This is a genomic window from Vibrio sp. RE88 (genome assembly GCF_013113835.1).
Lineage (GTDB): Bacteria > Pseudomonadota > Gammaproteobacteria > Enterobacterales > Vibrionaceae > Vibrio.
Window position 1 is genome coordinate 1 of the sequence record NZ_VTYQ01000007.1, and the last position, 57,671, is coordinate 57,671.

Genomic DNA, 57,671 nt, shown 5'->3' on the forward strand with positions numbered 1-57,671 from the left:
AGGATAAAAATACCCTGGAGGGGTTCCCGAGTGGCCAAAGGGATCAGACTGTAAATCTGCTGGCACTGCCTTCGATGGTTCGAATCCGTCCCCCTCCACCATATCAGCGAAAAGCCAGCTCATTGAGCTGGCTTTTTTCGTTTCTGCTTTCCAGTTACGCATAAAAAATGCCCCGCACAAGCGAGGCAATGAAGAAAACACTATAGGGGGTGTGTTTACTCTTCAATCAAAAGAATGCGTGTCTCGTAAGGACGTAGAGTTTGAGTTTGAGCTACGGATTCAGGCAAAGCGTAGTTGCCTAACACATACTTAGCATTTTCGACCTTGAAGGACTCTGGCAGTGCACATTGCGCTTCCACGCCATAATAGTTGTTGAGACAAATCAGCGTCTGTTTGGCGCTCTTACGTTGATAGCCAAAGATCTGGTCGTGATTCGGGTACAGATCCTGATAGTCCCCTGTCGTGATCACTTCAATCTCTTTGCGCAATTGAATTAACTTCTGATAGAAGTAAAAAACCGAGTCACTGTCATCAACGGCTTTAGCTGCGTTCACCTGAGGATAATTTTCTGCCACCGCCAGCCAAGGTTGAGCCTGAGAGAAGCCAGCATACTGCTCCTCATTCCATTGCATTGGCGTGCGTGAGTTATCACGGGACTTCTGAGCCAGAATATCGATCATCTCTTCGTTGCTGACACCTTGCTGGTTGACCATGATGTCATACATATTGGTGCTTTCCACATCACGGTATTGCTCTATCGACGTATAGCCGGGGTTGGTCATCCCGATCTCTTCCCCTTGATAAATGTATGGTGTGCCTTGCATCATATGGACAGAGGCTCCCAACATTTTGGCGGACTCCACTCGATAGTTTTTGTCATCGCCTAAGCGGCTAACGACACGTGGCTGATCATGATTACACCAGAATAGTGCCCCCCAACCTTTGCCGTTCAATCCTGTTTGCCAATGATTAAAGATCTGCTTTAGTTGTGAGAAATCAAAAGGCGCTTTGGTCCACTTCTCGCCATTTGGGTAGTCCACTTTGAGATGGTGGAAGTTAAATACCATCGACAGTTCTTGGTTATCCAGAGAGGAATACTGCTGGCAATGCTCCAATGTGGTAGACGACATTTCACCAACCGTAACGCTGCCATATTTCTGGAACACAGCTTCGCTGATTTCCTGTAAGTATTCATGCACACGAGGGCCATCTGTGTAAAAGCGGCGACCGTCACCAATCTCATCATTCGGGAAATCTTGCTGCTTGGAAATCAGGTTAATCACATCAAGACGGAAGCCATCCACTCCTTTCTCAGCCCAGAAGCTGATGACCTTTTTCACTTCCTCACGAACTGTCGGGTTCTCCCAATTGAGATCCGCCTGCTCTTTGGCAAAGAGGTGCAGAAAATACTGGCCTGTTTGCTCATCCATTTCCCAGGCGCTTCCGCCAAACTTGGACTGCCAGTTGTTTGGAACGTCACCTGCAACCGAATCTTTCCAAATGTAGTAATCACGGTATGGGCTGCTTTTATCCCCCAGCGCAGATTGGAACCAAGCGTGTTCGGTAGAAGTATGGTTAACGACAATGTCCATGATGATGCGAATACCACGCTGGTGCGCTTCACTAAGTAGACATTCAAAGTCTTCCATGCTGCCAAACTGAGGGTTGATAGCGTAGTAGTCTGAGATGTCATAACCATTATCAATCATTGGAGACTGATAGACTGGTGTTAGCCAAATAGCATCAATACCGAGCAATTTTAAGTAATCGAGCTTATAAATGATGCCCTTGATATCTCCTGTTCCCTTGCTGCCGCTGTCACAGAAGCTCTTCGGGTAAATCTGATATATCGAAGCCGTTTTCCACCAGTTCACATCATTTGTGATTATTGTCATTGCTAAACTCACTTACCAAAAAATAAAAAATCGAAAAAATAGCAGGAGCGATCGCCGAATTGCGATCGCTCCTTTTTGTTTGCATTTAAGCGCTTGCAGGCTCTAGCTCGCCTTTCATTTGTGCACGTTTGTAGAAGAACAAGGTCAATACTGCTGGCAGTGCAATCGCCACCAGCATGGCAATCGCGTAGATGCCCCAGAATTGTGGTTGGATAGACAGAATGCCCGGCAGGCCGCCCACACCGATACCATTGGCCATCACACCGGCACTACCACAGATCGCTGCCGCAACAGCACTACCGATCATCGCACTCAGCATTGGGAACTTGTATTTAAGGTTAATGCCGTACATCGCTGGCTCGGTAACACCTAGATAAGCCGAGATAGCCGCAGGCACTGAGATATCGCGTTCACCATGTTTTTTACTGATGATGATAATGCCGACAACCGCTGACGCCTGAGCAATGTTAGACAGTGCAATCAATGGCCAGATTGGTGTGCCACCTAGGTCTTGCATCAACTGTAGATCGACAGCGTTGGTTGTATGGTGAATACCGGTAATCACCAAAGGTGCATACAGGAAGCCAAACACCATTGAGCCAATCACAGCGAAATCACCCGTCATTGCAGCTTTCGCGGCAAATGCCACACCATCACCCAATACGCGACCGAACGGGCCAATCAGAGAGTGCGCCAATACAACAGAGACGATGATAGAAACGAAAGGAACAACAACCAGATATAGGTAAGAAGGAACAATGCGCTTAAGGTTCGTTTCGATAAACGCTAACGCGATACCCGCTAACATGGCTGGAATAACCTGAGCCTGATAGCCCACCTTCTCGATAGCAAATAAGCCGAAGTCCCACACTTCTGGCACTTGCTTACCAATCAGATACGCATTCATCAGTTGAGGGGAGACTAAAGTGACACCAAGTGTAATGCCGAGAATCGGTGTACCACCGAGTTTCTTCACTGTTGACCAACACACGCCAACAGGCAAGAAGAAGAAAATGGCTTCACCAATTAACCATAGGAAGCTGTGAACGGTCGCCCAAAACTGGCTGATTTCCGTCAATGATTGTCCATCAAACATCTTGATGTCGCCAATCACGTTGCGGAAGCCCAATATCAGACCACCTGTAATGATCGCTGGCAACAGTGGTACAAAGATTTCAGCAAGATGGGAGATACCACGTTCCAAAATGTTCATATTCTGACGTGCAGCCTGTTTGGATTCATCTTTCGACGCTTCAGACTTACCCGACAATTCAATCAGGACTTTATATACTTCATCAACTTCAGTGCCGACAACGACTTGAAATTGCCCCGCATTGGTGAAGCAGCCTTTCACGAGCGGCAGTGCTTCCAATGCTTTGGTATCGGCTTTATCCGTGTCATTCAACACGAAGCGAAGGCGTGTCAGACAGTGGCTGACACTGGCGATGTTATCGCGGCCGCCAACCAGTTCTATCAGACGCTCAACCTCTTGTTTCGCAATCTTACTCATATCCTTGTCCACCCTAAATTGGTTTCTCGTTCAGATCAGAACTCTCTGATCAAAAGGTTAGTTATAATTAATTTGGGAACATTCCCATTTGTATTTATTATATTGTCAAATCCATCGAAATAGATAAATGGGAACAATCCCATTAATTGAATGAGATCACAGTATAATTTTAAACCATTGAGAAAAGAGAGGCTTAACTCAGGATTGGTTCCTGAGTGAGGTGCACCAGCTCAGACTCTCCATTAAGCTGAGAAATCAATAGCTTGGCAGCTCTTTCTCCAGCCTGAGCATAACCCGGGTCAATGCTGAATACTCTCGGAAACAGAAAAGACAGCAGCTCATTACCACCAACCCCCGTGACCATCACGTCTTCCCTATCCAACTCCTGAAGACGCTTAATCACACCAAGTGCCAAAGTATCACTAGCGCACACAATTGCCTGTGTGGTTGGATTCAACACTTTATCCACCAGCTGATAAGCACTTTCGTGGTGAAGGTGGCCAGTTTGATAGTTAGGGGATAATCGATGCTCTGAACACCAATCTAAATAAGCATTGAGACGAATCTGCCCAGTGGTTCGGTCTGAAGGATCAACACCAATAAAAGCAATCTCACTCACCGATTGGCGCTGAAGGTGTTCCAATGCACAACGAATGACACCTGTATTGTCGTAGTTGATCGATGAGGTTGCGTCGGTATCCATAGCAATCACCAGTGAACGATGTTGCCAACTAGAGAGACGTTCAATGTCAAAATCACTAAAACCAAACACAATCACGCCATCAACATTACGCTTGCGCAGGACGTCGAGATGTTCATTGGTCATCTTGCGGTCGAATTGGCTTTCCATGATCACCGCGTCATAGCCATTACTGTAGAGAACTTGCAGCATGCTGCTAACGGCTTTATTTTCCGATGGCGAGTCAAGACGCGAAATGATAACCCCAACCACTTTCTGACTGCCGCCACGCATCGCTTGCGCCGACTTAGAAGGCACATAGCCAGACTCTTCAATCACACGCTCAACTTTGGCACGAGTTTCCGGTTTAACTTTGGGATCATTGGTCAATACACGGGAAACCGTAGATTTACCAACGCCAGAAAGTTTCGCGATATCAAGAATGGTCAGTTTTTTATTCATAATGCTGTGGGTTCGCTCAATTGACAAAGCAGAGTGTACAGAAGATTAACGCTATTGGGTTTTACAGTTTTTGTAAACGACTCTGCCTAATTCTAACCGCGCATCATCACCTTTGGAGTGTAACGTCACCGGATTAAGAATCGGCTTTGTTCCATTATCTAAGATGTATTTTGCACCAGAACCAGATGGGACCTGAGTGAGGCGGTAGTCATGTTTAGGCAAACGTAAAAGCGCCGCTTGTTCCTCAATCAGATAGGCGACCTCAAACTGCTTGTTTGATTCACACTGGTAGGTCACGAATTGATGCGTGTCATCTGCTTCGCGTTCAATCGCTGAGTGGCTGCAACCAAATAGTGTCGTTCCAGCCAGAAACGCTAACAAGGCATTCATTTTCATCCACACTCTCCAATAGAAAAAAGGCCGCCTCAAGCGACCTCTTTTCTCGATAATTTACTTCGCTAAGTAGGCAGGGACTTCTTTGATACTGTCCAGTACAACAGAGGCTATCGCCTCACCCTTTTCCGTAACAGGCTTGCCTGTACGTACTAAAATACGCGTACCCACTTCAGCGGCTTCTGCGGCCATCATATCCTCAGCCTTGTCGCCGACCATAACAGAATTCGCCATATCGATTTTGAGAAAGTCACGAGCAGAAATGAACATGCCAGGCTTAGGTTTGCGGCAATTGCAATCTTCTTTGTATTTACCCTGACCATGTTCTCCATGGTGTGGACAATAGTAGAAGCCATCAAATTCAACGCCATGATCAACAAAGTTCCAATCCATCCACTGCGTTAGTGAAAGGAAACGATCTTCACTGAATTTACCACGAGCAATCCCTGACTGGTTGGTCACCAATACAAGCATATAGCCCATCTCTTTGAGCTTTTTCGTCGCTTCAAACACGCCATCAATAAATTCAAAGTCGTGCTCGTCATGAACATATCCGTGGTCGACGTTGATTACGCCATCACGATCCAAAAAGACTGCTGGTTTCGCCAAAATTTGCTTCTCTGTCTACTATTTATTACCAGAATTATTACACGCTTTATTTCTTTCATCACTATCTAATTACTAATCTGTTTGATTGAAATGAACGTTTAGACGTCTAGCCGTAAAAATATCTATTGACACAATTAATGCAAAACCATAGCATCCTCTACTAAATGAGAGGTAGTTCAAAATTATCTACTTTTTCCCAAAGCAGTCTGATAGCGGATTTCTCGATGATAGAAATTAATCAAGTAAACAAGGTATTTCTTCAAGGAAGCAAAGAGATACATGCCCTGAAGGACATCAACCTTCATATCCCTCAGGGGACGATATTCGGTGTAATTGGCTCATCAGGAGCAGGGAAAAGTACGCTTATTCGATGTGTCAATATGCTGGAAGCCCCAACGTCGGGCTCGATCATTGTTGACGGTATTGATCTTACTAAGCAGTCCAAATCTGAACTGAGTGAAACGCGCCGTAACATCGGCATGATCTTCCAGCATTTTAACCTACTATCTTCGCGTACTGTGTTCGATAATGTTGCTCTACCGCTAGAGCTCGCAGGAAAAGATAAGACTCAAATCGATGAGAAAGTCACCGAACTGCTCAAACTGGTAGGCCTTTCTGATAAGCATGAAAGCTACCCTTCTAACCTGAGTGGTGGTCAAAAGCAGCGTGTAGCTATCGCACGTGCTCTGGCTTCTGATCCAAAAGTATTGCTGTGTGACGAGGCAACCAGTGCATTGGACCCTGCGACCACGCAGTCTATTCTCGAACTGCTCAAAGAGATCAACCGTAAACTGAATATCACTATGCTGCTCATCACCCACGAAATGGACGTGGTAAAGAGTATCTGTCATGAAGTGGCAATCATTGGCGGCGGAGAACTGGTCGAGAAAGGCACGGTAGGTGAAATATTTGCTCATCCAAAAACAGAACTGGCACATGAGTTCATCCGTTCTACGCTTGATCTATCCATTCCGGATGATTACCAAGCACGCCTGAAAGAGACCCGCGTTGAAGGTAGCTACCCATTAGTTCGACTTGAGTTTACTGGTGCAACTGTAGACGCGCCACTCGTCAGCCAGATCGCTCGTAAATTCAATATTGATGTCAGCATTCTAAGCTCTGACCTTGATTACGCTGGTGGTGTTAAATTCGGCATGATGGTCGCTGAGCTGTTTGGTAACGAGCAAGATGACAACGCGGCAATCGAATTCCTCCGTGAACACAATGTAAAAGTAGAGGTACTGGGTTATGTCCTTTAACACAATTTCTGAGTGGCTGAGCCTTAACAGTAACCTTTTAATCGGTGCGACTTGGGAAACCATCTACATGGTCGCAGTGGCAGGTATTGTTGGCTTTGCCGTTGGTATTCCACTGGGCGTTATTCTTCATACAACGAAGAAAGGTGGCCTACTTGAGAACACCAAACTTAATAGCATTCTAGGCGCTGTCGTCAACGTTGGCCGCTCAGTGCCATTCCTAGTATTAATGGTTGCCATCATTCCAGTCACTAAAATTCTGGTCGGCACTTTTATTGGTACTACGGCAGCTATCGTGCCGTTGACTATCGGCGCTATCCCATTTGTTGCTCGCCTTATTGAAGGTGCCTTGTTGGAAGTACCAACAGGCTTAGTGGAAGCGGCACAATCGATGGGCGCCACTCCGATGCAAATCATCAACAAAGTACTGCTTCCTGAAGCAATGCCAACGATAGTCAACTCGGTCACCATCACATTGGTCACTTTAGTCAGCTATTCAGCCATGGCTGGAACAGTTGGAGGCGGCGGCTTAGGTGATGTCGCCATTCGTTACGGCTTCCATCGCTACGATGTAGTTATCATGGCAGTAACCGTGGTGATGCTCATCGTTTTGGTACAAATCATTCAGTCTATCGGCGATGCCATTGTGCGCCGCGTCGATCACAGATAATAAATTTACAGAGTTAGAATAAGGAGAAAGTCATGAAATTTGGATTAAAAGGTCTACTCGCCATCGCAGCAGTTGCTTCTGCACTTGTCCTATCAGGATGTGGTGAAAAGCAAGCAGATACCAGCAAGATTAAAGTTGGTGTTATGGCGGGAGCTGAAGCTCAGGTAGCAGAAGTCGCAGCTAAAGTTGCAAAAGAAAAATACGGTCTGGATGTAGAGCTAGTGACTTTCACAGATTACGTAACGCCAAACGCAGCTCTGGATGATGGTTCTATCGACATCAACGCCTTCCAGCACAAACCATACCTAGATCAGCAAGTGACTGACCGTGGTTACAAGCTAACGATTGCAGGCAATACGTTTGTTTACCCTATCGCTGGTTACTCTAAGCAAGTGAAATCAGTTGATGAAATTCAAGATGGTGCACGTATCGCAGTGCCAAACGATCCAACCAACTTAGGTCGTTCTCTACTGCTTCTTGAACAACAAGGCCTGCTAAAACTACGCGACGGCGTTGGCCTACTGGCAACTGTGCGTGATATCGCAGAGAACCCAAAAAACATCACCATTGTTGAGCTAGATGCCGCTCAGCTTCCTCGTTCTCTTGACGATGTAGCTCTGTCTATCATCAACACGACTTACGCAAGCTCAATTGACCTGACACCACAAAAAGATGGCGTATTTGTTGAAGACAAAGAGTCTCCATACGTAAACCTGATTGTTGCGCGTGAAGACAACGTCAAAGCTGAAAACGTACAAAACTTTGTTAAGTCTTACCAGACAGACGAAGTATACACAGCCGCTTCAGACATCTTTAAAGGTGGCGTAGTTAAAGGTTGGTAATCACTTACTCGCCGAATAAAACAAGGGCTGACGTTACTGCGTCAGCCCTTTTTCTTTCAGCTTTTTGATTATTGTTCAAAGGAACTTCTCAATCAGCACTTCATCTATGTACTGACCTTGCACATAAGCGTGCTTCTTTGCCGTCCCTATCACTTCAAACCCGTGATTAAGATACGCCGCTAACGCCGTTGGATTATCTTCTCTAACGTAAGCAAACAGCTTTTCGTATCCCTTATTTCTTGCCGCTGCAAACGTCTCAGCAAATAGACGGCTGGCGATCTTCATCCCTCGAAACTGCTCATCCACATAGGTCCCTATAATTCCAACATGGGCAAAGGCCTGAGTATAAGACGCAAACGGCTCTACATTCTGAAACCCTAGCACCTGTTGATTCTCTGATACGGCAACATTAAAGACACCTCGCTCAGGAAACTGGCGTATAAAGTCCTGCTCTTCGGCAAGTGAAAACGGGGTATCAATCACGGTAAATTTGCCTTGCTCAATGATTGGATTTAATACACCACGAACACTATCAGCATCCTCGATTTTGACTTCTCTAATTGTTACTTCCATTGGCTCTCTCATCACCCTTATCCACTAGAAATCGTAAGTTGTACAATGTTAGGTCTACTCACAATACCAAAAACAAAAAACCGGAGCACTGGGCTCCGGTTTTGTCGTTCGATAATACGTTATGGTGTGTAGTAAGTTGCTGCGCCAGGACCAACTGGCAAGCCAAATACGAATACCCATAGATAGAACAGTAGACTCCAACCCACGATAAAGCAGATTGAGTAAGGCAACATGGTCGCAATCAGCGTACCAATACCAAGGTTCTTCATATAGCGCGATGCAACGGCCAGAATCAAACCAAAGTAGCTCATCATTGGTGTAATGATGTTGGTCGTTGAGTCACCGATACGGTATGCCGCTTGAATCGTTTCAGGCGCGTAACCGACTAGCATCAGCATAGGTACGAAGATTGGTGCAGTCACAGCCCATTGTGCAGAAGCTGAACCTATCATCAGGTTGATGAAGCCACACATCAGAATGAAGGCGAAGAACAACATAGGACCTGTCAAACCAATGCTCTGTAGGAAGTCTGCACCTGCTACCGCGAACACCTGACCAAAGTTAGTCCACTTGAAGAACGCAACAAACTGAGCCGCAAAGAACACCAGTACAATGTACATTCCCATTGAAGACATTGACTTAGACATCGCGTCAATCACGTCGCGATCGTTCTTCATTGTGCCAACTACCTTACCGTACACAAGGCCAGGGATAGCAAAGAAGACAAAGATGAAAGCAACGATACTCTTAAGGAATGGCGAACCTGCAACCGTGCCTGCGTCTGAACGAAGGATTCCGTCTGCTGGAACGATTGTCCAAGCAAGTAGAGCAGAAACCGCCAGTACCGCTAGGCCAGCCATTTTCAGACCTTTCTTCTCAACGTCGGTCAGCTTGCCCATTGAATCGTTAGACAAATCTTCTGACGCTTCTTCTTCGTTGTATTTACCTAATTTAGGCTCAACGATTTTCTCCGTTACGAAGGCACCCATACCTGCGATAAAGAAAGTAGAAACGAACATGAAGTACCAGTTAACTTCTGGGCCAACCGTGTAAGTTGGGTCGATCATTTGCGCTGCTGTTTCTGTAATACCAGAAAGCAGTGGATCAACTGTACCAATCAGTAAGTTTGCTGAATAGCCGCCCGATACACCTGCAAATGCAGCTGCTAGACCCGCAAGAGGGTGACGACCTAAAGAGTGGAACAGCATAGCCGCTAGTGGGATAAGTACCACATAGCCTAGCTCAGATGCCGTATTAGAAATGATACCAGCAAACACTACTGTGACAGTTACCATGCTCTTCGAAGCACCCATCACCAAACCACGCATTGCTGCAGACAGTAGGCCTGAGTATTCAGCAACTGCGACACCTAGTAGTGCAACCAATACGGTGCCTAGTGGCGCAAAGCCGACAAAGTTTTTAACTAGGTTAGTAACAATCAACTCAAGACCGTCAGCATTTAACAAGCTGACAACCTGAATCATACCGTCAGCGGCACGACCAGGTGCGCCTTCCGGACGAGGGTCTGCCACCGCCACTTCAAAGTAACCAGCAATACCGGAAGCTACTAATATAGCAACACAGAAGATGGCGAAAAGTGTGATCGGGTGGGGTAACAGGTTCCCCAAATATTCGACTGCATCTAAAAAGCGCGTAAATATCGGCCTCTTAGGCGAGTTTTGTTTAATCGAAGCAGATGAACTCATCTGTTCCCTCCTTGTAGTTATTCCTGCGCGTCATTGTGACGAGGTGCCACAAAACTCGCGCAGGTTACTCGACAAAGAGGTCAATTAGAAATCGGAAATGTAATAAAGTGTTATCCAGATCATTATATTTAACGCTAAAAAAACAAAAAACCAGCAGTTTCATCCACATATATAACAATCATTAGAATTATAAATTACACAAATTCATCGAAATTTATAATATCTCCACTATTTTTGAACAGCCTTGAATCTGGGATTAGTTTTACATATTACATACAAACGCCCTCTTCTTTTCACAATCTGACAATCTGGGTGGCGGCTCTTGGCACTTTTAAGAGATTTTACGACTTTCACTTACTTATCTCCTTTCGAGAATTGGCCAAATCGACGCTTGAAGTTAGCGACTCGACCTTCCTGATGAATAACACGCTGTTTGCCTGTGTAGAAAGGATGTGACTTTGATGAAACTTCAATCGTGAAGTACGGATACGTCTTGCCATCTTTCCACTCGATCGTGCGTTGTGTTTGCAGCGTTGAGCCAATCAAGAAGTACTCATCAATACTTGTGTCATGAAAAACGACGGTTCTGTATTCAGGGTGAATATTAGGTTGCATAGTTACCTCACTATAAACTGTTATGTTATAACGTAATAAATGATAATCATTATCAAAAGGTTTTACTACCCTTTTTGTGATACTTTTTGCGAATCACTGTATTTGAGAGAAAACAAATGTATTCCGTAGAACCGATCGGTTTTATTGAAAGCCCTTATAAAGAGAAGTTTGCCGTGCCAAGGCAGCCGAGGTTAGTGCCCGAGGCAAGAGCAAGGCTGCGCTTAACGGGCGAAGCAAATTGTGCAGAAGCGATCAGAGGTATTGAGCAATTCAGCCATCTATGGCTGTTGTTTATGTTCGATCAGAATTTGCAGGCCGGATGGAAACCGACAGTACGCCCACCACGACTAGGCGGAAACGAACGCATTGGTGTGTTCGCATCACGCTCGACATTCAGACCAAACGGGATTGGCATGTCTGCGGTGGAACTCAAAGGCGTGTCACAATGTGGTGACCAGTTTTATATTGAGCTTGGAAGTGTTGACCTAGTTGATGGTACCCCTGTCATCGATGTCAAACCTTACATCGAATACTCAGATGCCATTACAGGCAGCAGTAGCGGTTATGCCGACGAAGCGCCGTCCAACTCAGATGTCGTCTTCACCGATAGCGCGTTAGCGGCACTCAGCCCCCTTCCTGACAGCCAACACGTTTCTTTGGTTATCGAACAAGTACTGGCTCAGGATCCTCGCCCTGCTTATAAGAAGAACAAACCCGACAATAAGGAATACGCGGTAAATTTGTTCGATCTGAACGTGAAATTTCGTGTTGAAGGCAACTTAGTGACGGTTACGACCATTGAACGCTTTTGACAAAGCCAATTGGCTGATATTATAGGCGGCTAACTAATTTCCCTTGATGGGATCTCTTTACTCCAGCTCGTTCTGGCTTGAGTATCTAACTTAAATAAACGGATAAATTTAATGCGTACCAGTAATTATCTTCTTTCTACTCTGAAGGAGACTCCAAACGACGCAGAAGTAGTGAGCCACCAGCTCATGCTACGTGCAGGTATGATCCGTAAGCTGGCTTCAGGTTTATACACCTGGCTACCTACTGGTCTACGTGTATTGCGTAAAGTCGAAAACATCGTTCGTCAGGAAATCGACAATGCAGGTGCAGTCGAAACTTTGATGCCCGTTGTTCAGCCGTTTGAACTATGGGAAGAGACAGGCCGCAGCGAAAAGATGGGTCCTGAGCTACTTCGCTTTACTGACCGTCATACTCGTCCGTTTGTTCTTAGCCCAACTGCTGAAGAAGTCATCACTAGCCTTGTGCGCAATGAAGTGAGCTCTTACAAGCAGTTGCCGCTAAACCTGTACCAGATCCAAACTAAATTCCGTGATGAACGCCGCCCACGTTTCGGCGTAATGCGTGCACGTGAATTCTGCATGATGGATGCGTACAGCTTTGATATCGATAAAGAAGGTCTGCAGAAATCTTACGATGCAATGCATGATGCTTACTGTAACGCGTTTGACCGCATGGGTCTTGAGTACCGTCCAGTACTGGCTGACTCTGGTGCAATCGGCGGTAGCGGTTCTCAAGAGTTCCACGTATTAGCAGAAAGCGGTGAAGATCTGATCGCATTCTCTACTGAATCGGATTACGCAGCGAACATCGAAAAAGCTGAAGCGCTAGCTCTGGCTGACGAAGCTGCCGCTCCAACTCAAGAGATGGAACTTGTTGATACACCAAACGCGAAAACCATCGCAGAGTTAGTCGAGCAACACGGTCTAGCAATTGAGAAAACCGTTAAGACTCTATTTGTTAAAGCGTCAGATGAAGTTGAAGCTGACCTAATCGCGCTTATCATCCGTGGCGACCACGAGCTGAACGAAGTAAAAGCAGAAAACCTTCCTCAAGTTGCAGCGCCTCTAGAGATGGCAACAGAAGAAGAGATCCGTGCCCTAATCGGTGCTGGCCCTGGCTCACTAGGCCCTGTTGGACTTAAACTGCCATTTATCGTTGATCGCTCTGTAGCAGTCATGAGTGACTTTGGCGCAGGCGCTAACGTTGACGGCAAACACTATTTCGGTATCAACTGGGGTCGAGATGTTGAGCTAGGCCAAGTTGAAGACTTGCGTAACGTAGTTGAAGGCGATCCAAGCCCTTGTGGTAAAGGTACTATCGCACTGAAACGTGGTATCGAAGTGGGTCACATCTTCCAGCTAGGTAACGTTTACTCTCAAGCGATGAACTGTGGCGTGCTTGGTCCTGATGGTAAGAACGTTATTTTGGAGATGGGCTGTTACGGTATCGGTGTATCCCGTGTTGTTGCTTCTGCGATTGAGCAAAACCATGACAAGTACGGCATCATCTGGCCAGACGCACTTGCGCCTTTCCAAGTGGCTATCGTGCCAATGAACATGCACAAGTCAGAAGAAGTGAAAGAGGCGGCTGAGAAGCTGTATGCTGAACTGACGGCGATGGGCATCGAAGTACTATTCGATGACCGTAAAGAGCGCCCGGGTGTTATGTTCTCTGATATGGAACTTATCGGTATCCCTCACACTATCGTGATCGGCGATCGTTCGATGAAAGAAGGCAACTTTGAGTACAAAAACCGCCGCACTGGTGACAAGACACCTGTTGCGATGGCTGACATCGTTGAACACATCAAAGCTCAACTGGCTTAAGTTGATTGACGCTTAAAAGCAGAAAGGCTGATGCAGTGCATCAGCCTTTTTTATTTGGAGTTTGCATCAAGCCCAATCCGTTGTCTCACTCCAACGGCTCAGTTGGCGCCTGACTTTCGACCTTTTTCGGAGCAAATGGTACATCAATGAGCTCATCGGCATTGCCATCTACAATCTCACCAAAATGTAAAATGCCAAACTCTCCCGGCTTCATTCGATGCCACTCTTCATTATCAGTTAGCGGCTGCGTCGCGATGACTGAAACCACATCATTAGGTGTCGTTTCTTCCTGAAAATTAATCTCGACGTCTTCATCAATCAAAGAAGCTTTACCAAATGGAGCACGACGAGTAATCCAGTAGAGATGGTTGGTACAATACGTCATAACGTATTCGCCATCTGACAACAGCATGTTGAACACCCCTTTACTTTTCAGGGTTTCACAACATTTCGCCACAAAGCGGAACACACCAATCATATCCTGAGGCGGTTCTGGGAATCGGTCTTCCATCTGCTTAAGCAACCAACAAAACGCCAATTCACTGTCTGTCTGACCCACAGGTCGATGACGCCCCGTATGCAGATCTTGATAATCAGACAGCTGACCATTGTGAGCAAAAGTCCAATAACGTCCCCACAATTCGCGGGTAAATGGATGAGTGTTCTCTAGATTGACGCCACCACGATTCGCCTGACGAATATGGCTGACTATTGCGCAGCTTTTGATCGGATAATTCTGAACCAACTCAGCAATTTTAGACTTGCAGCTTGGATTCGGGTCTTTAAACGTCCGAAAACCTTTACCTTCGTAGAAAGTGATCCCCCAGCCATCGCGATGAGGGCCGGTATTGCCGCCACGCTGCATCAAGCCAGTAAAACTGAAACAAATGTCTGTTGGTACATTGGCGCTCATTCCGAGCAATTCACACATGGTTTATAAAACTCCCTTGCACTACCTAAGTGCCAGCTTAAACAACACTGGCACTTGCTAAACCAGTTTGAAAATTACTTTTCCATTTCCTTTTCGATCAACTGAATCACAATGTGGATGATCTTAATATGGATCTCTTGAATACGGTCAGCGTAACCAAAATGAGGAACACGAATTTCGATATCCGCCAAGCCCGCCATTTTACCGCCATCTTTGCCGGTCAGAGCAATCGTCTTCATGCCTTTGGCCTGAGCGGCTTCAATCGCTTTAAGAATGTTGCCAGAGTTGCCCGATGTCGACAGACCAAACAAAACATCGCCTTTCGCACCAACTGCTTCTACGTAACGAGAGAACACATACTCGTAACCAAAGTCGTTACTTACACAAGATAGGTGGCTTGGATCTGAGATAGCGATACCTGGCAAACCCGGGCGATTTTCACGGTAACGACCTGTCAGCTCTTCAGCGAAGTGCATAGCGTCACAGTGTGAGCCGCCGTTACCACAAGAAAGCACCTTGCCACCCTGCTTAAATGAGTCAGCGAGCATCTTCGCCGCCGCTTCGATTTGCGCAATGTTACTTTCATCGCTAAGGAATTTATTCAGTACGTCAGCAGCTTCGGTAAGTTCGTTTTTAATCAGATCCTGGTACATAGGTTTTTCTCTAATTATTTTGTATTAAAAAGGCCGACGCTTATCGTCGCCAAGGTTATAGTCAGAGTTTACTCAAACAATTCTCACTGTCGATAGCTGCCCGCAAACAATTGCGTCTTTATTCCGTTTCTGCACCATCAAAAAGCGCTTGCCTCTTCATTTTTAGAACTTTCACTCTACCAAGATCACTTTTTGAACACATTTGGGTTTTACATTTCTTTAATATTTTGATTACACTTTAACTGGTATGACCTCTTACTAGATAACGGCGTAATCTGAATATCAAGCGCCGAACAAGGAACATTAACTATGGACATCTTGCTCTCTATACTTGGATTTGCTGCAGTTCTGGCGATCTGTCTCTACCATCGCACTTCGCTGGTGAAGTCGATTGCTGCTCTTACCGCCACTCTGGCAGTGCTTTCTATACTTGGCACCGCAGGCTCACTCAGCTGGATTCTTTTCATCGCAGCTACTGCGGTAATCGCGATTCCTTCCGTTCGCCAATCTCTGATCAGTCAAAAAGCGCTGACTTTGTTTAAAAAAGTCTTACCAGCGATGTCGCAAACGGAAAAAGAAGCCCTCGATGCTGGTACCGTTTGGTGGGAAGCCGAGCTTTTCAAAGGCAAGCCAGACTGGAACAAACTGCATGCTATTCAAAACCCTCAGCTCAGTGCCGAGGAACAGGCGTTTCTTGACGGTCCAGTAAACGAAGTTTGCGCTATGGTAAATGATTACCAAGTGACGCACGAACTGGCTGATTTACCCCCTGAAGTTTGGCAATACCTCAAAGACAACAAATTCTTCGCCATGATCATCAAAAAGAAATACGGCGGCTTAGAGTTTTCTGCGTATGCCCAATCCTTGGTACTACAGAAATTGACCGGCGTATCTGGTGTTCTTTCTTCCACCGTTGGTGTGCCTAACTCTTTAGGCCCGGGTGAACTACTTCAACATTACGGTACGACAGATCAAAAAGATTACTACCTACCACGCCTTGCAGAAGGTAAAGAAATCCCTTGTTTCGCCCTAACCAGCCCTGAGGCTGGTTCTGATGCGGGTTCCATTCCTGACTTCGGCGTGGTGTGTAAAGGCAAGTGGGAAGGCAAAGAAGTCCTAGGTATGCGCTTAACTTGGAACAAGCGTTACATTACTTTAGCGCCCGTTGCTACGGTTCTGGGCCTTGCTTTTAAACTGCGTGACCCTGAAGGCTTACTTGGTGAACAGGAAGAGCTGGGCATCACCTGTGCTCTGATTCCTACCCACCTTAAAGGTGTTGAGATTGGTAATCGCCATTTCCCACTGAACGTTCCTTTCCAAAACGGACCAACTCGTGGTGAAGACTTGTTTGTTCCACTCGACTTCATCATCGGTGGCCCTAAGATGGCAGGCCAAGGCTGGCGTATGCTGGTTGAATGTCTATCGGTTGGTCGTGGTATCACACTGCCTTCTAACTCTACAGGTGGTATTAAAACGGCAGCACTTGCTACAGGAGCGTATGCTCGCATTCGTCGCCAGTTCAAACAGCCAATCGGCCAGATGGAAGGGGTGGAAGAGCCATTAGCACGTCTTGGTGGCAACGCCTACGTCATGGACGCAGCCAGTAACCTAACTGTCGCCGGTATTGATTTGGGCGAAAAACCTTCCGTTATCTCCGCGATTGTAAAATACCACTGTACCCACCGTGGTCAGCAGAGCATCATTGATGCCATGGACATTGTGGGCGGTAAAGGTATCTGTATGGGACCTTCCAACTTCCTAGCACGTGGCTACCAAGGTGCGCCTATTGCTGTAACCGTAGAAGGGGCAAACATCTTAACTCGCTCAATGATCATTTATGGTCAAGGTGCTATCCGTTGCCATCCCTACGTGCTTGAAGAAATGAATGCGGCTTATTCAGACGCTTCTGATGCACTAGATAAGTTTGACGCAGCACTTGCAGGTCACGTCAGCTTCACAATGAGTAACCTGGTACGCAGCTTCTGGCTAGGTCTCACTGATGGTCGTTTCTCATCAGCACCAGTCAAAGACACCACTACTCGCTACTACCAGCAGCTTAACCGCTACAGTGCGAACATTGCATTCCTGTCAGATATTTCAATGGCTGTATTAGGTGGTTCGCTGAAACGTAAAGAGCGTTTATCAGCACGTCTGGGCGATATTCTCAGCCAGCTTTACCTCAGCTCAGCAACACTCAAACGTTATGAGAGCGATGGCCGTATCGCCGACGATCTTCCACTGGTTCACTGGGGACTACAAGATAGCCTGAAGCAGACAGAAGAAGCGATTGATGAATTCCTTGCTAACTTCCCGAACAAATGGCTAGGCAAGGTGCTACGCGTGATGATCTTACCATTTGGCCGAGTGCGTAATGCGCCAAGCGATAAGGTTGATAGCCAAGTTGCTCAGATTCTTCAAACACCGTCAGCCACACGTGACCGACTGGGCCGCAATCAATACTTCCAGGCAAGCGAGTTCAATGCAGCAGGTAAAATTGAAGAGGCGCTGCACATCATTCTTGAAGCAGAGCCAGTATTTAAGAAAGTCTGTAAAGCCATCAACGAACGACGTCCATTCCTACGTCTGGACTTAATCGCAGACATCGGTCTAGAAAAAGGCATTATCGATTCTGCTGATGCACAACTGCTACGTAAAGCAGAAGAGCATCGCCTGTATGCGATTAACGTGGATGATTTTGACCCAAAGGACTTGGCTGCCAAGCCGCTAGAGATAAAACCTCAAATGGATGAAGTGGCGTAAAATTCACACTCACTAAAAAGGGCTGCCAAGTAGGCAGCCCTTTTTATTTGGGTAACATCTTATTTTACCTAAGGTTTATCTTATTTCTTTGGCATTTCCAATTGCATTTCCGGCATCATTTCTTTCTTGGCTCTTAGCTTACGCATCACAAACCAAACCGCTAAGCCAAGAATAATCATCACGACATTTCCGACACCAATCATAATGAAGGTTCGAGTGCGTTTTTCTTCTCGCATTTGAATCAAGCGCATTTCTTCCATCAACTTCTGTTGCATCATGCGCTCTTCTTCCTGCAGTCGACGCGTCTCAGCAAAGTCGATTTCTTCAAGCACACTGTAAGTGTGTTCTTTGATTGGAAACGCCAGTGGGCGTCCTGAACCCATTTCAGTCGCAAACACTTGTCCCATCCAAGAATAATTGCCGATTTCACCGTTATAAGGGATGGTCAGCACCACTTTTTCTGATTCCTCAGAAGCGCTTTCTGCTGCAGAAATTTCACGGTTATCCGGCGCCTTATGCTCAATCTGCGCGGCCAAAGTGCCCGGTTGAATCATGCCCTGCTCTCCAGAGAAGACCACTTGATGATCTTTTCCTTCTTCTCGGCTTTGGATAAAGGTGGTTTCAATCGGTGTTGGATAAATCAGCACTTCCTGCTCTTGGGCACGAAGGAATACCCCATTACCGGATGTAATACGAACGCGATATTTACCCGGCTCAGGAGAAATGTTCAGAGAAACGGTAAATACGCCATCCCCTGCCACTTCGTCCAAGCCACGACCATCGTCAGCGAATTCACCAATCGTGTAGGGAATAGGCTTCGCTTCTTTGATCAGCGCCTCTTCGTTTTCCACATACTTGGTAAACGTGACCATCAGTTTGACTCGCTCAAGGAAGTCTCTGAGCACCAAAGGTTTGCCATCTGACGTCAGGCGAGCGGTAAATTTAATTTGCTCATTCTGAAATAGCCGCGCTGGCACAGTATCCGTCGACAATTCAAGGTGGGAGATAAGAATGATTTTATTCTTAGGTGTAACTTTACCTATTGCCTGCCAAGGGCCGGGCATAGGATTGTCAATCGAGATAATGTCCATGGACGATTCTTGATACCAGCGGACATTATCCGGACTGCGCCACGCGTAGTACTTTTTACCATCTGGGCGCACCAAAACGACCGGGCGTGAGCGCTCCGCACGATAGATAACAAAGGTAATTTGCTTGATGGTTGGGTCGACTCGAAAACGGTTGTCGAGCAGCGACATTGAGGATTCCTCAGCATAACCAAAGGTACTGACTAACAAGCCCAGCAGGGCAAACCAAATCCTCAACATTCCTTCTCCTACTGACGCCAGAGACAGCTTCCGCTCTTCTCCACCAGATCCAATCGATTTTGATGTGCTTCTAGTTCATCGGCCGTTGCACGGATAACCTTTAGCGATTTTCGCCCACCAGCAGCCCGTTTTATTGAGTCACCTCCCACATTGCCTTCTGCACTGCCCGGGTTAAATTGCAGTGATGTCTGGCCACCTGTCATTAACAGGTAAACGTCAGCCAGTATCTCCGCATCGAGCAAAGCGCCGTGGAGGGTACGGTGAGAGTTATCTATACCGTAGCGATCACACAAGACGTCAAGGTTGTTTCGTTTGCCGGGGAAGATTTTCTTCGCCATGGCAAGCGTATCGGTCACCTTACAGTAATCGTCGGTTTTACCAATCGTAGGATCGAGCATACCAAACTCGTAATCCATAAAGCCGGTATCGAAGGGCGCGTTGTGGGCGACTAATTCAGCGCCTTTAATAAACTCGAGAAATTCCTTATGGACATCCTGATACTCAGGTTTGTCGACCAGAAACTCGTCAGTGATACCGTGAACTTCGACCGCATCAGGCTGAATTTCACGATCGGGTTTGATGTAAACGTGAAAATGACGTCCGGTCAGTTTACGGTTGATGATTTCCACCGCACCGATTTCGATAATACGGTGCCCCTGATAATGAGGGCCGCCTTCACGGTTCATACCTGTGGTTTCGGTATCGAGTACCACGATGCGATTGTGGTTGGAATTGTTGCTGGTATTCATAACAAATTGTGTGTCAGACTATGCCAATAATGTGCTTAACCCAATAGTATCAAATCATGACGAAACAAGTGGAAATTTTCACAGATGGTTCTTGCTTAGGCAATCCGGGGCCCGGCGGATACGGCATTGTTTTACGCTACAAACAAGTAGAAAAGACCCTTGCTAAAGGTTATACCCTAACCACGAACAATCGCATGGAAATGATGGCTACTATAGTAGCACTGCAAGCATTAAAAGAGCCTTGTGACGTCATACTCACCACTGACAGCCAGTACGTTCGCCAAGGCATTACTCAATGGATCCATAACTGGAAAAAGCGGGACTGGAAAACGTCCGATAAGAAACCGGTTAAGAACGCCGATTTATGGAAAGCGCTCGATGCGGAAACCGGACGCCACAAAATAGACTGGCGCTGGGTCAAAGGCCACGCAGGCCACCGAGAAAATGAAATGTGTGATGAACTCGCCCGGGCTGCCGCTGAAAATCCAACTGACGAAGACACAGGTTATCAGCCTAGTTAGAGCTACTTCGCTTGCTCGAAATTTTGTAATTGACGCCAATCGGCGTCAATTTTCGTTTTAGCTTCCAATGTGGCTTGATAGGTTTTAGTGGGTAGGTACGTTTGCGCGCAACAATAAAGTACAGGCTACCCATAGGAGACGCCCAATCCCCTAAACCGTTTTCCAGCCAAGTCCAGATTGTGCGGTATTTCTGCATTGGAAACAGAGCATAACTGTCGCACTCAATCACCTGATAGTTCAAGACACTCAACCAATCGCGGATACGATTCGGGGTAAACATACGCCCACTCCAAGGCAAGTTATTCTTGCGCCACGGCATCAGGCTAGCCAAACCAGTGAGGCTGATAGGATTAAACCCAGTGATGATCAAATAGCCATCGTCGATCATCACCCGATCGACTTCTCTCAACATTCGGTGAGGGTCATTGCAATAATCCAGCTGGTGCGCCATCACAACAGCATCGAAACTTTTTTCAAGAAACGGTAGGTCATAACCATCTGCAATCACATTGTGCAGAGGGTTCTGGATATCGAGGTTAACTTGGTGTTGAATATTACAATTAAAGCTGGTTAACTCGCAGCTCAGCCCACCCAACTTAAGCATATGATAGCCAAATAATTTTGGGCACCATTCATCAACACGAGTTTGTATTGATTCACTGACCCATTGGCCATTCTTAAGCTGAGACCATGAATGAGGCTTTTCGAGCTTCTTAGTACTGCGTGCTGGCTTCATACTTAACCTGCTTCACTCTTGGTAACCGGAGAGACAACTATGTTAGATATCAAAAGCATACCTGCATTTAACGACAATTACATCTGGCTGATTAAAAATAGCGATCAGCGTTGTGCTGTCGTCGATCCGGGAGACGCGGCCCCAGTGTTGGAGTACCTCAAACAGCACGAGTTAAGCTTAGAGGCGATCTTAATTACCCACCACCATAATGATCACATCGGTGGCGTTCCTGAGTTAGTCAGACAATTTCCAGATGTCGACGTGGTAGGCCCAGCCAATGAACCCGTGCCAACATTGACCCACGCCGTTGAGGCCGGCGACCAAATCGAACTGTTTGGCGAGATCTTTTTCGTTTTGGGCCTAGAAGGACATACACGAGGGCATATTGGTTATGTTGGCGATGGAAAGCTGTTCTGCGGCGATGTTCTGTTCTCCGCCGGATGCGGGCGCGTATTCGAAGGCACAATGGAACAAATGCATACGTCGCTCAATAAACTGGTTGCCCTACCCGAAGAGACCGAAGTTTACTGTGCACATGAATACACGGCCAGCAATGTCGCTTTTGCCCTTGCGGTAGAACCAGACAACGAACTACTGCAGCAATACCGTGACGAAGTGAATCGCCTGCGAGCGCAAAACAAACCGACTCTGCCGACCACCATTCGCAAGGAAAAATGGATTAACCCTTTTCTGCGCACAGACCAGCAAAGCGTCATGCGTTCCGTGGCTAACCGGACCCAACAAACGGACTCACTCGCCATTTTTTCGGCGTTACGTGAGTGGAAGAACGAATTTTAACGTTTTGCAACTTGTCACTTCCATATTTAGACAAGTATTATCAGCAGCCAAATAAAAAAAGGGCTGTGAAATGCGAGTTAAACACAGCTGGGTATTAGCACTGCTACTAACAGGATGTCAGCTTACCCAGCAGACAGAGAGCGATAAAACTGCTTCTCCGGAGACCAATAATCCACCAACGGTAAGTTCTTCAAAACCGACCACCAAACCTTCAGAGTCGGTAGAGTCATCTAAAACTGTTGTAACACCTCAATCTCAGGAAGATGTTTGGCATCGCATTGCCATGCAATTGGATTTCCCGATTCCCGATGAAAAAATGGTGGATTACTACCGTACCTGGTATCTCAAACACCCCAACCACCTTAAAACCGTTTCCGAACGTGCCCAGCCGTTTCTTTACCTGATCACGGAAAAAATTGAGCAACGTGACCTGCCACTAGAGCTTGCTCTTCTGCCTATTGTTGAAAGCTCCTTTGACGCCTTTGCATACTCTCACGGCAGCGCTGCTGGCCTGTGGCAGTTTGTTCCCGGTACAGGAAAATATTACGGTTTAAAGCAAAATTTCTGGTATGACGGGCGTCGCGATGTCGCGGCCTCCACAGATGCGGCTCTTGATTATTTAGAAGTATTAAATAAGCGTTTTGAAGGAAACTGGAATCACGCAATAGCGGCATACAACAGCGGTGGTGGCCGTGTGTCCAGCGCCATTCGCAAGAATAAGCGTTTAGGCAAACCAACCGATTTCTTCTCGCTGGACCTGCCTAAGGAAACCAGTGGATATGTGCCGAAACTACTCGCATTGGCAGATATCATCGCAAACCAAGACAAATACGGCATCGATATACCTGCCGTTGCCAACCGACCAGTCGTGGAACTGGTTGATCCTAAGGAACAACTGGATTTAGCGATTGCCGCAAACTACGCAGGCATTAGCGTCAAGCAGCTACAGAGCCTCAACCCCGCATACAACCAGTGGGCAACTGCCCCTGATGGCCCACACCAACTGTTGCTGCCAGTTGGAAAAATCAACACGTTTAAGGCCAAAGTGGCTGAAAACCGTGGCAAAGGCATGAAAGTGGTTCGTTATAAGGTCAAATCCGGTGATAGCTTGAGTGTATTAGCCACCCGATACAACACCACAACGAAAGTCATTCAGAGTGCTAACAACCTTAACGGATACAACATCCGTGTCGGCCAGCATTTGATGATCCCGACATCAACCAAGGATAATCAGGCCTACACACTGAGTGCAACCAACCGACTGGCAAAAACTCAGGCCAAATCACGTGGCCAGTATAAGCTCACTCACACTGTACGCTCTGGTGATAGCTTATGGAGCATCGCGCGTGCCAATAAGGTCTCCCATCAGTCTCTCGCAAAATGGAATGGCATGGGACCAAGAGACACGTTACGTGTTGGACAAAAGCTGGTTATCTGGAAAAACAGTTCAGATGGCGCCATCATCCGTACCGTTTTCTATAGCGTAAAATCTGGCGATACCATCAGCGGCATCGCCAACAAATTTAAAGTGAAATCTAATGACATCGTGAAGTGGAACGGACTAAGCAAAAAGAAATACCTACAGCCTGGTCAAAAGCTGAAACTCTATGTCGATGTAACTAAGGTGAGTGTATGACGCCTTCTTCAAACCCTCTCGTGATGCTGGTTGACGTATTTCGTTCACCCAGCGCTTGTTTCCTCGCACTTTACCAACGTGGTGCTTGGGGCTGGCAAACCTATATCGTGTTGATGTTGTCCCCATTTCTCTTTTGGGGCGCCTACTTTGATATTGTCGATTTTGAGTGGCTGCGACAGGGCTTGTCTGCTCAACTCGCACAAACCAATCCGAAACAATTGGAGCTGCTTGATGCGAACACTCTGATGGCCAGTGAGATCATCAGCGACGTAGCAGGCCGAACATTAACTATTATGATGTTGGCGTTTTGGTTCAATTTAGCCACCAAACCCAGCCAGCACCAACATGGCTTCTGGCGCTGGTTTGCTGCAAGCACTGTCGTCGTATTTCCAGCGATCATTGGCGATCTGGCGAGTTACGTCAGCCTGCTTCTCAAGCATGGTCAGGTAATGGTGTATGCAGCGGACCTCAATAGCCTCAATGGCCTGTTGAAGCTGCCGCTGACCAATGAGTGGTCACAATTTGCCAGTTCATTCCCGCTGCTCTTACCTTGGTATATCGCTTTAGGCTACGCTGCTGTCGGAACTTGGACTGAGTTCGAACGTGGTCAAGCGTTGGCAATTTCAGCGCTGCCATGGGTGGCGTATTACATTATCTGGGCGCTATATATCGTTATCAGCTAAGCGAAACGTGACTTCAAGAGGATTATGGTCAGAGGCGTCGGATTCCGGCGCCTCTGCTTTTATCAGGGTTAATCCACGATAAAAAACATGATCGAGCGGCAATCCGGTTATAAATTGAGTACGATGATCAGGGCGATAGCTCACCTCTTTCACTCCAAGCTCGTCCAGTGCGCTTCTCATTACCGCCATCCTATCTGCACTCCAACTATTAAAATCACCGGCGATGATAATCGGCCCTTGATGCTTGCTCAGCTCATCAACCAGTGTACCAAGCTGCCTCTGATACTCCTCCGTACCATAGGTAAAGTTCACCGCATGGATATTGATAACCGACAGCACCTGACCATCAGATAAAGGGTACGTGGCGTAAATGGCCGATTTAGGTAAACGCAACCAAGGTTCCAGCTCAGTGTAAGCACAAGCGAGCTTCGGAAGAGACTTAGATAAATTCAGCACCCCTGCACTGCGTTCAAACGCTTTAAACGCATCCACTTGATTACCAAACCAAAGCTGCTGTTTCATCCACTCCTTGAGCTCGGGCGTCATACTGGCTTCTTGGAGCAAAACCAACTGTTTGTCGTCAGAATACTTGGTTAGCTCTTGCGACCAATTATCGCGATTTTGCTTATATATATTCCAAACGAGCAGATTTATGTCGCCATTATTGTCAATGGACTCCACCTGAGAGGCATGCGCACAACGCAGCGACACATCTTCCCCTGACTGGGAAATAGTCGAAAGTTGAGGCTGCTTAGGCAGAGAAAAAATCAGTTGGAAACCACCAACCACAGCAGCGATAGCAACAATAGGTAAGATCAGCAGGCGCTTTTTTTTCACTTGGAACGACCATTAAGAAAAAAGAGCCTTGCGGCTCTTTTAAGAAAATCGGATTAGATTGCGTCTTCGTCTTCTTCACCAGTACGAATACGGACAATACGCTCAATATCAGTGATAAAGATTTTGCCGTCACCAATCTTACCGGTTTGAGCCGTCTCAACAATGGTATCGACACATTGCTCTGCAACATCGTCCGTCACAACAATCTCAAGCTTCACCTTAGGTAAGAAATCCACCATGTACTCCGCGCCACGGTACAGTTCCGTGTGCCCCTTCTGACGACCAAAGCCTTTCACTTCAGAAACCGTCATGCCAGTAATACCCACTTCCGCCAATGCTTCACGAACGTCATCCAATTTAAATGGCTTAATTATGGCTTCGATTTTTTTCATGTTCATCCCTTAAACTTCAGCAATTTGTCTCATTATCCCATGATAAACAGGCAATAAAAAGCCCGAGCTTTTTATGCTCGGGCTAAATACTATTGCCTATGACTTACTTTAGACTCGCGTAGTACGCCGCTAAATTGGCCACATCCGCATCACTTAACGCCGCAGCTTGTGCCTGCATAACCGCGGCTAATCCACCGTTACGTTCTTTGTTTTTGTAGGCATTAATTGACGTAACAATGTACTGTTCGTTTTGGCCTTTCAGGTTAGGGTAACCTGGAATAACAGCGACACCATCTGCGCCGTGACACGCGGCACATACCGCCGCTTTTGCTTTTCCGGCTGCGACATCACCTGCCGCCATGGCTTGCCCAGCAAACAAACTCATTCCAACGACCAGTCCGATAGCGATTTTCTTCATTGCTCTTCCTTATAATTCCATTTTATTTGTGTGTTTTTATGTATACAATTTTGACACAAATGGTACTGGCTTGTCCCAGACAAGTTCACAGTCTTGGCCTGCAAAGTGATGATCAACAAATAAATCAGCGACAGCGGCAACCTTCTCTCCACACATTAAAATCGGTACACGGCGCCTCAACCAACTCGGCACTCCATATTCCTGAAACAATTTTTTCAATTTTCGGCTATGGTTGCGATCAGTAGGCTTCGCGCTCAAACCTTGAGGCTCAAACGTAACGGATAATGGCGCGGCTTCAAGTGCAGCTTTTGAAAGCTGCCCATTATGACTAGATTGGAGTAATAAAGAGCCCAATGAGTCAGGCAAGTTCAGCCCTGTACCAATGGCAATATCCCGCTGCCAGCCCGACAGCTCTTGCCACTGCTCAACCAGATACAAGCGCTGTTCAAAACGACGAACTTGACCGCCCGATATGGAGAGTGCTGGGTTGGCATCTTGACGACTGAGCGCTACTTCCTGCCACACCTTGTTCAGTTGCTCACGGCTGGGCATGCGTGCCTGATGATGAGAGAGCCACATCCTGAGTAAGCGAGCTCGCATCAACGGCGTCATATTCTGTAAAGGCTCAATCCATAAGCTGCCATCTTGATGCAGCACCTCTGCTAAGCGCTCAGTTAATAATTGATCAAGAAGTTGCTCTTGCTCAGCACACAACTCGGCACTGCGCTGCACGGCCTGAGAGAAATGCGGCCAACGTTGCGTGATGACAGGCACGACCTGATGGCGAATGAAGTTGCGATCAAATCGCGTGTCTTGGTTACTTTCATCTTCAACCCACTGCAATTGTTCAGCTATCGCATAGGCTTTTACATCTGATCGGCTTACTGCTAGCAATGGCCGAACAAGCAGAGCTTCAACAAAAGGCATAGCCTGAGCCATAGCGGATAGCCCTTTAGGCCCACTGCCGCGTTTTAATGCCAGCAAGAAGGTCTCAAACTGATCGTCGCTATGCTGCCCCGTCAGCAATAAATCTCCCTTGGAAACATACTTACTTAGAGCCTGATAGCGAGCCTCTCGTGCACTTTCTTCAATGCTTTTTCCGTGTTTTTCCAGCGTCACTCTCTCAAGGTTATAAGGAATACCGTCTTCTGAGCACCACTGCTGACACTGCTCGGCCCAATCATCGGCATTACTGCTTAAGCCATGATGGACGTGTACTGCTAGCCCCTTTTGCTGGTGCTCACGGAAGTATCTCGCCATTAGCGACAACAGGACTCTGGAATCCAGACCACCACTCAAAGCAAGCACTAACTTACCTCCAGGCTGCCTGTGTTGGTTAATGACAGAAGAAAATGTCTGATATAAATTCATACACAAAGAAGAGAGTTTTCAATGCTGCTAGTTTACCACCCATAACAAAAAAGGCTGAACCTAAGTTCAGCCTTTGTCTTCAATCTTGCATGATTAACAGTAACCGTAGCTCATTAAGCGCTGGTAACGGCGTTCAAGCAGAGCATCATTGTCAAAATGTTGTAGCTCATCAAGCTGCTTGACCAAAGTCGCTTTCATATTAGCAGCCATTTGGATGTGATCACGATGCGCACCGCCTAAAGGCTCTTCGATGATTTCATCGATCAGTTCTAGCTCTTTCAAACGTGGAGCAATCAGTCCCATCGCTTCTGCTGCTTGTGGCGCTTTATCTGAATCGCGCCAAAGAATTGAGGCACAACCTTCAGGTGAGATAACAGAATAAGTCGAGTATTGCAGCATGTTCACGTAGTCACCTACGCCAATAGCTAGTGCACCACCAGAACCACCTTCGCCTACCACGTTACATATAACAGGCACTTTGAGACCAGCCATTACCTTAAGGTTTTTCGCGATTGCTTCAGACTGACCGCGTTCTTCTGCGCCAACACCTGGGTATGCACCTGCAGTGTCGATGAAAGTGATGATTGGCATGTTGAAACGCTCAGCCGTTTCCATCAAGCGAAGCGCTTTACGGTAACCTTCTGGCTTTGGCATACCAAAGTTACGTTTCACTTTCTCTTTCGTCTCACGACCTTTCTGGTGGCCAATGATCATCACAGGGCGACCATCAAGACGAGCCATGCCACCAACAATCGCTTTGTCGTCAGCGTAAGCACGATCACCGGCTAGTTCTTCAAACTCAGTAAAGACGTGCTCAATGTAATCAAGCGTGTATGGGCGTAGCGGGTGACGAGCCATCTGAGCTGTTTCCCATGCACCAAGGTCGCTGAACGTTTTCTTCTTCAGTTCTAAGCTTTTCTTTTCTAGCTGTTCGATCTCTTTGTCTAGATCAACGCCAGAGTCACCACCGTGACGAGAAACACCACGAAGTGCTTCAATCTTAGCTTCAAGTTCTGCGATAGGCTTTTCAAATTCTAAAAAGTTCAGGCTCATCTATAGATCCTTTCTGATTCGGCATTCGACTGCCGAACTTAGTTAAATTCGAGTTCTACCTGGCTCTTACCAAGCAGTTGTTTCAAATTGTCTATTAATTCGTCACTAGGCGTCACACGCCATTCGGTACCTAACGTTAAGCGCGCTCGCGCGTCACTGCGTTGGTAGTATATATGGACAGGAACCGTTCCTGCTTTGTAAGGCTCTAGTATCTTACTAAAGCGCTCAAAAAATTGATCATCAATTTGAGATTGTTCAATGGATACCGATAAGCCACGGGCGTATTTTTCACGCGCCGTGCCGAGATCCATAACCTCGCGCGCGGACATTTTAAGACCACCATTGAAATCATCAAAGCTGACCTGTCCAGAAACGACCAAAATTTTGTCTTGTTCGAGCAATTCAGCGTAGCGATCAAGCGCATCGGAGAACAGCATAACTTCCATACGGCCACTGCGGTCATCCAAGGTCATAATACCAATACGAGTACCACGCTTGGTTGTCATCACTCGAGCCGCAATCACCAGACCAGCAACCGTGACACTCTGATCACGCCTTGTTGGTGTCGCATCTTTTAGTCGACAACTGGTGTACTTACCAAGTTCCTTTATGTAGGCATTTATTGGGTGCCCGGTCAAATATAAGCCAAGTGTATCACGTTCTCCTTCCAGCCAAACTTTTTCTGGCCACGCGGGTACCTTGGTATATTTGTGTTCAACTTCTTCCGGCGCTTCGGTCAGAACACCAAACAAGTCACTTTGACCAAACGCTTCCGCTTGGTGGTATTGGCTGGCAGCTTTTACCGCATCATTAAGCGATGCCATCATCGCCGCACGGTGCGGACCAAGTCGATCAAGCGCGCCAGCATAAATGAGCTTCTCTATCACGCGCTTGTTCACTTTCTTAAGATCAATACGAGCACAGAAATCGAACAAGTCTTTAAAGTGACCATCTTTGTTGCGTGCTTCTAGAATAGCTTCAATCGGACCTTCACCAACCCCCTTGATCGCCCCAATACCGTAGACGATCGCACCATTTTCATCGACGTTAAAACGGTACAAGCCAGCGTTGATATCCGGCGGAAGCACCTTGAGCTTCATACGGAAACATTCGTCTACCAGACCGACCACTTTTTCGGTGTTGTCCATGTCGGCAGTCATTACAGCAGCCATGAACTCGGCTGGATAATGCATCTTCAGCCACAGTGTTTGATAAGACACCAATGCATAGGCGGCGGAGTGTGATTTGTTGAAACCGTAGCCTGCGAACTTTTCTACCAAGTCGAAGATTTTCATCGCCAACTCGCCGTCGACGCCGTTCTTTACCGCACCATCTTCGAAGGTCGCACGCTGCTTAGCCATTTCCTCTGGTTTTTTCTTACCCATCGCACGACGAAGCATGTCCGCGCCACCAAGGGTGTAGCCAGACAGTACCTGTGCGATCTGCATTACCTGCTCCTGATAGAGGATAATGCCGTAAGTCGGATCAAGAATTTCTTTCAGCGATTCATGTTGCCACTTTTCATCTGGGTACGAGATCGCTTCTCGACCATGCTTACGGTCGATAAAGTTGTCTACCATGCCCGACTGCAGCGGCCCCGGGCGGAACAGTGCCACCAATGCGATGATGTCTTCAAAACAGTCCGGTTGCAGGCGTTTGATCAGTTCTTTCATACCGCGTGATTCGAGCTGGAATACCGCAGTCGTTTCCGAGTTTTGTAACAATCGGAATGATGCCGCATCATCCAATGGAATCGATTCGATGCGAACGGGATCTTTACCTTCACGCTCAAGGCGTGGGTTAATCAAGCCAAGAGCCCAGTCGATGATGGTTAAGGTACGTAGACCTAAAAAGTCAAACTTGACCAGACCAGCAGTTTCTACGTCGTTCTTATCGAACTGAGTAACCGGGAAGTGACCTTCTGCATCGGCATAAATTGGCGCGAAGTCAGTAATGGTGGTTGGCGAGATTACCACACCACCCGCATGCTTACCGGCGTTACGTGTACACCCTTCAAGGATGCGGCACATATCGATAAGCTCTTTCACTTCTTCGTCGGTTTCGTACAGTTCAGGTAGCGCTGGTTCTGCTTTGAATGCCTTTTCCAGAGTCATTCCCGGATCAGGCGGTACAAGCTTAGAAATGCGGTCAACAAAGCCAAATGGGTGGCCTAGTACGCGTCCTACGTCACGAATTACCGCTTTCGCGGCCATAGTACCGAAAGTGATGATCTGGGAAACCGCGTCACGACCATACATTTCTGCTACGTGATCAATCACTTGATCTCGTTTATCCATACAGAAATCAACGTCGAAATCGGGCATGGAGACACGTTCTGGGTTGAGGAATCGCTCGAAGAGCAGATCGTATTCCAGCGGGTCAAGGTCGGTAATTTGCAATGCATAAGCCACCAACGAACCGGCACCCGAACCACGCCCTGGTCCAACAGGAATATCATTATCCTTTGACCACTGAATGAACTCCATTACGATCAGGAAGTAGCCTGGGAAGCCCATATTATTGATAACTTCCAATTCGATTTTTAGACGCTCATCGTACTCAGGACGTCGCTTCGCTCGCTCTTCTTCGTCGGGAAACAGAAATTCCAAGCGCTCTTCAAGGCCTTCCTCTGACTTTTTGACCAGAAATTCGGTTTCCTGCATCCCCTCTGTCGGGAATGCAGGCAGGAAGTACTCGCCCAAACGTACCGTCACATTACAACGCTTAGCAATTTCAACACTATTTTCCAGCGCTTCAGGGATATCGGCGAACAACTCGCACATCTCTTCTTCGCTACGTAAATATTGCTGAGCACTGTAGTTTTTAGGGCGGCGAGGATCTTCTAACGTGTAACCATCATGAATCGCTACTCGAATCTCATGTGCCTCAAACGTCGTTTCATCTAGAATCACGACATCGTTAGTAGCGACAACAGGCAGTTGCTCTTTCTCTGCAAAGTCCAAGGCGAAATGAAGATAAGTTTCTTCATCTGCTCGTCCTGTACGCGTCAGCTCAAGGAAAAATCGGTCGGCAAAGTGTTGATGATAAAAATCCGCGCAGTCTTGAGCAACTTTATGGTTCCCCTTCAGTAACGCTTTACCAATCTCTCCACTTTTTGCCCCTGATAGAACAATCAGCCCTGCCGACAACTCAGCTAGCCATTGTTTATCAATAACAGGTTGATGCTGAACATGACCGCGCAGATATGCTTTAGAGATCAACAAGGTTAGGTTTTTATACCCTTCATTGTCTGCTGCCAGCACGGTGAGTTTAGTCAACTCTTCACCAAACTCTTCTGACTGCATCGCAAAATCAGCGCCAATAATTGGCTTCACGCCACACCCATGAGCCGTTCCATAAAACTTTACCAAACCACATAAGTTGGTGAAATCAGTTAATGCCATGGCTGGCATTCCCATTTCAGCCACTTTCTTAACCAAAGGAGGCACTTTCGATAGGCCATCGACCATGGAAAAGTCACTGTGAACTTTTAGGTGAATAAATTTAGGATCTGACATCAATGGTTCCGCAGTTTTGCTTATTCGGAGAGATTACTGGGGTATTTTACGTGATATAAAATCTTAGATATACCCCAGTCAGTGAGGGTTTCTAATCTAAACCCAAGGCTTTTTTGACGGGCTTGAAGCTCTTACGATGCTGATCAATTACGCCATGTTGCTCAATGGCCTCAAAATGGGCTTTGGTTGGATAGCCTTTATGCTTTGCAAAACCAAATTGAGGATGAAGCTTGTCGAGCTCTTCCATCTCTTGATCGCGCACCACCTTAGCAATAATCGAAGCTGCACTGATCTCTGCGACGCGCATATCACCTTTAACCACTGCCTGAGCATCCATATTGAGCTGAGGTACGCGGTTTCCATCGATGAGTGCAAAGTCAGGCGCCACTTCCAGCCCTTCTATCGCTCGCTGCATCGCGACCATGGTCGCTTGGAGAATATTGAGCTGATCAATTTCCTCCGGAGAGCAGCGCCCAACAGACCAAGCGAGTGCCTTCTCTTTAATCTCTGGCAGTAATGCAAGTCTCTTCTTCTCGGTCAATTTTTTCGAATCATTGAGACCTTCGATAGGGTTATTCGGGTCCAAAATCACGGCCGCAGTCACCACATCACCGACCAGCGGACCACGCCCCACTTCATCCACACCGGCAATCAAGCGATACCCTTGTGGGTATTCGAATGGTGGCAGTTCTTTTTTTTCTTTTGTCATGATGGCTATTTACCTATCAGGTTCAATACGGCTTTGGCGGCTTGTTTATCTGCATCTTTTCGAATCCAGTGATGCATTTCTGTAAACTTCTCAATCATGCACTGCCCTTGTTCACCAAGCAGCTTTTCAACTTCGATCTCTAAGTTTTCAGGCGTGCAGTCTTCTTGCAACAACTCTTTGACCAGCTCTTGATCAGCAAGAATATTGGGTAAAGAAACGTATTTAGTTTTGAGCATTTTTCGAGCAATAAACGCAGTCACAGCATTCACCCGGTACCCCACCACCATTGGTCGCTTAATCAGCATACACTCCAATGCCACTGTACCCGATGCCAGCATTACCGCATCAGAAGCAGTGATCACATTTCGGGCAGTATCATTGACCAATTTGAAATCCAATTCTGGAGCCAGCTCCTGCCAGACTTGTTCAAATTGCTCACGGCGTTTTTGATTGACCAAGGCGACAACAAAGCCTAAATCCGGATGTTTATGATGCAAACGACGACACGTTTCAATAAAGGGACTAGCAAGCATTTTTAGTTCACTACCACGGCTCCCCGGTAAAACAGCGAGCCACTTTTTATTTTTCTCAAGACCTAGCAGCTCACGGGCCGGCGCTTTTGGAGAATCTAGAGGAATAGCATCGGCTAAGGTATGGCCAATAAATTCGCATGGCACCTGATATTTATCATAAAACGCTTTTTCAAATGGCAGAAAAGCCAGCACCAAGTTAGTAGCCGCTTCAATCTTAAAAATACGTTTTTGACGCCATGCCCATACGGAAGGGCTGACGTAATGTACGGTTTTGATTCCCGCTTTTTTAAGGTCAAGTTCAAGACGCAAGTTGAAGTCTGGAGCATCAATTCCGACAAAGACATCCGGTGGATTTTCGGTGAAATAGCGAACCAACTCAGCTTTGACTTTCAGTAAGCGAGGGAGCCTGCCTAGCACTTCCACAAGCCCCATAACCGCAAGTTCTTCCATATCAAACAGAGACTCACAGCCCTGAGCGATCATTTTCGGGCCACCAATACCCACGAACTCTGCGTCTGGATACTGTTGTTTAACGGCTTTGATAAAACCTTCACCTAAGGTATCGCCAGACAGCTCCCCGGCAATGATACCAACGCGAAGTGGCTTTTTGTTATCCATAATCCCTAACCTCAAAAACACAAAAAGACCGCAACCTAGGGCCGCGATCTTTTCAATTTGGATTCAGTAACAGTTAGCGAATAACGCCACGCTCTGAACTTTCTACGAAATCAATAAAGTGCTTAATGGACGGCCACTGTTGTGCCATTTCCAGCAAAACTTCTTTGGCCTCAGCCTGTGTTTTGCCCGCTCGATAGAATTCTTTATAAGCGTTGCGTAATGCGCGCAGTTCACTCTTTTCAAAACCATTACGCTGCAAGCCCACCAAATTCAACCCAAATGGTGTCGCATGGTTACCTTGAGCAAGCACATATGGTGGAACATCTTTCACTACCGCTGAACAGCCACCGATATAACTGAATGCGCCCACTTTACAGAATGGATGAATCGCAGACAATGCCATCACACCAGCATGGTCTTCAACTGTCACATGGCCACCTAAGATAGCGTTGTTGCCAACGTGAGTGTGGTTACCAACAATCACATCGTGAGCAATGTGTGCATTAACACACAATAAATTGTCATCACCAATAACTGTGGTCGCTTTGTCTTGCACGGTACCACGGTGGATCTGCACAGCTTCACGAATCACGTTTCGGTCGCCAATAACAACCGTTGTATCTTCACCACCGTATTTCTTATCTTGGTTTTCTTCACCAATCACGGCATGCGGGAAAATTCGGTTATCTTTACCAATCGTGGTATGGCCTTTAATAACCACGTGCGACATGATTTCTGTGCCTTCACCAATTTCAATTTTGCCTGAAATATAGGTAAAAGGACCGACGGTCACGTTAGCGGCAATTTTCACATCCCCTTCAATCACTGAAGAAGGATGTACCTGAGCTGTTTCATGAATCATATTAAAACTCTCGACGAGCACACTTAAGCTCTGCAGAACACACAACTTCGCCGTCTACTTTCGCAACACCGTTAAACGCTGCAATACCACGACGCTCTTTAATGAATTCTACTTCAATAACCAGCTGATCGCCTGGTGTTACTGGTTTGCGAAACTTAGCACCATCAACACTTGCAAAGTAGTACAGCTCATTTTCAGAAGGCGCACCAAACGATTTAAATGCTAGAAGCCCCGTAGCCTGAGCCATCGCTTCCAAGATTAGAACACCTGGAAAAACCGGCAGTTGAGGGAAATGACCTGTAAACTGAGGCTCATTCACTGAAACGTTTTTGATCGCCTTAAGGTATTTTTCTTCTTGGAAATCGATAACACGATCGATCAGCAAGAATGGGTAGCGATGTGGTAACAGTTCCTGGATTTCAGTGATGTTCATCGTTTTGTTTTCAGTAGTCAAAGTCATATTCCTATCTTGAATGCTAAATTAACTGGCAGGCATTATACCCAAGTCATCCCAATATGCTACGTACGCACTGCGATGTTGTTGTATTGAGTCCACATAATCAGTCAGAAAAAAAGACCCGCACATCGCGAGTCTTTTTATTCAGAATCAGATTAAGTGTCTTCGCCCTGATCCAGCTGTTTTTCAACCGCCTTAAGACGCTTGTTCATCTCATCAATTCGATGAACCCGAGTTGCGGTCTTACGCCACTCTTTATTTGGCTGCAGTGGGATACCAGAAGAGTACATACCCTTTTCTTTAATGCCGCGCATGACCATTCCCATACCGGTAATAGTGACGCCATCGGCAATTTCGATATGGCCATTGATAACAGTGCCACCACCGATAATGCAGTATTTGCCGATTGAAGTACTGCCTGCGACAATCGTACCACCAGCTAAAGCTGAACCATATCCGATGTGTACGTTGTGAGCGATCTGCATTTGGTTGTCAATGATCACATTGTCTTCAATCACAGTATCGTCTAAAGCACCACGGTCTATCGTTGTACAAGCGCCAATTTCAACACGATTGCCAATACGCACCGTACCCAGTTGAGGGATTTTAATCCACTCACCTTTATCATTAGCGTAACCAAATCCGTCTGCGCCAATCACTGTGTTCGCTTGGATAAGGCAATCAGAACCAATCACAACATCGTGATAGATACTGATATTGGACCACAATTTGGTATTTGCACCAATTTGAGCATTTTTACCGATAAAACAGCCAGCGCCAATCACAACGTTGTCAGCCAGTTGAACACCCGACTCAATCACAGCGTTCGCGCCAATGGAAACATTGTTGCCAAGCTGAGCATCATCGGCGATAACCGCAGACGGAGCTATCTCATTGGCCGGTAGTGGCGTGGTATCCAAAGCTTGTGTCACTTTAGCAAAAGCGATGTAAGGATCGTCAACCACCAAAACATTACCGGTACACAACTTACGCTGCGCATCCTTGACCATTACGACGGTCGCCTGACAGTCACCAAGGTGCTTAGCGTATTTAGGATTAGATAGGAAAGTAACATGACCTTCCATCGCTCTATCCATGGGGGCTACCTTGGTCACGACTGCATCGGCGTCACCATGCAATTCACCCCCAGTAATCGAAGCCAGTTTGGCTAGAGTAATTGCTGTCATAGCCAATTATTTCAGTGAGTTAATAACTTGTTCAGAGATATTGTATTCTGGCTTACCGTATTGCATTGTCTGAATGTCGACAACGATGTCGTAGCCTTCTTTCTCTGCCACTTTCTTAACAGCGTCCTGAATTACTTTGAACAGTTTCTGTTTTTCTTGCGCTTCGCGACGAGCTGAAGCTTTTTCTAGAGCCTGAGCTTTGATTTTGTATTTGCTGTCAAGTTGAGCAACTTCAACGCGCAGCTTTTCAACTTCTTCTTGGCCTAGCAACTCGCCATCACGCTGCAACTTTTCAATTTTTGTTTTAGCTTCAGCCTGAATAGATTTCAGTTCATCGGCTTTATCTTTGAACTCTTCCTGCATTTTTTGCAGTACGACTTCACGTTGAGGAAGTGCTTGGAAAACTTGAGCTGTGTTGATATAGCCAATTTTCTGCGCGGCTTCTGCTGCATTAGCAAAGAATGAAGACGACATTACAACAAGGCTAAGACCAGCCGCTTTAATCATTTTGTTCACTGTATATTCCTCTGTATTTAGAAGGTTCTGCCGATAGTGAAAGTGAAGAATTCTTCGTCGTCACCTTCATAAATTTTAATTGGTTTCGCAATAGAGAAGACCAATGGCCCCATTGGAGACATCCATTGCAGTGCGGCGCCATAAGATGCTCGGTAATTGGTTGGATCAGAATAATCGTTATAGTACGGGTCGCTTACCCCTTCTCTATAGACAAACTCGGTATCCCAGACACTTGCTGCATCGACAAATAAACTGGTACGAATCTGACTACGCGCTTCATCCGAGGCAAATGGCGTCGGTACAATAAGCTCCATACTCGCCAGCGCAATCGCGTTACCACCCACAGAATCATCGGTAGCATCTACACAACCATTGTTACCGCAAGAGCCCGATGTATTTGTATACACAGCTTTTGGACCCGCTGAGTTAGAACGGAAACCGCGTAATGAAGTAAAACCACCCGCGTAGTAGTTTTCATAGAATGGGAACAGATTATCGTTACCGTCTGTTTGACCATAACCGTTACCGTAACCTAAACGACCACGCATCAAGAGAGTAAACTCGTGCTTCTTAGTGATTGGCACGTACTGACGCACGTCATACTGAACTTTGAAGTACTGCGCGTCCGAGCTTGGAATAGTTGCTTTGGCAAATGCACGCTGATAGTTACCGGCAGTTGGGAAGAAACCACGGTTAAGGTTGTTGCGCGTCCAAGAGATATTCAAATCAAAATCGTTGGTAATGATATCGCCTTCAGGTTGACCAATACTCTGGGCAAACAATTGCGCCTGATCGTAAGTAGGGACGTTCCCAATCTTATTGTGCGTATAGCCGATACCAAACTCTAAACTGTTCAGCTCGTTAATCGGGAAGCCCCATGTCAAACTGGTTCCGTAACTTTCATTGGTATAGTCAACGATGCCCGCTTCAGAAGCTTCAAAAGTGTTGTAGAAAATCTTACCGCCCAAGCTGACACCATCAAGATTCCAGTATGGGTCACGATAATCAAGACTCACGTTTTTCTGGTAGTCGTTCATCATTGCGCTGACGCCTACACGATTACCTGAACCTAAGAAGTTATCTTGTTGCAAGCCAACTTGGAAGCTCACGCCTGACTCTGTACCGTAGCCGATACCAAAGTTGACACTGCCTGAGTTCGCTTCTTTAACGTTATAAACGAGATCAACTTGATCTTCGCTACCCGGTACACGGACAGTTTGAACGTCTACTGTTTCAAAGTACCCTAGACGGTTAAGGCGGTTCTTACCGGTTTCAATCGATTTTGAGTTAAGCCAGCTGCCTTCCATCTGTCGCATTTCACGACGCAAGACTTCATCTTTAGTAGCGTTGTTACCGACAAAACGGATATCGCGCACGTAGATACGCTTACCTGCTTCAACGTTAACCACTAGAGAGACCTGTTGAGTCTCATCATCAAATTCAGGAATAGTACGAACCTGAGGATACGCGTAACCCGCTTCACCAAGAACACGTTTCACGTTTTCTTCTAAGCTTGTTACCTGAGAACCGTTGTAGACATCACCGTTTTCAAACGGAACCAGAGCTTCAAACTCCGCTTCTTTACCAATCAGCTCGCCACGGAACTTCACGTCTTTCACCGTGTAAGGTAAACCTTCATTGACCGCGAGGGTAATATAAACCCCTTTCTTATCTGGTGAAATTGCAACCTGCGTTGAATCGACTTTAAATTTGAGATAACCACGGTCTAGGTAATAAGACTTAAGAGCTTCGATGTCACCCGCTAATACCTGCTTCTGATACTTATCATCAGACAAGAAGTTCCACCAAGCGACGTCCACGTTCAGGTTGAAGCGACTTAGTAGCTCTTCATCAGTAAAGACTTCATTACCAATAAAGTTAATCTGCTGAATTTTGGCCGACACACCCTCAGAGAAAACAAATTTCAGATCCGAGCGATTACGAGGCAAAGGAGTGACAACCGCTTTCACCGTCGCATTGTATTTACCAACACTGTAGTAAAAGTCTTCGAGACCTTTTTCAATGTTCGATAGCGTTGTGCGATCCAGAGCTTCGCCTACACGCACACCAGATGCATCTAGGTTCTGTTGTAATTGCTCTTCTTTGATAGCCTTGTTACCAGAAAAGGAAATGTTAGCAATCGTAGGACGCTCTTTGACCTGCACCAATAACTGGTTACCATCTCGTAGTACTTTGATATCTTCAAAGTTGCCTGACGCATACAACGCTTTAATGATCTCAGACACGTCTTGGTTATCGACAGTATCGCCGATGCGTACCGGCATTTTTAGCAATGCCGCACCCAGTGCGACACGCTGTAAACCGTCAATCTGTATGTCTTCAACAACAAAGTTCTCGGCACCATTTGCAGTTACGCTCGTTGCCAATAGCGTTGCAAATAGAATTTTTTTCATCGCCATATTTGTTTTAGTTATTCCTTACTACAACCTTTGCCCTGTTACAGACGAGCAAAATCATTAAATATCGCCACTGCCATCAGAGAGAAAATAATTGCCCCACCAATGCGGTACCCCATTTCCTGAATGCGTTCAGGAACTGGTCGTCTGATCACTGCTTCAATAGCAAAAAACAATAAGTGTCCACCATCCAACATAGGTAATGGCACAAGGTTAATGATGCCTAAGTTGACACTAATTAGCGCAAGGAAACCAAGGAAATATACCAACCCGTAGTCGGCGGTCGTCCCTGCTCCTTTCGCAATCGAAATAGGTCCACTTAGGTTATTTAATCCAACATCACCAACGATCAGCTTTTTAAGCATGCTGATCGTCAGATCGATAACTTGTCCGGTTTTATCAATCGCTTTTCCGACTGATTCAAATACACCAAATTGGAGCTCGAAGCGATAATTTTCCGGCCATTCTGCGACTTCAGGAGCGATTCCGGCAAATCCAATCGTTCGCTCACCCGCAAGTTCACGACTATCAGGAGTTAGGATGAGGTTTTGCACCTCACCAGCACGCTCAATCTGCAAGTCAATGGCTTGATTCGGATGTCCTTGAATCAGCTCAACTACTTGCTGCCAATTAGTGATCGGTTGACCATTAGCCGCGAGCAATGTATCTCCAGCTTGTAAGCCTGCCGCCTCACCAGCACCTCCTTCAGAAATCGTCACTAGTGTGGTTGAGATTTCAGGAGTAAAAGGCTTAAAACCCAACGCTGACATAGCAGACTCGTGTTCTGGGTCAAAGTTCCAATTGGTTAAATCAAACGTTCTAACTTCTTCAACACCCACACCGTCAGCCGGGGCCACTGTCATCGTTAACTGCTCATCACCAATATGGCCAATCAATCCCATATTGACGGATTCCCAGTCCGGAGTTTGGACGCCAGAGACGGCTTTTAGTTCCATTCCAGATTCTAAACCTGCTTCAGCAGCGATAGAATGAGGCGCTACCTGACCAACCACGGGCTTAACTGCTGGTACACCAATCATGAATACCAACCAGTAAGCAAATACAGCAAAGAAAAAGTTAAATGCAGGCCCTGCCGCTACTATCGATGTACGCTTCCATAAAGGTTGCGTATCAAACGCGTGCTTTTTCTGCTCTTCAGGCACCTCATCTACACGTCCGTCGAGCATCTTGACGTAGCCACCTAATGGGATGATTGAAATGCTGTATTCGGTACCGTCTTTACCTATTTTGCTCCAGATTGATTTACCAAAACCAATCGAGAACTTCTCGACTTTGACACCACAACGGCGCGCAACCCAGAAATGGCCATACTCATGCACGGCAACTAAAATACCTAACGCAATGATAAATGATGCGAAATTCCACAATATCCCAGTCATAATGCACGCTCTTCAATGATTTCGACGGCCAACGCTCGCGCCATTTTATCCAGCTCTAAGATGCTTTCCAAGCTATCACAAGCTGAATGATTATTGTTAGAGCAAACTTGCTCCACCACTCGCTCGTTGACAACAGCAATGTCAGTGAATTTGAGCTTGCGTGACAGGAAATGCTCGACCGCCACTTCGTTAGCCGCATTCAATGCAGTAGTCGCATGCTGCCCTTCATAACAAGCCTCAATGGCCAGTTTCAGACAAGGGTAACGTTTAAAGTCGGGCTCTAAGAAAGTCAATTCACCCACAGTGGTGAAGTCCAAAGGCTTAACGCCTGCAGACACACGCTCTGGATAAGACAGTGTTAGCGCAATCGGTGTCGCCATATCGGGCTCACCCATTTGAGCCAGCACCGAACCATCCTTGTATTGAACCATTGAATGAATGACGGATTGAGGATGAATCAAAACTTTGAGCTGCTCTCGGCATGTGTTAAACAGCCATTTAGCTTCAATGTATTCCAAACCTTTGTTCATCATGGTGGCAGAGTCGACCGAAATTTTTGGTCCCATCGACCAGTTTGGATGGGCAATGGCTTGCTCAGGTGTGACAGCTGGCAACGTACTGATATCGCTGTAACGGAAAGGACCACCGGAACCAGTCAACAAAATATGTTGGATGCCGTGCTCACTTAAATCACAACCACCAAGGTTGGTCTGAATCGACTCTGGCAAACATTGGAATATCGCATTGTGTTCACTATCTACAGGCATCAGTTCAGCACCGTGGGCTTTCACCGCGTCGATAAATAGCTGCCCTGACATGACCAAAGCTTCTTTGTTAGCCAGTAAGATACGCTTGCCTGCTTTAACTGCCGCCATTGTCGGTAGCAAACCTGCCGCGCCAACAATCGCCGCCATCACGGTATCAACTTCCTCAAATGAAGAAACATGACACATGGCTTCTTGACCCGCTAACACTTGCGTTGAAATTTTGAGTTCTTGCAACTGTGTTTTCAGTGTCATCGCGGCACTATCGCTGGCCATCACTGCATATTTAGGCTGCCATTTCTGACAAAGTTGGCGCATTTTATCGACATTATTACCCGCAGCTAGGGCCACAATCGAGAAGTGCTGAGGATTCTGTTCAATAACTTTAAACGTGCTGTCACCTATCGAACCGGTTGCACCTAAAATTGTCAGCTTACGCATAGCTAGAAACCAATGAGAGTATAACGGCAGGCTCTAGCCTGCCTTATAAATTAGAATATGAAGTATAGAAGAGCAAAGACCGGAAACGCAGCTGTCAGACTGTCAATTCGGTCCAGTACACCGCCGTGGCCTGGAATGATGTTGCTGCTATCTTTGATACCAGACACACGCTTGAACATGCTTTCAACTAAATCTCCCAGAACAGATATCACTACGGTTACTAGCGTAATCATCACCATTGCCACGGGGCTGCTGAACTCAATTTCAAACCAATTCGCCGTTGCCCAACCAACAGCAATCGCAGTAACAATGCCACCAATCAAACCTTCAATTGTTTTATTCGGGCTGACATGAGGGGCCATTTTTCGCTTACCAAAGCTCTTTCCGGCAAAGTAGGCACCGCTGTCTGCTGCCCAAACAATAAAACATACAAACAGAACAAGTTTAGCCCCGTGATAGGTATCTTGATTGATGCCTTCCGCTCTAAGCAATAAGACACTCCAGAAAAAGGGGAGCAAGGTCAAAATACCAAACAGGTGACGAAGCACGTTGGAGTGCTGCCAGAATTTGGCTGAGTTAGGGTAAGTGATGGCTAAACTGCTGGAAGCCAACCACCAGACGCCCCCCGCCAGCAGTACTGCTAAATGGCCTTCAGTCACCGCGTTTAAGCTCAGAGCATCAAAAGGAAGCAGGGTCAGTGTTGCAACACTGACTAAAAGACCGGGGATTAACGCGGTAAGACGTGTTTTATAATCAACAAACTGAGTCCATTCCCAATACCCAATCACTGTCACGGCTGCAATCGCGAGCATGAATAAGGGAAGCGATAGCTCAAAAATGCCGAGTATCACTAATGGAGCAAGGATAAGCGCGGTTATAATTCTTTGTTTCAAACTTGATTCCTTTAATCGCTTTCCATCAATGCCTTGATTTGTTCACCGGTACAACCGAATCGTCTCTCTCGATTAACAAACCAAGTCACTGCTTCAATCAAGCTGTTTTCATCGAACTCTGGCCAGTAAATTGGCGTAAAATACATCTCAGCGTAAGCCATTTGCCACAGCATAAAGTTACTGATTCGGCATTCACCACTGGTTCGAATCAGCAAATCAACTTCAGGTAAATCTGACATTGTCAGGTGTTGTGTGATTAGCGCTTCATCAATCTCATCAGCACTGAGCTCACCTTTTGATACCTTTTCTGCGATGACTTTAGTTGCTTCAACAATATCCCACTTGCCACCGTAGTTGGCCGCAATATTGATGACCATCCCGCTGTTATCCGCCGTTAATGCTTCAGCCTGGGCAATTTTCTTTTGCAAACGCTCATTGAATCGACTTGTGTCACCAATCACACGCAAACGTAGGTTGTTTTTGTGCAGTTTTTTTACTTCTGTCGACAAAACTGTAATAAACAGCTCCATCAAAACACCCACTTCTTCTTCTGGGCGACGCCAATTTTCACTACTGAAAGCAAACAAAGTAATGGCTTTAATGCCTAGCTTGGCAGAGGTAGAAATCGCTTTTCTAACGGCTGCAACACCATTTTTATGGCCAAATACACGCGGTTTGCCTTGCGCTTTCGCCCAGCGGCCATTGCCGTCCATGATGATTGCAATATGTTTAGGAAGTGATTCTGGTGAGAGTTGAGAGTTTTGCATACAAGGATTTATGATTACCAGCAGGGGACAAAGAGTAGCATAAAAAAACGCTGTGCTGCGAGCACAGCGTTCTCTGTATCCAGAGTCTAGATGGAATTAAACTTCCATCAACTCTTTTTCTTTTGCCGCTAATACTTCATCGACTTGCTTAACAGCTGCATCAGTGATTTTCTGGATCTCGTCCTGACCTTTACGATCTTCATCTTCAGAGATTTCCTTATCTTTCAGTAGCGCTTTTAGTTCACCGTTCGCATCACGACGGATATTACGGATAGCCACACGACCACCTTCAGCTTCGCCACGAACGATTTTCACGAGATCTTTACGACGCTCTTCGGTTAACGGTGGAAGTGGAACGCGGATGATAGTACCTGCAGACATAGGGTTTAGGCCTAGGTCAGACATCATGATCGCTTTCTCAACTTTTGGCGTTAGCTCTTTATCGAATACTGTGATTGCTAGTGTACGAGCATCTTCTGCTACTACGTTTGCTACCTGGTTTAGAGGAGTCGGCGCACCGTAGTACTCTACCGAGATACCAGAAAGTAGGCTTGGATGAGCACGACCTGTACGTACTTTAGAAAGGTTGTTCTTTAGCGCTTCTACGCTTTTTTCCATGCGCTCTTGAGCGTCTTGTTTGATTTCGTTAATCACAATATCACCTTAATGTGTAATTCTTTTTAGAAGAAAGCCTAATCAGGATTCTTCAAAAGGCAATGCCGCAGCATGAATTAGTCACGCTGCGGTTGAATGAATTATTCAGCAGTGCTAATCAGAGTGCCTTCTGCTTCACCCATTACCACGCGACGTAGTGCGCCTGGTTTGTTCATATTGAATACGCGGATTGGCATTTTATGGTCACGAGCCAGTGTAAATGCTGCTAAATCCATCACTTTTAGTTCTTTATCAAGAACTTCTGCGTAGCTCAGGTTATCATACAGCTCTGCGTCAGGGTTGGCTACTGGGTCAGCCGTAAATACACCATCAACTTTTGTCGCTTTTAGAACTACGTCAGCTTCAATCTCAATTCCGCGTAGACATGCAGCAGAATCTGTTGTGAAGAATGGGTTACCTGTACCTGCTGAGAAGATAACAACACGGCCTTGGCGCAACTCGCGGATTGCGTCTGCCCAGTTGTAATCGTCACACACACCTTTTAGTGGGATTGCAGACATAACACGAGCATTGACGTATGCACGGTGCAAAGCGTCACGCATCGCCAAACCGTTCATTACTGTTGCTAACATACCCATGTGGTCACCAACAACACGGTTCATACCCGCTTCAGCAAGACCAGCACCACGGAACAAGTTACCACCACCGATAACCACACCGACCTGAACACCCAGTTCAACCAGTTCTTTTACTTCTTGAGCCATACGATCCAAGATCGCAGGATCAATACCAAAACCTTCTTCGCCTTGAAGTGCTTCACCACTCAGTTTTAACAGAATACGTTGATACGCTGGTTTAGGGTTCGTAGTCATGGAGTTTACCTTCCAAAAGAGAGTTGTTGTTGATTAACAGTCATGGATGGACAAGAGATGCATTTTCTATTCTGAAAAACGCTGAGTTCTTGCCCATTCATCACGGTTAATCGTTTAGACGCCAGTCGTAAAAAGACCGCAGCCTTGGCTACGGTCTAAACTTTATGCGCTTCTCTAAGGATTAACCTTTTTGAGCAGCTGCTACTTCGTCAGCGAAGCTCATTTCTTCGCCTTTATCGATACCTTCACCTACTTCTAGGCGAACGAATGTAGCTACTGAAGCACCGCGCTCTTTCAGGATTTCGCCTACAGACTTCTTAGGTTCCATAACGAAAGCTTGACCAGTCAGAGAGATTTCGCCTGTGAATTTCTTCATGCGGCCAACAACCATTTTCTCTGCGATTTCAGCTGGTTTACCTTCGTTCATAGCGATTTCTACTTGAACAGCTTTCTCTTTTTCTACTACGTCAGCAGGTACGTCTTCTGGGTTTACGTACTCTGGACGAGAAGCAGCTACGTGCATTGCAACGTGCTTAAGAGTTTCAGCGTCGCCTTCACCAGCAACAACTACACCGATTTTCTCACCGTGACGGTAAGAAGCGATTGCAGCACCTTCAACGTACTGAACGCGACGGATGTTGATGTTTTCGCCGATCTTAGCAACAAGAGCAACACGCTCTTCTTCGAATTTAGCTACTAGCTCTTCAACAGAAGCTTTAGATGCTAGAGCGTCTGCTGCAACTTTCTCTGCGAATGCAGTGAAGTTAGCATCTTTAGCAACGAAGTCAGTTTGGCAGTTAACTTCAAGAAGAACTGATACACCGTTGTCTTCTTTGATGATGATTGCACCTTCAGCCGCAACGTTACCTGCTTTCTTAGCAGCTTTCGCAGCACCTGATTTACGCATGTTTTCGATTGCTAGTTCAACGTCGCCGTTAGTTTCAACTAGCGCTTTCTTACATTCCATCATGCCTGCGCCAGTACGGTCGCGCAGTTCTTTAACTAGAGCAGCAGTAACAGCCATTCTCTATTCCTCAGTTTAAATCTGGATTTGGTAAAAAACAGGGGCCTACATTTTCGGCCCCTGCTGATAACTATAACTTAGTTTATGCGACAACTAGATTTCACATAGACCAAGTGTGACGCGGAGCCGCTATTATTCAGCTTCTACGAAACCGTCTTTTTCAGCAGCTACAGCAACATCTTTGTTACGACCTTCAGTTACTGCAGAAGCAGCAGCGTTTAGGTATAGCTGTACCGCACGGATTGCGTCATCGTTACCAGGGATAACGAAGTCAACGCCATCTGGGTTAGAGTTAGTATCAACTACAGCGTAAACTGGGATACCTAGGTTGTTTGCTTCTTTAACTGCGATGTGCTCGTGATCAGCGTCGATTACGAATAGAGCGTCTGGTAGGCCGCCCATATCTTTGATACCACCAAGAGATTTCTCTAGCTTCTCCATTTCGCGAGTACGCATTAGAGCTTCTTTCTTAGTTAGCTTGTCAAAAGTACCGTCTTGAGACTGTGCTTCTAGGTCTTTTAGACGCTTGATAGACTGACGAACAGTTTTGTAGTTTGTTAGCATACCGCCTAACCAGCGGTTGTTAACGTAGAACTGGTTGCTTGCAATAGCAGCTTCTTTAACAGCTTCAGATGCAGCGCGCTTAGTACCTACGAATAGAACTTTACCTTTCTTTTCGCCAACTTTAGCTAGCTCAGCTAGAGCGTCGTTGAACATTGGTACAGTTTTTTCTAGGTTGATGATATGAACTTTGTTACGAGCACCAAAGATGAATGGCTTCATTTTTGGGTTCCAGTAACGAGTCTGGTGACCGAAGTGAACACCAGCTTTAAGCATATCGCGCATTGATACAGTTGCCATTTTAAAATCCTCTATGGGGTTAGGCCTCCACATCCCCCATAACTCCGACTAGGCTTCTGCCCAGCACCCCGGAATATGTGACGGAATGTGTGTGATTTAAAGATATAAGTTAATTGGAAGTCGTCAGCTTCGCCGCGAGGTTTCACCAAGCAGAGAGAACAGACCACATTTCCGGCGCGCTTTATACCATATTTTTGCCCTTAATGGCTAGTAAAAAACGATTATTCATTGCACAGGCTAGCTCTCTCATTGCCAGCTTGCGTATAGAGCTACATGAAGAATCATTCTCATTATGTACGGTTCCTGCTAGAATGCGCCCATTCGCACCATAGAGTGCCACTGAATGAAATAGAGAAAACCGATGTCAATCAAGATCAAAACCGCTGAAGAAATCGAGCGCATGCGAATCGCAGGCGCACTGGCCGCTGAAATCCTAGAAATGATCGAACCTCACATTAAAGAAGGGGTAACGACAGATGAGTTGAACCAAATTTGTCACGACTACGGGATCGAAAAAGGCGCTTACTCTGCCCCTCTTGATTACCACGGGTTCCCTAAATCCATTTGTACTTCAATCAACCACATTGTGTGTCACGGTATCCCAGCGTCAGAAGACGAAGTGGGTAGCAATGGTCAGCCGAAACCTGCCGTTTTGAAAAACGGAGACATCATCAACGTTGATATTACTGTCATTGTTCCTAACGATGAAAATGCCGACCTCAGTGTGCGCCCGCAGGGTTATCATGGCGACACATCTAAGATGTTCTTCGTCGGTGATGTGTCTCCGGCTGATAAGCGCCTGTGTATGGTCACGCAAGAAGCACTGTATGTGGGAATGCGCAAGGTAAAACCAGGAGCAACTGTCGGTGACATTGGTACTGCGATTGAAAAGTACATTAAAGAAAACAACAAAAAGAACCCACGTAATAAGTTCTCTATTGTAAAAGACTTCTGTGGTCATGGTATCGGTAATGAGTTCCACGAAGAACCACAGATTGTCCATTACAAGAACAACGATCGCCGTGTTCTTCAAGAAGGCATGTGCTTTACTATCGAGCCGATGATTAACGCGGGCAAGTTTGGCGTCACAGTCGATGCTGAAGATGACTGGACTGTCTATACTGGTGACGGCAAGAAGTCAGCACAATACGAGCATACGTTGCTGGTCACCAAAACTGGCTGTGAAGTCATGACTCTACGCAGTGACGACACCATCCCTCGTATAATGAACAACGTCTAATCCGATTTTATTGATTTAATATCCCCGTTTTACGGGGATATTTTTTTATCAGCGCCATTTTGATAGATTGGTATCTAATGGATATTTAGCACGGACTCGCGGTATGCCCTTTCAGTCTCCTCTGACATTCGAAGATGATCAGATCTCAGTCAATGAGCTCAAATCTCAACTGGAGCAATTTGCTCTCTATCAGAAGCAGGAATTTCTCGAACATCACCCTGTGACCGACCTCGTTTTAGGTCGCTCTGATTATATTGACTTACTTCTCAACCGCCTGTGGCAACACTTTGGCTTTTCCGACCTGCCGAATATCAGCTTAGTGGCGGTCGGTGGCTATGGACGGGGCGAACTTCATCCACTGTCGGATATCGATATTTTGATCGTTTCTCGCCATAGCTTGCCTGATAACCTAGCGAGCAAAGTCAGTGAATTCATTACCTTACTCTGGGATCTTAGACTCGAAATAGGTCATGCGGTACGAACGGTTGAAGAATGTGCGGCTATAGGTCGCGACGATCTCACTGTTGCCACCAACTTACAGGAAGCCAGATTACTGTGCGGCTGTGAAGAGACTTTCCAAAAATTAAAGTTAGAAATTCATTCCGAATCGTTTTGGCCAAGTGAAACCTTTTACAAAGCGAAAATTCAGGAGCAGCGTAGCCGTCACGCCAGATACCATGACACCACATACAATCTTGAGCCTGACATCAAATCGACACCGGGCGGCCTGCGCGATATCCATACCTTGAGCTGGGTTGCCAGACGCCATTTTGGTGCGACGTCTTTGCTTGAAATGAGCAAGTATGGCTTTCTAACCGACGCTGAATATCGTGAGCTGGTTGAGTGTCAGGATTATCTCTGGCGAGTGCGCTTTGCACTGCATTTGCATCTGAAAAGGTACGATAATCGTCTGACCTTTGCCCACCAGGCTCAAGTGGCTGAGTGTCTGGGTTTTGAAGGTGAAGGGAATCGCGGCGTTGAAATGATGATGAAGGAGTTCTACCGCACGCTCAGGCGCGTGGCTGAACTCAACAAAATGCTGCTAAAGCTGTTTGACCAGGCCATTTTAAACAATGGGGTTGAATGTCAACCTGAGATCCTTAGTGAAGACTTTCAGCGTCGTGGTCATTTAATCGAAGCTCGAAAGCCAGCTTTATTCCAAGCTCGTCCAGAAACCATTCTCGATATGTTCCTTCATATCGCTAACGACTCGAGCATTGAAGGGGTTGCACCACCGACGCTACGTCAACTCCGAACCGCTCGTCGCCGCCTGAACAAGTTCCTCCATACCATTCCAGAGGCGCGAGAAAAGTTTATAGAGCTTTGTCGCCACCCAAACGCTCTGCACAAGGCTTTCAGCTTAATGCACAAGCTTGGTGTCCTCGCCGCTTACTTACCACAATGGAGCCAGATTGTTGGTCAGATGCAGTTTGATCTGTTTCATGTGTACACCGTCGATGAACACAGCGTTAGGTTACTCAAACACATCAACACTTTTGGCAACTCACAGAATTACGACAAGCACCCTATCTGCTGCGAAGTGTACCCGCGTATTCAAAAGAAAGAGTTGTTGATCATCGCGGCTATTTTCCACGATATCGGTAAAGGGCGCGGCGGCGACCACTCAGTAATTGGTGAGGGGGAAGCCTACAGCTTTTGTATCGAGCACGGCCTGTCGAAACCAGAAGCCAAATTGGTCGCTTGGCTAGTCAGACATCACCTGCTTATGTCAGTCACTGCGCAACGCCGCGATATCTATGATCCAGAGGTGATCACTGAATTTGCCAAACAGGTACGTGACGAAGAATACCTTGAGTATCTGGTGTGCTTAACCGTAGCCGATATCTGCGCGACTAACCCCGAACTATGGAACAGCTGGAAACGGACCCTATTGGCAGAGCTCTTCTACTCCACGCAACGAGCATTGCGCCGCGGGCTGGAGAACCCTGTTGACGTGAGAGAGCGTATTCGCCACAACCAACAGCTTGCCTCTGCCCTATTACGCAAAGAAGGGTTTAGTGCGCGAGAAATTGAAGTGCTGTGGCAGCGTTTCAAAGCGGATTACTTTCTCCGCCACACCCACAAGCAGATCGCTTGGCACTGTATGCACCTGCTGCGCCATGAGGATCATGCCAAACCGCTGATCTTAGTCTCAAAGAAAGCGACCCGAGGAGGCACGGAAGTGTTTGTCTATAGCCGTGACCAACACGCCTTATTCGCAACAGTGGTGGCCGAGCTGGATAGACGCAATTTTAACGTTCATGACGCTCAGGTTATGACCAGTAAAGATGGCTATGTACTCGATACTTTTATGGTCTTGGATCAACACGGTCAGGCGGTTGATGAAAGTCGTCACAAGGCCGTGATTAAACATTTAGCCCACGTATTGAAAGATGGCAGGCCAACAAAGATTAAAAACCGCCGTGTGCCACGTAATCTTCAGCACTTTAAAGTCAAAACACGGGTCGATTTCCTACCAACAAAGAGCAAAAAACGCACTTTAATGGAATTTGTCGCCTTAGATACCCCCGGGTTACTGGCAACCGTCGGGGCGACTTTTGCGGATTTAGACCTTCACCTTCATGCAGCAAAAATCACCACCATTGGTGAGCGAGCAGAGGATTTGTTTATCATCACTGGTGAGCAAGGCGGCAAGCTAACCGAAGAGCAAGAAGCGCAACTTAGGGAAAGTTTGACCGCCAATGTGGCCGAGCTGGCGCCGTAAGCGATCTTGCCCACAAGTTGCAAAGGTGTACTAAAAATCAGCTATCTACAACGTGATTAGGCTGCTACATTATTGATGTTAACAATATTTGTACACCCTGCTCATAAGTGCGCGGGGTGATTTTGAATCAACACAAAGAGGTAGCCTATGTTTCCACACCTCACTGGTTTAGGTATTCACGATCCTAAACAGATTGAGCGCTATTCACTACGCCAAGAAGCGCACAAGGATGTGTTAAAGATCTATTTCTACAAGCAGAAAGGCGAGTTATTCGCTAAAAGCGTAAAGTTCAAATATCCCCGTCAGGTTAAAAACGTTCTTGTGGACAGCGGAAGCCATAAGTACAAAGAAGTGACCGAAATTAATCGCAACCTGACTCTAGTGATCGATGAGCTGAACAAACTCACCAAGCCAGAGAAACTCGCTGAAGTGGATGTGAAGCAAAAGATTCTGTCCGATCTTCGTCACTTAGAGAAAGTGGTTTCAAGTAAGATCACAGAGATCGAAGCTGATCTAGAAAAACTTAAATAAAGACTTAGCGAAATCGCTTCGAGAATTAAAACAATTTGGAGGGCTGATGTGAGAGCATCAGCCCTTTTCTTTTAGGTTTTGGGGAGCTTAAAGCCTACTCTCTCACCGTATCAAACTAGACGAGCCAGCCTGCGTATTTTCCCACAAAGTAAAGCGCCACACCTGCCATGATACCCGCGACGATATCATCCAGCATAATACCTAAGCCGCCGTGAACACGCTTATCTAACCAGCCAATCGGCCATGGCTTGACCATATCAAAGAAACGAAACAGCACGAACCCGGTCAGCAGCCATTTCCAATCCGTTGCTGAAAGTTGAAACAATGGCACCACCAGCATGGTTATCCAAAAGCCGGCGAATTCATCCCATACGATAGAACCATGGTCGTGCACACCCATGTCGTCCGAGGTCACCTGACATATTTTGATACCAATCAGGCAAGAGGCAATCACCGCCACTATGTATACAGGTAAAGGTAACTGAACCAGAAAGAAGTAGAAAGGGATTGCAGCCAACGTCCCCATCGTACCTGGTACGACAGGAGAAAGGCCACTGCCAAAGCCTGTAGCGAGTAAGTGCCACGGGTTTTTCAATGAGATGAGTAAAAGTGGATTTGTCATTGTACTACTTAGAATTATTTAAAGTGATCATAGCCTTGCAACACCCAATCTAATGCTTGCCCTTGCTGGTGCAACTCAAACGTCCCTTGTGGTCGTATTTGACCAATGCAGGTAATCTTAGCGCCACAATGCGCAAGAGCACTGTCGATAGAGCCTTTATTATGCTCAGGTACCGTAAAGCACAATTCGTACTCTTCCCCGCTGGACAAGGCATATTGCTGAGCTTTAGCTAAAGTGCCCGTAAATTGGATAAGAGCATTAGAGACAGGTAACAGCGAGACGTCAAGGCTTGCCCCAACAGAAGAACGTTTCAGAATGTGTTGCAGATCTGAAATCAAACCATCTGAAATATCGATAGCTGAGCTGGCGAGATTAAGGAGTGCTTGACCAACCAAAACGCGAGGTGTCGAGAGATAGTGGCGTTGTTCTAATTCCTGAGCAAAAGGCTGAGACTTCAGTTCCGGGTTGAGGACAATATCCAAACCGGCTTTGCTGTCTCCTAAATCACCCGTTACATAAACCCAATCACCCACTTGAGCGCCGTCACGACGTAGTGCCTTATCTGGGTCAACCAATCCTTGCACTGTAAGCGTTAAACTTAACGGGCCTTTAGTGGTGTCACCACCAATCAACTGCACCCCATAATAATCCGCAAGCTCAAAAAATGCATCGCAGAAAGGCGCTAACCAAGCCTCATCGGGTTCAGGCATCGTCAAGGCAAATGACACCCATGCTGGTGTCGCGCCCATGGCGGCAAGGTCACTGATGTTGGATGCTAACGCTTTATGAGCGACCCAAGCAGGGGGGGCATTTTCAAGAAAATGAGTCCCTGACACCAGCGTATCTGTGCTGATCGCGACAGAAAGCCCCTCAGGTACTTTAACTAAGGCGCAATCATCACCGGCCGCCAGCAGGACATCTTTACGTGACGCCTGTCGGCCAACGAAATACTTTTCGATTAAATTAAATTCACCAGACATAGTACTCAATGTAACGTTAGGCATAAAAAAGGCCAGCATTTGCTGACCTTTTTCTATCAATTCGGCTTATTTTTTGCGAACGTGTGGTGCGGCTTTATCTAGCACACCGTTGACAAACTTGTGGCTCTCTTCAGCAGCGAACACTTTAGCCAGTTCGATTGCTTCATTGATTACCACTTTGTAAGGCACATCTTCACGACGCGTCATTTCATACATAGCAAGACGAAGCAAAGCCAGCTCCATCATGTCCAAATCTTGCATTGGGCGAGCAGTGTAAGGACGAATCTTGCTGTCTAGCTCTGTGTGACTTAGCACAACACCTGTTAGCAGGTCACGGAAGTATGCAACGTCAGTATCTGGTGCAACAAGCGCTGGCTCAGCAGCATGATGCTCTTCTTCATCATACTTACCACCAGATAAGAACTGCTCTTCAATAGTGGCAACATTTTCTTTAGTAATTTGCCATGAGTAGATCGCTTGTAGAGCGAATCGACGTGCATTACGACGTGCGGCTGGTTTCACACTGGCCCCCATTAGGAATCGATTTCAGATAGAACGTTAATCATTTCAAGTGCGCTTAGTGCAGCCTCTGCACCTTTATTACCAGCCTTGGTTCCTGCGCGCTCGATAGCTTGGTCAATTGTATCAACGGTCAGTACACCAAACGCCACTGGAAGACTGTACTCCAGAGACACCTGTGCAAGGCCCTTGTTACATTCACTACAAACATAGTCAAAGTGAGGTGTGCCGCCACGAATAACAGTACCTAGTGATACGATCGCATCGAACTTGCCTGTTTTTGCTACGCGCTGAGCTACCAATGGAAGTTCAACCGCACCCGGACAGCGAACAACGGTGATGTTATCTTCGCTGACTTGTCCATGACGCTTTAAAGTATCGATTGCACCAGACAATAGACTTTCGTTAATAAAACTGTTGAAACGAGAAATAACGATAGCAATTTTTGCGTTTGGCGCTGGGAAGCCACCCTCGATCACTTTCATAAGCCTTCCTTTAACTATGTTCATCAAGTGAGAATCGCCGGATTCTAGCACAAATCTGTGAGCAATATCTAATGGAAATTTAGCATTCCTCAATTAGCAGAACGGCGTTAAAAACAAAGAAGGCAATTGGTTCATCACCCTTTGCCTTCTTATCCAATCTAGTTACTTTCTACCTGCTTACTCGCAAACGTATTCAACCACATTAAGACCAAAACCACCCAAAGCGTGGTATTTCTTATTGGTTGAAGAAAGTAGACGCATGTCATGCACACCCAAATCCGCCAAAATCTGCGAGCCGACACCAACACGTCGTGATGTCCCTTGCTTCTTCGCCAAGGTTGGCGCTTCACCTTTATCTTGCGCTTCAAACATTTTCACGCGGTGGATAAGCAGATCCGTTGATTCTTCGTTACCAAGAATCACCAAGACGCCACCGTCTTCACCAATGCGCTTCATTGCTTTATCTAGCGTCCAACTTCTTTCAGCATTACGGTCGCTACGCAGTAGGTCAGTAAACGTATCTTGAAGGTGTACTCGAACCAATGGGGCGTTTTCTTGCACATTGCCTTTGCACAGCGCGTAGTGGACCTGATTGTCGATAGTATCGCGGAAGGTCACCAGTTCAAATTCGCCGTATTCTGTTGGCAATTTGCACTCTGCAACACGCTCGATAGTGGTCTCTGTGTTGTTGCGGTATTCGATCAAATCAGCAATAGTGCCTAGCTTAATATCGTGTTTCTCAGCGAAGATTTCTAGATCTGGGCGTCGAGCCATTGTGCCGTCGTCATTGAGGATTTCAACAATCACACCAGAAGGTTCAAAACCAGCCAGACGCGCCAAGTCACAACCTGCTTCAGTGTGGCCAGCACGAGTCAGGACACCACCGTCTTGTGCGGCAAGTGGGAAAATATGTCCTGGTTGAACCAAGTCCGCCGCTTTGGCGTCTTTTGCAACCGCAGCTTGCACGGTGCGCGCACGATCTGCTGCTGAAATACCTGTTGTCACGCCTTCCGCCGCTTCAATAGAAACAGTGAAGTTAGTCGTGTACTGGGCATTGTTATCCTGAACCATAGGTGGCAAGCCTAAACGCTCACAACGTTCTTTGGTCATCGTCAGGCAGATCAGGCCACGGCCGTGAGTTGCCATGAAGTTGATCGCTTCTGGAGTGACATGTTCGGCCGCCATGATTAGATCGCCTTCATTTTCACGATCTTCGTCATCCATCAGGATGACCATTTTCCCTAAGCGAATGTCTTCGATGATTTCTTGAGGCGTACTAATTGGCATTTCTCTGTTCCTGTTATCTGGGCACTTGGCGACTTTATTCTGTGTCAACGCCCAGCGTTTTAGGCTGGGCGTCGGTTAATTTATGCAAAACCGTTTTGCTGGAGAAACTCCATGGTCAAACGCGATTCTGGCTGCTCTTTTTGGCTGGTCAGTAAACGTTCCATGTAACGTGCTAATACGTCCACTTCCAAATTCACTTTTCGTCCAACGTGGAAATCTGCGATGGTCGTTTCTTCGCCGGTGTGTGGCACTATCGTAAGTTTAAAGGCATTTTTGCGCAGAGCATTCACCGTCAGGCTGATACCATCCACAGTAACGGAGCCTTTCTCAGCCACATATTTAGATAGCTCTTCAGGCATGGAAACCCAAAACTCAATCGCTCTCCCCACCTGATTGCGTTCAGTAATTTCACCAACGCCATCCACGTGACCAGAAACAATATGACCACCAAAGCGTGTGGTTGGCAGCATGGCTTTTTCGAGGTTGACCTTGCCACCTACTTGGTAATCCGTGAACCCAGTTTTGTTCAATGTTTCTAACGACAAATCGGCGCTATAGCTGGTTGAATTGAAATCCACAACCGTCAAACACACGCCGTTCGTTGCTATGCTATCGCCGAGTTTGACGTCTGACATATCCAGCTTACCCACTTCAACGGTGACACTAATATCTTCACCTTTTGGAGTAATTGCTGTTAGCGTCCCAACAGCTTCAATAATTCCTGTAAACATATTTACGCTTCTTTGTTCTTAAGTCGGGCTACAAGGCGAATGTCTTGGCCAACTTGTCTGATATCTTGAATATCGAGTTCAATGACCTCTGCCATCGATTCTAGGCCAAGTGCACCGAATAATCCTCGGCCGTCACTGCCCATAATTTTAGGCGCTAGATACAATACTAACTCATCCACCAAGCCTTCTTTAATCAGACTGCTTGCCAGAGTGGCACCCGCTTCAACCCAGAGATGATTAATATTGTGATGGGAGACCAAATTTGCAAATGTTGATTTCAAATCGATTTGCTCTGAGTCATTAAGTAAGAGAGCTACATCGCCTTGTGCAGAGATGACAATACGCTCACCGTCAGTCGAATAGAATTTGAGTTCGGAAGATAGCTGCTGCTGACGATCCAACACCACTCTGACAGGCTGGCGCACATCACTTTCAGGCAGCTTAGCCTGCACAGACTCAGGTAGCTCAGACCAACGAACATTCAGCGATGCATTGTCCTCAATCACCGTTTTGCTTGTCGATAAGATAGCGCCGGCTTGAGCACGGTAGTTTTGTACATCCTGCCTTGCCTGAGGAGACGTGATCCACTGACTTTGACCATTACTCAGCGCGGTTTGGCCATCGAGGCTTGCGGCCATTTTCAGCTGCACAAATGGCATTCCGGTTTTCATCCGTTTGATGAAAGCAGAGTTCAGAGCCATCACATCGCTTTCTAGCAATCCAACCTGAACTTCAATACCCGCATCACGCAGCATTTTAATGCCACGCCCCGCCACCTGTGGGTTTGGGTCTTCCATGGCACAAATCACTTTCGCCACTTTAGCTTTGATCAAACCCTCAGCGCATGGAGGGGTGCGGCCGTAATGAGAACAAGGCTCAAGGGTGACATAAGCGGTCGCCCCCACAGACTTATCGCCTGCCATTCTTAATGCATGTACTTCCGCATGGGGTTCGCCAGCGCGGTAGTGAAAGCCTTCACCGACGATGTCGCCATCAAGGGTAATAACACAACCAACATTCGGGTTTGGTGCCGTGGTGTAGATGCCGCCTTTAGCCAATTCAATCGCACGCGACATCATTTGATAATCTTGAGGGGTGAATTCAGACATGTTTACGTTAATCTTCTAATCGGGCAATTTCTTCGCCAAACTCACGAATATCTTCAAAGCTACGGTAAACGGACGCAAAGCGAATGTAAGCGACTTTATCCAGCTCTTTAAGCTGATCCATAACCAAATTACCGATCATTTCACTAGGCACTTCACGCTCTCCGGTCGCCCGTAGTTGAGACTTGATCATGCTGATGGCAAGCTCAACAGAGTCCGCGCTCACTGGGCGTTTTTCCAACGCTCGCTGCAAACCACCGACCATTTTATCTTCAT

Annotated in this window: 56 protein-coding genes and 1 tRNA gene (1 of these 57 running past the window's edge); 14 read left to right on the forward strand and 43 right to left on the reverse strand. The window is 46.6% G+C overall.

Annotated elements, in window-relative coordinates:
- Positions 1-16 precede the first annotated feature (16 nt).
- Positions 17-101: transfer RNA gene (locus F0265_RS16635), tRNA-Tyr, on the forward strand.
- Positions 102-215: 114 nt separating this feature from the next.
- On the opposite strand, the gene treC is transcribed toward F0265_RS16635, so the two are convergent.
- The 5 genes from treC to gmhB all read right to left on the reverse strand — a co-directional run bounded on the left by treC (position 216) and on the right by gmhB (position 5,548).
- Entirely contained in the window at positions 216-1,895 is a 1,680-nt protein-coding gene (gene treC / locus F0265_RS16640) for an alpha,alpha-phosphotrehalase (RefSeq protein WP_171749756.1), read from the reverse strand.
- 85 nt (positions 1,896-1,980) lie between these two features.
- A complete protein-coding gene (gene treB, locus F0265_RS16645; RefSeq protein ID WP_171749757.1) occupies positions 1,981-3,405 on the reverse strand; it encodes a PTS trehalose transporter subunit IIBC in 1,425 nt (474 codons plus the stop codon).
- Between the two features lie 193 nt (positions 3,406-3,598).
- Positions 3,599-4,546 carry a trehalose operon repressor TreR gene (gene treR, locus F0265_RS16650; RefSeq protein ID WP_171749758.1) on the reverse strand — a complete coding sequence of 316 codons (948 nt, stop codon included), beginning with the start codon at positions 4,544-4,546 and terminating at the stop codon, positions 3,599-3,601.
- 51 nt (positions 4,547-4,597) lie between these two features.
- Positions 4,598-4,936 (reverse strand): MliC family protein, encoded by a 339-nt coding sequence (locus F0265_RS16655; RefSeq protein ID WP_171749931.1) that lies wholly within the window; start codon positions 4,934-4,936, stop codon positions 4,598-4,600.
- 60 nt (positions 4,937-4,996) lie between these two features.
- Entirely contained in the window at positions 4,997-5,548 is a 552-nt protein-coding gene (gene gmhB, locus F0265_RS16660) for a D-glycero-beta-D-manno-heptose 1,7-bisphosphate 7-phosphatase (RefSeq protein WP_171749759.1), read from the reverse strand.
- A 224-nt stretch (positions 5,549-5,772) separates the two neighbouring features.
- Here gmhB and metN point away from each other — a divergent pair, with 224 nt between their 5' ends.
- From metN to F0265_RS16675, 3 genes are read left to right on the forward strand one after another with little or no spacing between them, the layout of a single operon-like run.
- Positions 5,773-6,807 (forward strand): methionine ABC transporter ATP-binding protein MetN, encoded by a 1,035-nt coding sequence (gene metN, locus F0265_RS16665; RefSeq protein ID WP_171749760.1) that lies wholly within the window; start codon positions 5,773-5,775, stop codon positions 6,805-6,807.
- Positions 6,797-7,474 (forward strand): methionine ABC transporter permease, encoded by a 678-nt coding sequence (locus F0265_RS16670; protein WP_006957863.1) that lies wholly within the window; start codon positions 6,797-6,799, stop codon positions 7,472-7,474. The genes metN and F0265_RS16670 overlap by 11 nt, the downstream gene beginning before the upstream one ends.
- Before the next feature lie 32 nt (positions 7,475-7,506).
- Positions 7,507-8,316: a MetQ/NlpA family lipoprotein gene (locus F0265_RS16675; protein ID WP_064487927.1), complete on the forward strand. Its 810-nt coding sequence runs from the start codon at positions 7,507-7,509 to the stop codon at positions 8,314-8,316.
- Between the two features lie 75 nt (positions 8,317-8,391).
- Here the strand turns inward: F0265_RS16675 and F0265_RS16680 are convergent, their stop codons facing one another.
- The 4 genes from F0265_RS16680 to F0265_RS16695 all read right to left on the reverse strand — a co-directional run bounded on the left by F0265_RS16680 (position 8,392) and on the right by F0265_RS16695 (position 11,210).
- Entirely contained in the window at positions 8,392-8,889 is a 498-nt protein-coding gene (locus tag F0265_RS16680) for a GNAT family N-acetyltransferase (protein ID WP_171749761.1), read from the reverse strand.
- A gap of 119 nt (positions 8,890-9,008) precedes the next feature.
- Positions 9,009-10,595 carry an AbgT family transporter gene (locus tag F0265_RS16685; RefSeq protein WP_171749762.1) on the reverse strand — a complete coding sequence of 529 codons (1,587 nt, stop codon included), beginning with the start codon at positions 10,593-10,595 and terminating at the stop codon, positions 9,009-9,011.
- Positions 10,596-10,823: 228 nt separating this feature from the next.
- Entirely contained in the window at positions 10,824-10,949 is a 126-nt protein-coding gene (gene ykgO / locus F0265_RS16690) for a type B 50S ribosomal protein L36 (protein ID WP_005380299.1), read from the reverse strand.
- Positions 10,950-11,210 (reverse strand): type B 50S ribosomal protein L31, encoded by a 261-nt coding sequence (locus F0265_RS16695; RefSeq protein ID WP_006957871.1) that lies wholly within the window; start codon positions 11,208-11,210, stop codon positions 10,950-10,952.
- Between the two features lie 116 nt (positions 11,211-11,326).
- On the opposite strand from F0265_RS16695, the gene tsaA reads away from it, so the two are divergent.
- Positions 11,327-12,022, forward strand: coding sequence for a tRNA (N6-threonylcarbamoyladenosine(37)-N6)-methyltransferase TrmO (tsaA, locus tag F0265_RS16700; protein ID WP_171749763.1), 696 nt, complete (start codon positions 11,327-11,329; stop codon positions 12,020-12,022).
- Positions 12,023-12,133: 111 nt separating this feature from the next.
- Positions 12,134-13,849 (forward strand): proline--tRNA ligase, encoded by a 1,716-nt coding sequence (locus F0265_RS16705; RefSeq protein ID WP_171749764.1) that lies wholly within the window; start codon positions 12,134-12,136, stop codon positions 13,847-13,849.
- Positions 13,850-13,934: 85 nt separating this feature from the next.
- Here the strand turns inward: F0265_RS16705 and F0265_RS16710 are convergent, their stop codons facing one another.
- Together F0265_RS16710 and lpcA are read right to left on the reverse strand one after the other, a co-directional pair.
- Positions 13,935-14,780, reverse strand: a complete 846-nt coding sequence (locus F0265_RS16710; protein ID WP_021456383.1) for a class II glutamine amidotransferase — start codon at positions 14,778-14,780, stop codon at positions 13,935-13,937.
- Positions 14,781-14,854: 74 nt separating this feature from the next.
- The gene (gene lpcA / locus F0265_RS16715; RefSeq protein WP_006957880.1) at positions 14,855-15,433 is read right to left on the reverse strand and encodes a D-sedoheptulose 7-phosphate isomerase; all 579 of its coding nucleotides are present in this window, start codon (positions 15,431-15,433) and stop codon (positions 14,855-14,857) included.
- Between the two features lie 309 nt (positions 15,434-15,742).
- Here lpcA and fadE point away from each other — a divergent pair, with 309 nt between their 5' ends.
- Positions 15,743-18,193, forward strand: a complete 2,451-nt coding sequence (fadE, locus tag F0265_RS16720; protein WP_171749765.1) for an acyl-CoA dehydrogenase FadE — start codon at positions 15,743-15,745, stop codon at positions 18,191-18,193.
- Between the two features lie 80 nt (positions 18,194-18,273).
- On the opposite strand, the gene F0265_RS16725 is transcribed toward fadE, so the two are convergent.
- Both F0265_RS16725 and dnaQ read right to left on the reverse strand, forming a co-directional pair.
- Positions 18,274-19,521, reverse strand: a complete 1,248-nt coding sequence (locus F0265_RS16725) for a TIGR03503 family protein (RefSeq protein WP_171749766.1) — start codon at positions 19,519-19,521, stop codon at positions 18,274-18,276.
- Between the two features lie 8 nt (positions 19,522-19,529).
- Positions 19,530-20,270 carry a DNA polymerase III subunit epsilon gene (dnaQ, locus tag F0265_RS16730; RefSeq protein WP_171749767.1) on the reverse strand — a complete coding sequence of 247 codons (741 nt, stop codon included), beginning with the start codon at positions 20,268-20,270 and terminating at the stop codon, positions 19,530-19,532.
- 56 nt (positions 20,271-20,326) lie between these two features.
- Between dnaQ and rnhA the strand changes: the two genes are divergently transcribed.
- Positions 20,327-20,791, forward strand: a complete 465-nt coding sequence (gene rnhA, locus F0265_RS16735; protein WP_006957886.1) for a ribonuclease HI — start codon at positions 20,327-20,329, stop codon at positions 20,789-20,791.
- Here the strand turns inward: rnhA and F0265_RS16740 are convergent.
- Positions 20,784-21,527: a class I SAM-dependent methyltransferase gene (locus F0265_RS16740; RefSeq protein WP_171749768.1), complete on the reverse strand. Its 744-nt coding sequence runs from the start codon at positions 21,525-21,527 to the stop codon at positions 20,784-20,786. The two genes, rnhA and F0265_RS16740, sit on opposite strands and share 8 nt — an antisense overlap.
- A gap of 39 nt (positions 21,528-21,566) precedes the next feature.
- Between F0265_RS16740 and gloB the strand changes: the two genes are divergently transcribed.
- The 3 genes from gloB to F0265_RS16755 all read left to right on the forward strand — a co-directional run bounded on the left by gloB (position 21,567) and on the right by F0265_RS16755 (position 24,644).
- Positions 21,567-22,325: a hydroxyacylglutathione hydrolase gene (gloB, locus tag F0265_RS16745; RefSeq protein WP_038509964.1), complete on the forward strand. Its 759-nt coding sequence runs from the start codon at positions 21,567-21,569 to the stop codon at positions 22,323-22,325.
- Between the two features lie 70 nt (positions 22,326-22,395).
- Positions 22,396-23,961 carry a LysM peptidoglycan-binding domain-containing protein gene (locus tag F0265_RS16750; RefSeq protein WP_171749769.1) on the forward strand — a complete coding sequence of 522 codons (1,566 nt, stop codon included), beginning with the start codon at positions 22,396-22,398 and terminating at the stop codon, positions 23,959-23,961.
- Positions 23,958-24,644, forward strand: a complete 687-nt coding sequence (locus F0265_RS16755) for a YIP1 family protein (protein ID WP_171749770.1) — start codon at positions 23,958-23,960, stop codon at positions 24,642-24,644. Before F0265_RS16750 ends, F0265_RS16755 begins: the two co-directional genes overlap by 4 nt.
- Here F0265_RS16755 and F0265_RS16760 read toward each other — a convergent pair.
- The 21 genes from F0265_RS16760 to rpsB form a co-directional block, all read right to left on the reverse strand.
- Positions 24,624-25,481 carry an endonuclease/exonuclease/phosphatase family protein gene (locus tag F0265_RS16760; protein WP_171749771.1) on the reverse strand — a complete coding sequence of 286 codons (858 nt, stop codon included), beginning with the start codon at positions 25,479-25,481 and terminating at the stop codon, positions 24,624-24,626. The genes F0265_RS16755 and F0265_RS16760 overlap by 21 nt on opposite strands.
- Positions 25,482-25,534: 53 nt before the next feature.
- Positions 25,535-25,873 carry a nitrogen regulatory protein P-II gene (glnB, locus tag F0265_RS16765; protein WP_006957894.1) on the reverse strand — a complete coding sequence of 113 codons (339 nt, stop codon included), beginning with the start codon at positions 25,871-25,873 and terminating at the stop codon, positions 25,535-25,537.
- A gap of 103 nt (positions 25,874-25,976) precedes the next feature.
- Positions 25,977-26,291, reverse strand: coding sequence for a c-type cytochrome (locus F0265_RS16770; protein WP_006957895.1), 315 nt, complete (start codon positions 26,289-26,291; stop codon positions 25,977-25,979).
- Positions 26,292-26,327: 36 nt separating this feature from the next.
- Positions 26,328-27,662, reverse strand: a complete 1,335-nt coding sequence (gene tilS / locus F0265_RS16775; protein ID WP_171749772.1) for a tRNA lysidine(34) synthetase TilS — start codon at positions 27,660-27,662, stop codon at positions 26,328-26,330.
- Positions 27,663-27,755: 93 nt separating this feature from the next.
- Positions 27,756-28,715 (reverse strand): acetyl-CoA carboxylase carboxyl transferase subunit alpha, encoded by a 960-nt coding sequence (accA, locus tag F0265_RS16780; RefSeq protein ID WP_019276455.1) that lies wholly within the window; start codon positions 28,713-28,715, stop codon positions 27,756-27,758.
- 38 nt (positions 28,716-28,753) lie between these two features.
- Positions 28,754-32,233: a DNA polymerase III subunit alpha gene (dnaE, locus tag F0265_RS16785; RefSeq protein ID WP_171749773.1), complete on the reverse strand. Its 3,480-nt coding sequence runs from the start codon at positions 32,231-32,233 to the stop codon at positions 28,754-28,756.
- Positions 32,234-32,324: 91 nt separating this feature from the next.
- On the reverse strand, positions 32,325-32,945 hold the full coding sequence (gene rnhB / locus F0265_RS16790) for a ribonuclease HII (RefSeq protein ID WP_171340005.1): 621 nt from the start codon (positions 32,943-32,945) through the stop codon (positions 32,325-32,327).
- A 2-nt stretch (positions 32,946-32,947) separates the two neighbouring features.
- Complete coding sequence (gene lpxB, locus F0265_RS16795) at positions 32,948-34,093, reverse strand: lipid-A-disaccharide synthase (protein ID WP_171749774.1); 1,146 nt, start codon at positions 34,091-34,093, stop codon at positions 32,948-32,950.
- Positions 34,094-34,166: 73 nt separating this feature from the next.
- Positions 34,167-34,955: an acyl-ACP--UDP-N-acetylglucosamine O-acyltransferase gene (gene lpxA, locus F0265_RS16800; RefSeq protein ID WP_021456394.1), complete on the reverse strand. Its 789-nt coding sequence runs from the start codon at positions 34,953-34,955 to the stop codon at positions 34,167-34,169.
- A gap of 1 nt (position 34,956) precedes the next feature.
- Positions 34,957-35,409: a 3-hydroxyacyl-ACP dehydratase FabZ gene (fabZ, locus tag F0265_RS16805; protein WP_006957902.1), complete on the reverse strand. Its 453-nt coding sequence runs from the start codon at positions 35,407-35,409 to the stop codon at positions 34,957-34,959.
- Positions 35,410-35,567: 158 nt separating this feature from the next.
- Positions 35,568-36,599: a UDP-3-O-(3-hydroxymyristoyl)glucosamine N-acyltransferase gene (gene lpxD, locus F0265_RS16810; RefSeq protein ID WP_171749775.1), complete on the reverse strand. Its 1,032-nt coding sequence runs from the start codon at positions 36,597-36,599 to the stop codon at positions 35,568-35,570.
- A gap of 6 nt (positions 36,600-36,605) precedes the next feature.
- On the reverse strand, positions 36,606-37,106 hold the full coding sequence (locus F0265_RS16815; RefSeq protein WP_029236186.1) for an OmpH family outer membrane protein: 501 nt from the start codon (positions 37,104-37,106) through the stop codon (positions 36,606-36,608).
- Between the two features lie 26 nt (positions 37,107-37,132).
- Entirely contained in the window at positions 37,133-39,535 is a 2,403-nt protein-coding gene (bamA, locus tag F0265_RS16820) for an outer membrane protein assembly factor BamA (RefSeq protein WP_171749776.1), read from the reverse strand.
- Positions 39,536-39,573: 38 nt separating this feature from the next.
- A complete protein-coding gene (gene rseP, locus F0265_RS16825; RefSeq protein ID WP_171749777.1) occupies positions 39,574-40,932 on the reverse strand; it encodes a sigma E protease regulator RseP in 1,359 nt (452 codons plus the stop codon).
- Positions 40,929-42,137 carry a 1-deoxy-D-xylulose-5-phosphate reductoisomerase gene (gene ispC, locus F0265_RS16830; RefSeq protein ID WP_171749778.1) on the reverse strand — a complete coding sequence of 403 codons (1,209 nt, stop codon included), beginning with the start codon at positions 42,135-42,137 and terminating at the stop codon, positions 40,929-40,931. The genes rseP and ispC overlap by 4 nt, the downstream gene beginning before the upstream one ends.
- A gap of 50 nt (positions 42,138-42,187) precedes the next feature.
- Positions 42,188-43,030: a phosphatidate cytidylyltransferase gene (locus F0265_RS16835; protein ID WP_006957907.1), complete on the reverse strand. Its 843-nt coding sequence runs from the start codon at positions 43,028-43,030 to the stop codon at positions 42,188-42,190.
- Between the two features lie 11 nt (positions 43,031-43,041).
- The gene (uppS, locus tag F0265_RS16840; RefSeq protein ID WP_065741279.1) at positions 43,042-43,797 is read right to left on the reverse strand and encodes a polyprenyl diphosphate synthase; all 756 of its coding nucleotides are present in this window, start codon (positions 43,795-43,797) and stop codon (positions 43,042-43,044) included.
- 96 nt (positions 43,798-43,893) lie between these two features.
- Positions 43,894-44,451, reverse strand: a complete 558-nt coding sequence (frr, locus tag F0265_RS16845) for a ribosome recycling factor (protein WP_019276443.1) — start codon at positions 44,449-44,451, stop codon at positions 43,894-43,896.
- A gap of 101 nt (positions 44,452-44,552) precedes the next feature.
- Positions 44,553-45,284, reverse strand: a complete 732-nt coding sequence (gene pyrH, locus F0265_RS16850; RefSeq protein WP_006957910.1) for a UMP kinase — start codon at positions 45,282-45,284, stop codon at positions 44,553-44,555.
- 181 nt (positions 45,285-45,465) lie between these two features.
- Complete coding sequence (gene tsf, locus F0265_RS16855) at positions 45,466-46,308, reverse strand: translation elongation factor Ts (RefSeq protein ID WP_006957911.1); 843 nt, start codon at positions 46,306-46,308, stop codon at positions 45,466-45,468.
- A gap of 132 nt (positions 46,309-46,440) precedes the next feature.
- Entirely contained in the window at positions 46,441-47,169 is a 729-nt protein-coding gene (gene rpsB / locus F0265_RS16860) for a 30S ribosomal protein S2 (RefSeq protein WP_171749779.1), read from the reverse strand.
- Between the two features lie 361 nt (positions 47,170-47,530).
- Between rpsB and map the strand changes: the two genes are divergently transcribed.
- The 3 genes from map to F0265_RS16875 all read left to right on the forward strand — a co-directional run bounded on the left by map (position 47,531) and on the right by F0265_RS16875 (position 51,665).
- On the forward strand, positions 47,531-48,409 hold the full coding sequence (gene map, locus F0265_RS16865) for a type I methionyl aminopeptidase (protein ID WP_006957913.1): 879 nt from the start codon (positions 47,531-47,533) through the stop codon (positions 48,407-48,409).
- A gap of 103 nt (positions 48,410-48,512) precedes the next feature.
- Complete coding sequence (gene glnD, locus F0265_RS16870; RefSeq protein ID WP_171749780.1) at positions 48,513-51,134, forward strand: bifunctional uridylyltransferase/uridylyl-removing protein GlnD; 2,622 nt, start codon at positions 48,513-48,515, stop codon at positions 51,132-51,134.
- Between the two features lie 147 nt (positions 51,135-51,281).
- The gene (locus F0265_RS16875; protein ID WP_171749781.1) at positions 51,282-51,665 is read left to right on the forward strand and encodes a DUF3461 family protein; all 384 of its coding nucleotides are present in this window, start codon (positions 51,282-51,284) and stop codon (positions 51,663-51,665) included.
- 115 nt (positions 51,666-51,780) lie between these two features.
- Here F0265_RS16875 and pgpA read toward each other — a convergent pair whose 3' ends face one another.
- The 8 genes from pgpA to nrdR all read right to left on the reverse strand — a co-directional run.
- Positions 51,781-52,287 (reverse strand): phosphatidylglycerophosphatase A, encoded by a 507-nt coding sequence (gene pgpA, locus F0265_RS16880; protein ID WP_171749782.1) that lies wholly within the window; start codon positions 52,285-52,287, stop codon positions 51,781-51,783.
- A gap of 14 nt (positions 52,288-52,301) precedes the next feature.
- A complete protein-coding gene (gene thiL / locus F0265_RS16885; protein WP_171749932.1) occupies positions 52,302-53,267 on the reverse strand; it encodes a thiamine-phosphate kinase in 966 nt (321 codons plus the stop codon).
- Positions 53,268-53,333: 66 nt separating this feature from the next.
- Positions 53,334-53,801 carry a transcription antitermination factor NusB gene (gene nusB, locus F0265_RS16890; RefSeq protein ID WP_006957918.1) on the reverse strand — a complete coding sequence of 156 codons (468 nt, stop codon included), beginning with the start codon at positions 53,799-53,801 and terminating at the stop codon, positions 53,334-53,336.
- On the reverse strand, positions 53,801-54,271 hold the full coding sequence (ribE, locus tag F0265_RS16895; protein ID WP_004415274.1) for a 6,7-dimethyl-8-ribityllumazine synthase: 471 nt from the start codon (positions 54,269-54,271) through the stop codon (positions 53,801-53,803). Before ribE ends, nusB begins: the two co-directional genes overlap by 1 nt.
- A 177-nt stretch (positions 54,272-54,448) precedes the next feature.
- Positions 54,449-55,558, reverse strand: a complete 1,110-nt coding sequence (gene ribBA / locus F0265_RS16900) for a bifunctional 3,4-dihydroxy-2-butanone-4-phosphate synthase/GTP cyclohydrolase II (protein WP_171749783.1) — start codon at positions 55,556-55,558, stop codon at positions 54,449-54,451.
- Positions 55,559-55,638: 80 nt separating this feature from the next.
- On the reverse strand, positions 55,639-56,289 hold the full coding sequence (locus tag F0265_RS16905) for a riboflavin synthase (protein WP_006957921.1): 651 nt from the start codon (positions 56,287-56,289) through the stop codon (positions 55,639-55,641).
- Positions 56,290-56,291: 2 nt separating this feature from the next.
- Entirely contained in the window at positions 56,292-57,398 is a 1,107-nt protein-coding gene (gene ribD, locus F0265_RS16910) for a bifunctional diaminohydroxyphosphoribosylaminopyrimidine deaminase/5-amino-6-(5-phosphoribosylamino)uracil reductase RibD (protein ID WP_171749784.1), read from the reverse strand.
- A gap of 7 nt (positions 57,399-57,405) precedes the next feature.
- Positions 57,406-57,671, reverse strand: partial view of a transcriptional regulator NrdR gene (gene nrdR, locus F0265_RS16915; protein WP_006957923.1) — the 3' portion only. It continues 184 nt past the right edge of the window; the window shows 266 of its 450 coding nt (coding positions 185-450); the start codon falls outside the window, past its right edge — the gene reads right to left on this strand; the stop codon is at positions 57,406-57,408.

What these genes read in the sequence shown, in the direction of transcription:
- treC (WP_171749756.1), bottom strand. Translation starts at nt 1,895, where the DNA reads ATGACAATAATCACAAATGATGTGAACTGGTGGAAAACGGCTTCGATA.
- treB (WP_171749757.1), bottom strand. Translation starts at nt 3,405, where the DNA reads ATGAGTAAGATTGCGAAACAAGAGGTTGAGCGTCTGATAGAACTGGTT.
- treR (WP_171749758.1), bottom strand. Translation starts at nt 4,546, where the DNA reads ATGAATAAAAAACTGACCATTCTTGATATCGCGAAACTTTCTGGCGTT.
- F0265_RS16655 (WP_171749931.1), bottom strand. Translation starts at nt 4,936, where the DNA reads ATGAATGCCTTGTTAGCGTTTCTGGCTGGAACGACACTATTTGGTTGC.
- metN (WP_171749760.1), top strand. Translation starts at nt 5,773, where the DNA reads ATGATAGAAATTAATCAAGTAAACAAGGTATTTCTTCAAGGAAGCAAA.
- F0265_RS16670 (WP_006957863.1), top strand. Translation starts at nt 6,797, where the DNA reads ATGTCCTTTAACACAATTTCTGAGTGGCTGAGCCTTAACAGTAACCTT.
- F0265_RS16675 (WP_064487927.1), top strand. Translation starts at nt 7,507, where the DNA reads ATGAAATTTGGATTAAAAGGTCTACTCGCCATCGCAGCAGTTGCTTCT.
- F0265_RS16680 (WP_171749761.1), bottom strand. Translation starts at nt 8,889, where the DNA reads ATGGAAGTAACAATTAGAGAAGTCAAAATCGAGGATGCTGATAGTGTT.
- F0265_RS16685 (WP_171749762.1), bottom strand. Translation starts at nt 10,595, where the DNA reads ATGAGTTCATCTGCTTCGATTAAACAAAACTCGCCTAAGAGGCCGATA.
- F0265_RS16695 (WP_006957871.1), bottom strand. Translation starts at nt 11,210, where the DNA reads ATGCAACCTAATATTCACCCTGAATACAGAACCGTCGTTTTTCATGAC.
- tsaA (WP_171749763.1), top strand. Translation starts at nt 11,327, where the DNA reads ATGTATTCCGTAGAACCGATCGGTTTTATTGAAAGCCCTTATAAAGAG.
- F0265_RS16705 (WP_171749764.1), top strand. Translation starts at nt 12,134, where the DNA reads ATGCGTACCAGTAATTATCTTCTTTCTACTCTGAAGGAGACTCCAAAC.
- F0265_RS16710 (WP_021456383.1), bottom strand. Translation starts at nt 14,780, where the DNA reads ATGTGTGAATTGCTCGGAATGAGCGCCAATGTACCAACAGACATTTGT.
- lpcA (WP_006957880.1), bottom strand. Translation starts at nt 15,433, where the DNA reads ATGTACCAGGATCTGATTAAAAACGAACTTACCGAAGCTGCTGACGTA.
- fadE (WP_171749765.1), top strand. Translation starts at nt 15,743, where the DNA reads ATGGACATCTTGCTCTCTATACTTGGATTTGCTGCAGTTCTGGCGATC.
- F0265_RS16725 (WP_171749766.1), bottom strand. Translation starts at nt 19,521, where the DNA reads ATGTTGAGGATTTGGTTTGCCCTGCTGGGCTTGTTAGTCAGTACCTTT.
- dnaQ (WP_171749767.1), bottom strand. Translation starts at nt 20,270, where the DNA reads ATGAATACCAGCAACAATTCCAACCACAATCGCATCGTGGTACTCGAT.
- rnhA (WP_006957886.1), top strand. Translation starts at nt 20,327, where the DNA reads ATGACGAAACAAGTGGAAATTTTCACAGATGGTTCTTGCTTAGGCAAT.
- F0265_RS16740 (WP_171749768.1), bottom strand. Translation starts at nt 21,527, where the DNA reads ATGAAGCCAGCACGCAGTACTAAGAAGCTCGAAAAGCCTCATTCATGG.
- gloB (WP_038509964.1), top strand. Translation starts at nt 21,567, where the DNA reads ATGTTAGATATCAAAAGCATACCTGCATTTAACGACAATTACATCTGG.
- F0265_RS16750 (WP_171749769.1), top strand. Translation starts at nt 22,396, where the DNA reads ATGCGAGTTAAACACAGCTGGGTATTAGCACTGCTACTAACAGGATGT.
- F0265_RS16755 (WP_171749770.1), top strand. Translation starts at nt 23,958, where the DNA reads ATGACGCCTTCTTCAAACCCTCTCGTGATGCTGGTTGACGTATTTCGT.
- glnB (WP_006957894.1), bottom strand. Translation starts at nt 25,873, where the DNA reads ATGAAAAAAATCGAAGCCATAATTAAGCCATTTAAATTGGATGACGTT.
- F0265_RS16770 (WP_006957895.1), bottom strand. Translation starts at nt 26,291, where the DNA reads ATGAAGAAAATCGCTATCGGACTGGTCGTTGGAATGAGTTTGTTTGCT.
- tilS (WP_171749772.1), bottom strand. Translation starts at nt 27,662, where the DNA reads ATGAATTTATATCAGACATTTTCTTCTGTCATTAACCAACACAGGCAG.
- accA (WP_019276455.1), bottom strand. Translation starts at nt 28,715, where the DNA reads ATGAGCCTGAACTTTTTAGAATTTGAAAAGCCTATCGCAGAACTTGAA.
- dnaE (WP_171749773.1), bottom strand. Translation starts at nt 32,233, where the DNA reads ATGTCAGATCCTAAATTTATTCACCTAAAAGTTCACAGTGACTTTTCC.
- lpxB (WP_171749774.1), bottom strand. Translation starts at nt 34,093, where the DNA reads ATGGATAACAAAAAGCCACTTCGCGTTGGTATCATTGCCGGGGAGCTG.
- lpxA (WP_021456394.1), bottom strand. Translation starts at nt 34,955, where the DNA reads ATGATTCATGAAACAGCTCAGGTACATCCTTCTTCAGTGATTGAAGGG.
- lpxD (WP_171749775.1), bottom strand. Translation starts at nt 36,599, where the DNA reads ATGACAGCAATTACTCTAGCCAAACTGGCTTCGATTACTGGGGGTGAA.
- F0265_RS16815 (WP_029236186.1), bottom strand. Translation starts at nt 37,106, where the DNA reads ATGATTAAAGCGGCTGGTCTTAGCCTTGTTGTAATGTCGTCTTCATTC.
- bamA (WP_171749776.1), bottom strand. Translation starts at nt 39,535, where the DNA reads ATGGCGATGAAAAAAATTCTATTTGCAACGCTATTGGCAACGAGCGTA.
- rseP (WP_171749777.1), bottom strand. Translation starts at nt 40,932, where the DNA reads ATGACTGGGATATTGTGGAATTTCGCATCATTTATCATTGCGTTAGGT.
- ispC (WP_171749778.1), bottom strand. Translation starts at nt 42,137, where the DNA reads ATGCGTAAGCTGACAATTTTAGGTGCAACCGGTTCGATAGGTGACAGC.
- uppS (WP_065741279.1), bottom strand. Translation starts at nt 43,797, where the DNA reads ATGCAAAACTCTCAACTCTCACCAGAATCACTTCCTAAACATATTGCA.
- pyrH (WP_006957910.1), bottom strand. Translation starts at nt 45,284, where the DNA reads ATGACTACGAACCCTAAACCAGCGTATCAACGTATTCTGTTAAAACTG.
- tsf (WP_006957911.1), bottom strand. Translation starts at nt 46,308, where the DNA reads ATGGCTGTTACTGCTGCTCTAGTTAAAGAACTGCGCGACCGTACTGGC.
- rpsB (WP_171749779.1), bottom strand. Translation starts at nt 47,169, where the DNA reads ATGGCAACTGTATCAATGCGCGATATGCTTAAAGCTGGTGTTCACTTC.
- map (WP_006957913.1), top strand. Translation starts at nt 47,531, where the DNA reads ATGTCAATCAAGATCAAAACCGCTGAAGAAATCGAGCGCATGCGAATC.
- glnD (WP_171749780.1), top strand. Translation starts at nt 48,513, where the DNA reads ATGCCCTTTCAGTCTCCTCTGACATTCGAAGATGATCAGATCTCAGTC.
- F0265_RS16875 (WP_171749781.1), top strand. Translation starts at nt 51,282, where the DNA reads ATGTTTCCACACCTCACTGGTTTAGGTATTCACGATCCTAAACAGATT.
- pgpA (WP_171749782.1), bottom strand. Translation starts at nt 52,287, where the DNA reads ATGACAAATCCACTTTTACTCATCTCATTGAAAAACCCGTGGCACTTA.
- thiL (WP_171749932.1), bottom strand. Translation starts at nt 53,267, where the DNA reads ATGTCTGGTGAATTTAATTTAATCGAAAAGTATTTCGTTGGCCGACAG.
- nusB (WP_006957918.1), bottom strand. Translation starts at nt 53,801, where the DNA reads ATGGGGGCCAGTGTGAAACCAGCCGCACGTCGTAATGCACGTCGATTC.
- ribE (WP_004415274.1), bottom strand. Translation starts at nt 54,271, where the DNA reads ATGAAAGTGATCGAGGGTGGCTTCCCAGCGCCAAACGCAAAAATTGCT.
- ribBA (WP_171749783.1), bottom strand. Translation starts at nt 55,558, where the DNA reads ATGCCAATTAGTACGCCTCAAGAAATCATCGAAGACATTCGCTTAGGG.
- F0265_RS16905 (WP_006957921.1), bottom strand. Translation starts at nt 56,289, where the DNA reads ATGTTTACAGGAATTATTGAAGCTGTTGGGACGCTAACAGCAATTACT.
- ribD (WP_171749784.1), bottom strand. Translation starts at nt 57,398, where the DNA reads ATGTCTGAATTCACCCCTCAAGATTATCAAATGATGTCGCGTGCGATT.